The 57671-nt window shown below is 36.3% G+C and carries 71 protein-coding genes (2 of these 71 cut by a window edge); 7 read left to right on the top strand and 64 right to left on the bottom strand.

From position 1 onward, the window contains the following. The 13 genes from B5D12_RS03515 to B5D12_RS03455 all read right to left on the bottom strand — a co-directional run. A protein-coding gene (locus tag B5D12_RS03515) for a metal ABC transporter permease (protein WP_078755504.1) crosses the window boundary here: on the bottom strand, positions 1-463 show its 5' portion. Its footprint begins 362 nt before the window's first position; only the first 463 of its 825 coding nucleotides appear in the window; its start codon is at positions 461-463; its stop codon lies beyond the left edge, outside the window. Then, positions 421-1119, bottom strand: coding sequence for a metal ABC transporter ATP-binding protein (locus B5D12_RS03510; protein ID WP_066123438.1), 699 nt, complete (start codon positions 1117-1119; stop codon positions 421-423). Before B5D12_RS03510 ends, B5D12_RS03515 begins: the two co-directional genes overlap by 43 nt. A 389-nt stretch (positions 1120-1508) precedes the next feature. Continuing rightward, positions 1509-2657 (bottom strand): hypothetical protein, encoded by a 1149-nt coding sequence (locus tag B5D12_RS03505; protein WP_078755503.1) that lies wholly within the window; start codon positions 2655-2657, stop codon positions 1509-1511. Between the two features lie 148 nt (positions 2658-2805). Next, positions 2806-4200, bottom strand: a complete 1395-nt coding sequence (locus B5D12_RS03500) for a sugar transferase (RefSeq protein WP_078755502.1) — start codon at positions 4198-4200, stop codon at positions 2806-2808. A 168-nt stretch (positions 4201-4368) separates the two neighbouring features. Continuing rightward, positions 4369-5763, bottom strand: a complete 1395-nt coding sequence (locus B5D12_RS03495; RefSeq protein WP_078755501.1) for a hemolysin family protein — start codon at positions 5761-5763, stop codon at positions 4369-4371. A 261-nt stretch (positions 5764-6024) separates the two neighbouring features. Further along, complete coding sequence (gene proS, locus B5D12_RS03490) at positions 6025-7464, bottom strand: proline--tRNA ligase (protein WP_078755500.1); 1440 nt, start codon at positions 7462-7464, stop codon at positions 6025-6027. A 768-nt stretch (positions 7465-8232) separates the two neighbouring features. Continuing rightward, positions 8233-8823, bottom strand: coding sequence for a signal peptidase I (lepB, locus tag B5D12_RS03485; RefSeq protein WP_078755499.1), 591 nt, complete (start codon positions 8821-8823; stop codon positions 8233-8235). Positions 8824-8882: 59 nt separating this feature from the next. Next, positions 8883-9767, bottom strand: coding sequence for a methyltransferase domain-containing protein (locus B5D12_RS03480; protein ID WP_078755498.1), 885 nt, complete (start codon positions 9765-9767; stop codon positions 8883-8885). Between the two features lie 72 nt (positions 9768-9839). Beyond that, positions 9840-11198 carry a phosphoglucosamine mutase gene (gene glmM / locus B5D12_RS03475; RefSeq protein WP_078755497.1) on the bottom strand — a complete coding sequence of 453 codons (1359 nt, stop codon included), beginning with the start codon at positions 11196-11198 and terminating at the stop codon, positions 9840-9842. A gap of 32 nt (positions 11199-11230) precedes the next feature. Continuing rightward, the gene (locus B5D12_RS03470; RefSeq protein ID WP_078755496.1) at positions 11231-12334 is read right to left on the bottom strand and encodes a CdaR family protein; all 1104 of its coding nucleotides are present in this window, start codon (positions 12332-12334) and stop codon (positions 11231-11233) included. Next, entirely contained in the window at positions 12334-13185 is an 852-nt protein-coding gene (gene cdaA, locus B5D12_RS03465; protein ID WP_327077586.1) for a diadenylate cyclase CdaA, read from the bottom strand. Before cdaA ends, B5D12_RS03470 begins: the two co-directional genes overlap by 1 nt. Positions 13186-13456: 271 nt before the next feature. Beyond that, a complete protein-coding gene (gene yidD, locus B5D12_RS03460; RefSeq protein WP_078755495.1) occupies positions 13457-13732 on the bottom strand; it encodes a membrane protein insertion efficiency factor YidD in 276 nt (91 codons plus the stop codon). Positions 13733-13745: 13 nt separating this feature from the next. Beyond that, on the bottom strand, positions 13746-14351 hold the full coding sequence (locus B5D12_RS03455) for a TVP38/TMEM64 family protein (RefSeq protein ID WP_078755494.1): 606 nt from the start codon (positions 14349-14351) through the stop codon (positions 13746-13748). A 172-nt stretch (positions 14352-14523) separates the two neighbouring features. Here B5D12_RS03455 and B5D12_RS03450 point away from each other — a divergent pair, with 172 nt between their 5' ends. From B5D12_RS03450 to galT, 5 genes are all read left to right on the top strand, one after another. Next, positions 14524-15624, top strand: a complete 1101-nt coding sequence (locus B5D12_RS03450; RefSeq protein WP_078755493.1) for a M24 family metallopeptidase — start codon at positions 14524-14526, stop codon at positions 15622-15624. A 243-nt stretch (positions 15625-15867) separates the two neighbouring features. Next, positions 15868-16863, top strand: coding sequence for a biotin--[acetyl-CoA-carboxylase] ligase (locus tag B5D12_RS03445; RefSeq protein WP_078755492.1), 996 nt, complete (start codon positions 15868-15870; stop codon positions 16861-16863). Between the two features lie 17 nt (positions 16864-16880). Then, positions 16881-17432 (top strand): biotin transporter BioY, encoded by a 552-nt coding sequence (locus B5D12_RS03440; protein WP_078755491.1) that lies wholly within the window; start codon positions 16881-16883, stop codon positions 17430-17432. 106 nt (positions 17433-17538) lie between these two features. Continuing rightward, entirely contained in the window at positions 17539-18861 is a 1323-nt protein-coding gene (locus B5D12_RS03435) for a metallophosphoesterase (protein WP_078755490.1), read from the top strand. A gap of 497 nt (positions 18862-19358) precedes the next feature. Further along, positions 19359-20846 (top strand): UDP-glucose--hexose-1-phosphate uridylyltransferase, encoded by a 1488-nt coding sequence (gene galT, locus B5D12_RS03430; protein ID WP_078755550.1) that lies wholly within the window; start codon positions 19359-19361, stop codon positions 20844-20846. Between the two features lie 105 nt (positions 20847-20951). Here the strand turns inward: galT and B5D12_RS03425 are convergent, their stop codons facing one another. Beyond that, positions 20952-21803 carry an aldo/keto reductase gene (locus B5D12_RS03425; RefSeq protein WP_078755489.1) on the bottom strand — a complete coding sequence of 284 codons (852 nt, stop codon included), beginning with the start codon at positions 21801-21803 and terminating at the stop codon, positions 20952-20954. A gap of 179 nt (positions 21804-21982) precedes the next feature. On the opposite strand from B5D12_RS03425, the gene B5D12_RS03420 reads away from it, so the two are divergent. Further along, on the top strand, positions 21983-23062 hold the full coding sequence (locus B5D12_RS03420) for an iron-containing alcohol dehydrogenase family protein (protein ID WP_159443847.1): 1080 nt from the start codon (positions 21983-21985) through the stop codon (positions 23060-23062). 119 nt (positions 23063-23181) lie between these two features. Here the strand turns inward: B5D12_RS03420 and B5D12_RS03415 are convergent, their stop codons facing one another. The 45 genes from B5D12_RS03415 to B5D12_RS03195 all read right to left on the bottom strand — a co-directional run bounded on the left by B5D12_RS03415 (position 23182) and on the right by B5D12_RS03195 (position 52258). Further along, positions 23182-23718 carry an LOG family protein gene (locus B5D12_RS03415; RefSeq protein WP_078755487.1) on the bottom strand — a complete coding sequence of 179 codons (537 nt, stop codon included), beginning with the start codon at positions 23716-23718 and terminating at the stop codon, positions 23182-23184. A 5-nt stretch (positions 23719-23723) separates the two neighbouring features. Next, on the bottom strand, positions 23724-24305 hold the full coding sequence (locus tag B5D12_RS03410; protein WP_066124337.1) for a xanthine phosphoribosyltransferase: 582 nt from the start codon (positions 24303-24305) through the stop codon (positions 23724-23726). 127 nt (positions 24306-24432) lie between these two features. Next, positions 24433-25209, bottom strand: coding sequence for a tRNA pseudouridine(38-40) synthase TruA (gene truA, locus B5D12_RS03405; RefSeq protein WP_078755486.1), 777 nt, complete (start codon positions 25207-25209; stop codon positions 24433-24435). Positions 25210-25219: 10 nt separating this feature from the next. Then, positions 25220-26023 carry an energy-coupling factor transporter transmembrane component T family protein gene (locus B5D12_RS03400; RefSeq protein WP_078755485.1) on the bottom strand — a complete coding sequence of 268 codons (804 nt, stop codon included), beginning with the start codon at positions 26021-26023 and terminating at the stop codon, positions 25220-25222. Then, the gene (locus B5D12_RS03395) at positions 26016-26894 is read right to left on the bottom strand and encodes an energy-coupling factor ABC transporter ATP-binding protein (protein ID WP_078755484.1); all 879 of its coding nucleotides are present in this window, start codon (positions 26892-26894) and stop codon (positions 26016-26018) included. The genes B5D12_RS03400 and B5D12_RS03395 overlap by 8 nt, the downstream gene beginning before the upstream one ends. Next, positions 26864-27703 (bottom strand): energy-coupling factor ABC transporter ATP-binding protein, encoded by an 840-nt coding sequence (locus B5D12_RS03390; protein WP_078755483.1) that lies wholly within the window; start codon positions 27701-27703, stop codon positions 26864-26866. The genes B5D12_RS03395 and B5D12_RS03390 overlap by 31 nt, the downstream gene beginning before the upstream one ends. A gap of 277 nt (positions 27704-27980) precedes the next feature. Next, a complete protein-coding gene (gene rplQ, locus B5D12_RS03385) occupies positions 27981-28361 on the bottom strand; it encodes a 50S ribosomal protein L17 (protein WP_078755482.1) in 381 nt (126 codons plus the stop codon). A 31-nt stretch (positions 28362-28392) separates the two neighbouring features. Then, complete coding sequence (locus B5D12_RS03380) at positions 28393-29337, bottom strand: DNA-directed RNA polymerase subunit alpha (protein ID WP_066124350.1); 945 nt, start codon at positions 29335-29337, stop codon at positions 28393-28395. A gap of 80 nt (positions 29338-29417) precedes the next feature. Next, positions 29418-29810: a 30S ribosomal protein S11 gene (rpsK, locus tag B5D12_RS03375; protein ID WP_066124351.1), complete on the bottom strand. Its 393-nt coding sequence runs from the start codon at positions 29808-29810 to the stop codon at positions 29418-29420. Between the two features lie 31 nt (positions 29811-29841). Beyond that, the gene (rpsM, locus tag B5D12_RS03370; RefSeq protein ID WP_066124353.1) at positions 29842-30207 is read right to left on the bottom strand and encodes a 30S ribosomal protein S13; all 366 of its coding nucleotides are present in this window, start codon (positions 30205-30207) and stop codon (positions 29842-29844) included. Between the two features lie 21 nt (positions 30208-30228). Further along, the gene (rpmJ, locus tag B5D12_RS03365; protein ID WP_022155406.1) at positions 30229-30342 is read right to left on the bottom strand and encodes a 50S ribosomal protein L36; all 114 of its coding nucleotides are present in this window, start codon (positions 30340-30342) and stop codon (positions 30229-30231) included. A gap of 33 nt (positions 30343-30375) precedes the next feature. Then, complete coding sequence (gene infA / locus B5D12_RS03360; protein ID WP_023391463.1) at positions 30376-30594, bottom strand: translation initiation factor IF-1; 219 nt, start codon at positions 30592-30594, stop codon at positions 30376-30378. A gap of 55 nt (positions 30595-30649) precedes the next feature. Continuing rightward, complete coding sequence (locus B5D12_RS03355; protein ID WP_071407922.1) at positions 30650-31300, bottom strand: adenylate kinase; 651 nt, start codon at positions 31298-31300, stop codon at positions 30650-30652. Between the two features lie 19 nt (positions 31301-31319). Next, complete coding sequence (gene secY, locus B5D12_RS03350; protein ID WP_078755481.1) at positions 31320-32612, bottom strand: preprotein translocase subunit SecY; 1293 nt, start codon at positions 32610-32612, stop codon at positions 31320-31322. 1 nt (position 32613) lies between these two features. After that, a complete protein-coding gene (gene rplO, locus B5D12_RS03345) occupies positions 32614-33054 on the bottom strand; it encodes a 50S ribosomal protein L15 (protein ID WP_078755480.1) in 441 nt (146 codons plus the stop codon). 32 nt (positions 33055-33086) lie between these two features. Continuing rightward, a complete protein-coding gene (gene rpmD, locus B5D12_RS03340) occupies positions 33087-33266 on the bottom strand; it encodes a 50S ribosomal protein L30 (protein WP_066124361.1) in 180 nt (59 codons plus the stop codon). 12 nt (positions 33267-33278) lie between these two features. Beyond that, positions 33279-33782, bottom strand: a complete 504-nt coding sequence (rpsE, locus tag B5D12_RS03335; RefSeq protein WP_066124363.1) for a 30S ribosomal protein S5 — start codon at positions 33780-33782, stop codon at positions 33279-33281. Between the two features lie 21 nt (positions 33783-33803). Then, on the bottom strand, positions 33804-34157 hold the full coding sequence (gene rplR / locus B5D12_RS03330; protein WP_078755479.1) for a 50S ribosomal protein L18: 354 nt from the start codon (positions 34155-34157) through the stop codon (positions 33804-33806). A 53-nt stretch (positions 34158-34210) separates the two neighbouring features. Then, entirely contained in the window at positions 34211-34747 is a 537-nt protein-coding gene (gene rplF / locus B5D12_RS03325; protein ID WP_078755478.1) for a 50S ribosomal protein L6, read from the bottom strand. A gap of 41 nt (positions 34748-34788) precedes the next feature. Further along, positions 34789-35187, bottom strand: a complete 399-nt coding sequence (gene rpsH / locus B5D12_RS03320; protein WP_078755477.1) for a 30S ribosomal protein S8 — start codon at positions 35185-35187, stop codon at positions 34789-34791. Positions 35188-35220: 33 nt separating this feature from the next. Continuing rightward, complete coding sequence (locus B5D12_RS03315; protein WP_066124372.1) at positions 35221-35406, bottom strand: type Z 30S ribosomal protein S14; 186 nt, start codon at positions 35404-35406, stop codon at positions 35221-35223. Positions 35407-35424: 18 nt separating this feature from the next. Continuing rightward, entirely contained in the window at positions 35425-35967 is a 543-nt protein-coding gene (rplE, locus tag B5D12_RS03310) for a 50S ribosomal protein L5 (RefSeq protein WP_066124374.1), read from the bottom strand. A gap of 25 nt (positions 35968-35992) precedes the next feature. After that, entirely contained in the window at positions 35993-36295 is a 303-nt protein-coding gene (rplX, locus tag B5D12_RS03305) for a 50S ribosomal protein L24 (protein WP_066124377.1), read from the bottom strand. Positions 36296-36321: 26 nt separating this feature from the next. Further along, positions 36322-36690, bottom strand: coding sequence for a 50S ribosomal protein L14 (gene rplN / locus B5D12_RS03300; protein ID WP_066124379.1), 369 nt, complete (start codon positions 36688-36690; stop codon positions 36322-36324). 32 nt (positions 36691-36722) lie between these two features. Beyond that, the gene (gene rpsQ, locus B5D12_RS03295; protein ID WP_078755476.1) at positions 36723-36989 is read right to left on the bottom strand and encodes a 30S ribosomal protein S17; all 267 of its coding nucleotides are present in this window, start codon (positions 36987-36989) and stop codon (positions 36723-36725) included. 27 nt (positions 36990-37016) lie between these two features. Further along, a complete protein-coding gene (gene rpmC, locus B5D12_RS03290; protein ID WP_066124384.1) occupies positions 37017-37211 on the bottom strand; it encodes a 50S ribosomal protein L29 in 195 nt (64 codons plus the stop codon). Further along, positions 37201-37635 (bottom strand): 50S ribosomal protein L16, encoded by a 435-nt coding sequence (gene rplP / locus B5D12_RS03285; protein ID WP_066124386.1) that lies wholly within the window; start codon positions 37633-37635, stop codon positions 37201-37203. The genes rpmC and rplP overlap by 11 nt, the downstream gene beginning before the upstream one ends. Before the next feature lie 3 nt (positions 37636-37638). Next, entirely contained in the window at positions 37639-38292 is a 654-nt protein-coding gene (rpsC, locus tag B5D12_RS03280) for a 30S ribosomal protein S3 (protein ID WP_078755475.1), read from the bottom strand. 3 nt (positions 38293-38295) lie between these two features. Then, positions 38296-38652, bottom strand: coding sequence for a 50S ribosomal protein L22 (gene rplV / locus B5D12_RS03275; RefSeq protein WP_066124391.1), 357 nt, complete (start codon positions 38650-38652; stop codon positions 38296-38298). 16 nt (positions 38653-38668) lie between these two features. Beyond that, positions 38669-38950 carry a 30S ribosomal protein S19 gene (rpsS, locus tag B5D12_RS03270; RefSeq protein WP_066124393.1) on the bottom strand — a complete coding sequence of 94 codons (282 nt, stop codon included), beginning with the start codon at positions 38948-38950 and terminating at the stop codon, positions 38669-38671. A 42-nt stretch (positions 38951-38992) separates the two neighbouring features. Next, the gene (rplB, locus tag B5D12_RS03265; protein ID WP_066124395.1) at positions 38993-39823 is read right to left on the bottom strand and encodes a 50S ribosomal protein L2; all 831 of its coding nucleotides are present in this window, start codon (positions 39821-39823) and stop codon (positions 38993-38995) included. Positions 39824-39859: 36 nt separating this feature from the next. Further along, positions 39860-40156, bottom strand: coding sequence for a 50S ribosomal protein L23 (locus B5D12_RS03260; RefSeq protein ID WP_071407915.1), 297 nt, complete (start codon positions 40154-40156; stop codon positions 39860-39862). Further along, a complete protein-coding gene (gene rplD, locus B5D12_RS03255; RefSeq protein ID WP_066124398.1) occupies positions 40156-40779 on the bottom strand; it encodes a 50S ribosomal protein L4 in 624 nt (207 codons plus the stop codon). Before rplD ends, B5D12_RS03260 begins: the two co-directional genes overlap by 1 nt. Before the next feature lie 26 nt (positions 40780-40805). Continuing rightward, a complete protein-coding gene (rplC, locus tag B5D12_RS03250) occupies positions 40806-41441 on the bottom strand; it encodes a 50S ribosomal protein L3 (protein WP_066124400.1) in 636 nt (211 codons plus the stop codon). A 26-nt stretch (positions 41442-41467) separates the two neighbouring features. Next, a complete protein-coding gene (gene rpsJ / locus B5D12_RS03245; RefSeq protein ID WP_066124402.1) occupies positions 41468-41776 on the bottom strand; it encodes a 30S ribosomal protein S10 in 309 nt (102 codons plus the stop codon). A gap of 291 nt (positions 41777-42067) precedes the next feature. Further along, entirely contained in the window at positions 42068-43294 is a 1227-nt protein-coding gene (locus tag B5D12_RS03240; protein ID WP_078755474.1) for a mechanosensitive ion channel, read from the bottom strand. 302 nt (positions 43295-43596) lie between these two features. Beyond that, on the bottom strand, positions 43597-44784 hold the full coding sequence (gene tuf, locus B5D12_RS03235) for an elongation factor Tu (protein ID WP_078755473.1): 1188 nt from the start codon (positions 44782-44784) through the stop codon (positions 43597-43599). Positions 44785-44912: 128 nt separating this feature from the next. Further along, complete coding sequence (fusA, locus tag B5D12_RS03230; protein WP_078755472.1) at positions 44913-47003, bottom strand: elongation factor G; 2091 nt, start codon at positions 47001-47003, stop codon at positions 44913-44915. A 101-nt stretch (positions 47004-47104) separates the two neighbouring features. Further along, positions 47105-47575, bottom strand: coding sequence for a 30S ribosomal protein S7 (gene rpsG / locus B5D12_RS03225; protein WP_066124410.1), 471 nt, complete (start codon positions 47573-47575; stop codon positions 47105-47107). A 52-nt stretch (positions 47576-47627) separates the two neighbouring features. Further along, positions 47628-48044 (bottom strand): 30S ribosomal protein S12, encoded by a 417-nt coding sequence (rpsL, locus tag B5D12_RS03220; protein WP_078755471.1) that lies wholly within the window; start codon positions 48042-48044, stop codon positions 47628-47630. A 225-nt stretch (positions 48045-48269) separates the two neighbouring features. Then, positions 48270-48917, bottom strand: coding sequence for a CBS domain-containing protein (locus B5D12_RS03215; protein ID WP_078755470.1), 648 nt, complete (start codon positions 48915-48917; stop codon positions 48270-48272). 7 nt (positions 48918-48924) lie between these two features. Beyond that, positions 48925-49629 carry an ABC transporter ATP-binding protein gene (locus B5D12_RS03210; RefSeq protein WP_078755469.1) on the bottom strand — a complete coding sequence of 235 codons (705 nt, stop codon included), beginning with the start codon at positions 49627-49629 and terminating at the stop codon, positions 48925-48927. Next, positions 49629-50405, bottom strand: coding sequence for an ABC transporter ATP-binding protein (locus tag B5D12_RS03205; RefSeq protein ID WP_078755468.1), 777 nt, complete (start codon positions 50403-50405; stop codon positions 49629-49631). The genes B5D12_RS03210 and B5D12_RS03205 overlap by 1 nt, the downstream gene beginning before the upstream one ends. Continuing rightward, positions 50402-51370 (bottom strand): branched-chain amino acid ABC transporter permease, encoded by a 969-nt coding sequence (locus B5D12_RS03200; RefSeq protein ID WP_078755467.1) that lies wholly within the window; start codon positions 51368-51370, stop codon positions 50402-50404. The genes B5D12_RS03205 and B5D12_RS03200 overlap by 4 nt, the downstream gene beginning before the upstream one ends. Positions 51371-51379: 9 nt before the next feature. After that, a complete protein-coding gene (locus B5D12_RS03195) occupies positions 51380-52258 on the bottom strand; it encodes a branched-chain amino acid ABC transporter permease (RefSeq protein ID WP_078755549.1) in 879 nt (292 codons plus the stop codon). Between the two features lie 194 nt (positions 52259-52452). On the opposite strand from B5D12_RS03195, the gene B5D12_RS03190 reads away from it, so the two are divergent. Then, entirely contained in the window at positions 52453-53079 is a 627-nt protein-coding gene (locus B5D12_RS03190) for a hypothetical protein (RefSeq protein WP_078755466.1), read from the top strand. Between the two features lie 81 nt (positions 53080-53160). Here the strand turns inward: B5D12_RS03190 and B5D12_RS03185 are convergent, their stop codons facing one another. The 5 genes from B5D12_RS03185 to B5D12_RS03165 all read right to left on the bottom strand — a co-directional run. Next, positions 53161-54444 carry a uracil-xanthine permease family protein gene (locus B5D12_RS03185; RefSeq protein WP_078755465.1) on the bottom strand — a complete coding sequence of 428 codons (1284 nt, stop codon included), beginning with the start codon at positions 54442-54444 and terminating at the stop codon, positions 53161-53163. Positions 54445-54625: 181 nt separating this feature from the next. Next, on the bottom strand, positions 54626-54904 hold the full coding sequence (locus tag B5D12_RS03180) for a chorismate mutase (RefSeq protein WP_078755464.1): 279 nt from the start codon (positions 54902-54904) through the stop codon (positions 54626-54628). A 13-nt stretch (positions 54905-54917) separates the two neighbouring features. After that, positions 54918-56375 carry an SLC13 family permease gene (locus tag B5D12_RS03175; protein ID WP_078755463.1) on the bottom strand — a complete coding sequence of 486 codons (1458 nt, stop codon included), beginning with the start codon at positions 56373-56375 and terminating at the stop codon, positions 54918-54920. Positions 56376-56389: 14 nt separating this feature from the next. Continuing rightward, positions 56390-57190 (bottom strand): ABC transporter ATP-binding protein, encoded by an 801-nt coding sequence (locus B5D12_RS03170; protein WP_078755462.1) that lies wholly within the window; start codon positions 57188-57190, stop codon positions 56390-56392. Continuing rightward, positions 57187-57671, bottom strand: partial view of an ABC transporter permease gene (locus B5D12_RS03165; protein ID WP_234982904.1) — the 3' portion only. 430 nt of this gene lie beyond the right edge of the window; 485 of the gene's 915 nt are visible here — the last part of the coding sequence; the start codon falls outside the window, past its right edge — the gene reads right to left on this strand; the stop codon is at positions 57187-57189. The genes B5D12_RS03170 and B5D12_RS03165 overlap by 4 nt, the downstream gene beginning before the upstream one ends.

Here is a 57671-nt window from a genome sequence, read left to right as displayed (position 1 = left end):
CATAGAGTGGACGTCTAAAAATGGTATATAATATCACTAACCCAATGGCTAAACCTATTAATAATTTTACTTCTTGGTCGGTAATTAAAATAATGGATCCAAATAAGTACTGCTCAATACTAAAAGAAGCGGCATCAGGATTTAAATTAACTAGTACTAAGGCTACTGCCATACCAGTCGCTGTCATTAATGCCACCGATACTTCTGAAAAATCACGATACGCCATTCTTAAATATTCAATCAGAACGGATGCTATCACCACCACAATTAAAGTAGTATAAGTCGGTGCTACTTTAAGCAATAGACCTAAGGCTACTCCTGCTAAAGAGATATGAGCCAAGGTATCAGCTAATAAAGATTGACGCCGTAGAATTAATAATAATCCTAATATGGGCGTAATCAATGAAATAGCAGCACCTGCTAGAAATGCTCTTTGGATGAAGTCATACTGAAACATCTCCATGGTGACGTCCCCTCCCCTCTAATTAATCGTATTTCGCGATCAAAATAACCTTCAATTTCTTTATCAGCATGTGTCACCATCAATATCGCTTTGCCATGCGCTTTACAACTATGTTGTAATAATTGATAAAAAGAGCGTCTTGATTCGACATCCATTCCGGTCGTCGGTTCATCTAGTACAAAAAAATCAGGGTCTGTGGCAAAAACTCGCGCCAAATTAATTCTTTGTTTTTGCCCTCCTGATAATTCGCCAACTTTTTTATTAGCTAAATGAGCCATCCCAACTGCATTCAAAGCTTTTTCTACATGCTCTAAATCATTGGCATCTAATTTTTTAAACCAGCGATTTTTACTATAACGTCCTGATTCAACTAACTTTTGAACGGTCGAAGGAAAACCTGCATTAAAAGCGGCCACATTTTGTGGAACATAGCCAATCGATAATTTTTCACCTTCGGCATTGACATCAGACAACTCAATGGTTCCAGTGGCGGGTTTCAATAAACCTAAAATATTTTTAATTAAGGTGGATTTGGCTGCCCCATTTTCACCGGTTAGTATGACGAATTCTCCAGCATCAACATGAAAATTCACATTATGAAGGACTTTTTCTTGATCATAGTAAAAAGATAATTCTTTTACCGTTAATAGTCTCATTGTTTGCTCCTATCTTAAAATCTTTGATATATTTTTGAAAATCTGTAACTATTACTTTTAACAGGTATATGATAAGAGTTCTTTTTATGAATGTCAAGAATAATCTTTGAATTTATTTCACCATCTAGTAGTAGTGTCGATCCATCAATGATGCAAAAATAATAATCAAGCTTATACTACTTTAGACATTGAAGGCTCTTATATTCATTAAACTCAAATACATATTATGATATCACTCCGGGAGTGGACAAGAAGTAGAAAATAAAACCATGCGTAACCGAAATTACACATGGTCCAATCTTGTTATTTGGTAAGCTACTAATAATCACAATTCAGATTAAGTTGCTGCCTGATTCTATTTTGCAAACATCATAATAACTATATAATGATTATTCTGCTGCAGTCGTTTCTTCTACAGTTTCGTCTGCTGTAGTTTCGTCTGCTGCAGTTTCGTCTGCTGCAGTTTCGTCTGCTGCAGATTCTTCAGTGCCTGATTCAGCATTTTCATCCATTGCTGATTCTTCCACTGATTCTAAATCTTCGCCTAAATCTTCTAATTCATCAGCAGCTTCTTCTGGTGAAGAAGGTTGTTGTACTTCTACTGCTAATGCTTCCTCTGGTACTGTTACTTCTTGTGGAACATTATGCTCACTAAAGTTCATCTCTACATGAACTGAGAAGCTTTGTGGCATACCACTTTCTGCATTTTCAGCAAGCTCTTCTTCGCCCATGAAGTCTTGCATATTAACTGTTAAATCCATTAGAAGTTTTGAAATGAATTTCGTTTCTTTATTGTATGAAACTTCAATAACAGGTTTCATTTGTAAGAATTTTGCTAATGATTCACTATTGAACGATTTATCTAATTGAGCACGTGATTCTTCGTCAAGTGCTTCACCAGATTGTTCCTCCATATTAGCAATCGTATCTTCTTTAACTTTCTCTAAGTCAACTAATGCATCCATATCATTCCACATTTCTTCTGCATTAATGTCTTGTTTTAATGTATAAACATAATCGGTGTCTGTTTCGGTTACGTCCATATATTTGCTAGTAAACTCTGTTGTTTTTTGTGGGTCTACATTACTTGATTGGCTATAAGCATCTTGGAAACTCTTAATCATATCGGCTTCTAATGTTGTGAAATCATAAGCAGTCCAATTAATTCCAGATCCTGCTTCACCTTCCATTGTTCCGATATAAGCAGTACTATTTTGATAAAATGCTTTTAGACCAATTTCTTGTCCACCTAAAAACAGACTTGAAACATTTCCTTCAAAACTGCCTTGTAAAGGAATACCATTAAAGGTACCGTTAAAATTTAATTGCCCCATATCAGCTGTTTGATTATCAGAAACTGCCGATACTTTAATAAAGCCATCCCATTTTACAGATTCAAAGTGTTTATTAGCTTCTTGAATTTCAGTTAAAACATTTTCATCAATTGTTGTTTGCGCCATAGTTGTTGTAGCAACTGGCCCAGTGAATAATAACGTCGAAGCGGCTAATGCAAAAAATTTCTTCATTGTTTTCTTCATCTTAAATTCCTCCTTAGAAATTCTAACCTAAGTATAGCATAAGTTTTTTGCTATCTTCTACTAATAACACTTGAGATACTATGATTATTCACTAAAAACAGCAAAAAAGCGCTGATATATCAAGGTATCAGCGCTATTTCTTAAATCTTTATTCAATAATTTGGATTTTTTCCTGGTAATCTTGCCAACTTGGTGGTATCATCGCTTCTTCTTCATCGACACCTTTAGCACTTACTTTATCAAATAAAATTTTGATTGTTTGAAATAACAATTTAAAATCGAATGCTAATGAATAATTTTTGATATAAAGTAAATCAAAGTTCAGTTTATTATTGAAGTCTGTACTGTACTTACCGTAGACTTGTGCATACCCTGTAATTCCTGCTCGTACATGATGACGTAGAGCATAGTAAGGGTTAGCCTCTTTAAATTGGTCTACAAAGAATGGTCGTTCAGGACGAGGGCCAACTAAAGACATATCGCCTTTTAAAACATTTAATAATTGTGGTAATTCATCAATTCGCGTACTGCGAATAAATTGTCCCACTTTTGTCACACGACTATCATTCGATGTTGCTAAAACAGGGCCTGAATCTTTTTCAGCCGCTGCATTCATCGAACGGAATTTTAAAATATTAAACGTTCGGTGATCCATTGTGATACGTTCTTGCTTGTAAAATATTGGTCCCGGTGAATCTAGTTTGATTGCAATCATCGTAATCAACATAATCGGCGCTGTCACAGCAATTAACACTAAGGAAACAGCAATATCAATCATCCGCTTTACAAATGCTTCTTCAGCCGGTATGGTAAACGGTGAAACTTCGATGATACTTTCATCTTCAAAATTCATAATATTAGGATTAACCATCATTAAGTTCTCAAATTCAGTACTAATAAATAATTGTTTATTTTCTTTCATTAAGTACTCAAAAATTTTTAAGCGTTCTTTTTCATCAATATGTCCAGTTACATAAACAATATCGACTTCATCAGCTAATCTTTTTACATTTTGATAATAATTAGATAAAGCTACATGGGTTACTTTATGACGAGGACTATCCATTAAATCAAAATTATGAACCGCTTCTAAAACCCGTTCATTCTTCCCTACTATTAGAATTCTTTTTTGTCCTCTTAACTTATGATATAACAAATAAACACTATAGTTATAAAGAAACATCACAATCGAACCGATTAATAAGTTCCATAAAACAACGGAACGAGGAAAAGTTAACCAGCTTCCTGCATAAGTCAAGGCCATTAAATAAACGGTTAACATAATTTGACTTAAAATTGTAAAAAATAATATGTCAATTTTGGATTTATTATAAAATATATAGGTACCAAATAATATATTAATGATGATAAAACCGATAACAATCCAAGGATAACTGCTTTCAAATGCTAAAAAGTTACGCGCAGGAATTTTCCCCATGAATTTAATATAAAAGGAAATGTAGATAGCGATTAGGCTTACTAAAGAACCCACCGTTACCGCACCAAATTTGATTAGCGTATTCCATTCATAGCGGCTTTTCATAAAATCATCCTTTCTTTCTTTTTCTATCTGTCTTATTATAACGATATTAGATAAAATTATCTAGTAGTTGTTATTTTAATCAAAAAAAAGCTGAGTTATTGCTATATCTTCCATCATTCATCTAGACAAATAATGAAAGTTTATAGAATAACTCAACTATACAAGTGATTAATCCGTCAACTCTTCTAATACCTCTTTCATTGGAACATACGCTTCCGTTTCTTCATCATATAAATTATAAAGCGTTTCTACGGTAAGATCTGGATCTAATTGCACTAGTACACCACGAATACGACCATTTTCAACATGACTTGTCGTTAATACGTACTCATTGGCACGTACTGAAACTTTTTCATCATCTTCTGGCACATAACCAATTTCATAAATAATCGAACCGGCAATTGTGTCCACTTCTTCATCACTTAAACTTTGATTAAAGTAATTATTAAATTTATCAATCGATAAGCCACCATTAATATAATAGTTTTGATCATCTATTTTGCGGATATCTCCAGCATTCCCCATATCGGTCTCGTCTTCAATTTCTCCAACGATTTCTTCTAGTAAATCCTCTAAGGTCACAATTCCTTCGACTCCCCCATATTCGTCTCGTAAAATAGCCATATGGGTTTGTTCACGTTTAAATTCAACGAGTAAATCATCAATATAAATCGTTGACGGAACGAATAGTGGTTCGCTGGCAATCTCTCTAAATTCAATATTATCAAAACCGACTTCACGGGCTGCCTTCATCACATTTTTCATATGAATAACCCCGATAACATTATCCTTTTCAGTTTCGTATAATGGAATACGGGAGAATGGACTAGATAATAAAGTATTTAAGATATCTTCTTTGGAATCTTCAATATCTACCATTTGTGTATCGGTTCTAGGCACCATTACTTCACGGGCTAACTTACTATCTAAAGATAAGACACCTTCTAACATCGTCAATTCAGTAGCGTCAATCGTTCCTTCTAAACGGCTTTCAGCCAAGATTGCTCGCATCTCATCTCGCGTATATTTTTCTTCTTCTTTTGAAAAATCAATCGGTGTCACGCTTCTAAGTAATCCTGTTGAAGCAGATAATAATCGTACAAATGGTTTAAATACTGTTTGAACGAATTGAATGGTCCCTGCGGTCCACATCGCAATTTTCTCGGGCATTTGCAGCGCCACTTGTTTTGGAAATAGTTCTCCAAAGACTAATGTAATATAAGATAAAAGTATCGTCACTAAAACTATTGCCAGTGTATTAACACCCGGAAATTGCGGTATCCACTGAGCAATATATTTAGCAAAACTTGTCGCAGCCGAAGCAGATGATAAGAATCCTGCTAAGGTAATTGCTACTTGTATCGTCGCTAAAAAATCTTCTGATTTATCTAATAATGCTTGCACTTTAACTGCACGTTTGTTACCTTCTTCAACTAAAGTATCGATTTTTTTACGATTCAATGAAACAAAAGCCATTTCACTAGCGGCAAAAAATGCGTTTATTGCAGTCAGTATCAGAATAGTTAATATCTGACTAAATAATGAATTCCCCGAGGGGTCCATATTTGTTCTCTCCTTTGTGTATTAAAATATATAATATAAAACAATAATAATCTTTTTTTATTGAAAAATCAAATTTTTTAAAGAAAGCGGATAATAAAAATAAAATGTTATGATATTCGTTTCAATTACCCACTCTAACAGTGTTTGATAGATACCAAATTTGTCTTTAAAAGATGCTATTAATCCGATTCTGCCATTACGTGGATGTCATATTTTTGTTGGCAGATAATGAGTCAGTTTCTAAACACAATTCTTTTAATTTTAATATGCTCTTGCTAACCATACCGTATGTTTTGCAGGTTGGCCTGTTACGATACAGGTCGTTTTTTCCTCAACTTGACCTGCAAATGGAATATTACGGGTGGTAAATCCGGTTAACTCTTTAATTTTAGCTTCACTTTCTTCAGTACCATCCCAGCCAGCTAATACCCAGCCTGGCAATTCTCCAGCTGCACGTTTTGTTTCAATATGTTCGACTAATTCATCAAGCGTATTAATATTTGTATGATAATTAGCTTGATTCATCGCCCGCGCTGTTGTTAATAAACGTGTTTGCATGGTTGTTAATTCACTTTCAATCGTCTCAATAAAGTCAGCGAATGGGACAGCTTTTTTATCACTCTCATCACGTAATTTAATTATTACTTGCTCATTTTGTAAATCTCTTGGCCCACACTCAATACGTAAAGGCACTCCTCTTAATTCCCATTCATTAAATTTATAACCTGGTGAATTATCAGTATCGTCTATTTTAGTACGAATCCCTTTAGCTTTTAACTGAGTATTCAATTCCTCAATTTTTTCTAAAATTGCGGGATTTTTTTGCCATGGTCCAACTGGTACTAATACAACTTGAATTGGCGCCACTTTTGGTGGTAACACTAATCCTTGATCATCACTATGCATCATAATCATAGCACCAATTAAACGGGTTGAAACACCCCAAGAAGTAGTATAAGCATAAACATGTTCATTATCGGTATTTAAATAACGAATATCAAACGCTTCTGCGAATTTTGTTCCCATATAATGAGAGGTGCCTGCTTGAACAGCTTTTCCATCTTGCATCATTGCTTCGATTGAATAAGTATTTTCAGCACCGGCAAAACGTTCTGAAGGTGTCTTTTCACCTGCCACTACTGGAACCGCTAATAGCTCTTCGACAACTTCACGATAAATCGTTAACATTCTCATCGTACGTTCTTTCGCTTCTTCAGCTGTCGCATGTGCGGTATGTCCTTCTTGCCATAAAAACTCAGACGTACGTAAAAACGGTAAGGTTTTCTTTTCCCAACGAAACACATTGGCCCATTGGTTAATTTGCATTGGCAAATCACGATAAGATTGAATCCAATTACTATAGGCATCGCCAATAATCGTTTCGGATGTTGGTCTTAAAGCTAAACGTTCTTCTAAAGGTTCCCCTGCAGCTTCCGTTACCCAAGGTAATTCCGGACTAAATCCTTCAATATGATCTTTTTCCTTACTAAAGAAAGTTTCAGGAATTAGCATTGGGAAATAAGCATTGCGAACGCCCTCTTCTTTAAAGCGAGCATTAAAAGCGGCTTGAATATGTTCCCAAATTTCAAAACCATCTGGTTTAAAAATCATACATCCTCTAACCGGTGAATAATCCATTAAATCTGCTTGTTGAATTGTTTGTAAATACCATTTTGAAAAATCTTCTTTACGCGTTACCATTTTTTTGCTCCTTTTTAAAATATAAAAATAGCTGTTTCATCCTGTGTTAAGGACGAAGAACAGCTACTCCGCGGTACCACCTTATTTGCTATAAAGCCAACTCTTTGCCGATAAGGGGGCGACCCAAATACACATTATAGTAGGTTCTTTTAGGGGACATTAGTTGCTTGCAGCCGGGACAACCTCTCTTAAAATGCCGGAACTAAAATACTAGTCTATATCACCTTTATTATAGCTACAAACTTACTAAAAAACAAGAACATAATATTACTTCGAGCAGAAGGAAGTGGACCGGCAGTAGAAAAGCAATTGGTTTTCGCTTCGTCGGCCTACCCCGCACAGTTGGGAGTAGACCAGAAGTAGAAAATCGAATGATTTTCGCTTCGTCGGCCTACCCCCGCACAGTTGGGAGTGAACCAGAAGTAGAAAATGAATGATTTTCGCTTCGTCTGTTCACCCCCGCACAGTTGAGTAGGCCTCAAACAAGTCGTTAAGACGCAGGTTGAGGCCACTCAACCACTGCGCTTTTAATTTAATAACAATAACTTAATTAAGTTTACCAAATTTATCTTTAACCTCGTTAAGACGCAGTTTGAGACCACTCAACCACTGCGCTATAAATAAAAGAGTTTGATTGAAACAAAATTATTATAGTTTTCCCAGTCTCCTAAACAATTCGAGTAATGCGTGCTAATGCCGCTTTTTAAAAACAACTTTTATTGTTTACTCGCTTTTATTTGATGTATTCTTTCGAACTCATTGCGTTCACTAACGATTGATAATCGCATCGCCAGTATCGTTAAGTTTATAGGTATCCAGTAAGCCCATTTTATTTAGTGGCCAATAAATAATATTGGCTTCACCAACAACACTCTCAATGTCGACAAAGCCAAAATCACGTCCGTCTAATGAATTTTGACGATTGTCTCCCATTACAAATATTTTTCCTTCTGGTACTGTTGTTGAACCAGTGATTTGTTCTAAAGTAAAATCACTGGTAAAGTTGCCGTTAAATTCATCTTGTTTCGCCTTTAAATAAGGTTCATCTAAAGCTTTCCCATTAAGAATCAATTGATCATTATTCACTTCAACAGTATCACCTGGCAAGCCGATAACACGCTTAACATACATTTTTTCTGGATTGTTCGGTGCGTTGATTATGACCACATCAAAGCGATCAACTTCTCCTAACTTCCACATAAATAATCGTTCTCTATCAGCTAAAGTATAATCCATCGAATGTCCATCGACCATGAACGGTTGTAAAGCCACTTGTTGGACTCCCCATACAATCGCAAAAACAATGGCAAAGGTAAATAAGGTACTCACAATTTCACGTAAGATTACTTTTATATCCATCTTAATTCCTCAAATCTAAATTAGTTTCTATATTATTTTAACTTGATTATGAGTTAAAATCAATCCAACTTATGACCGACTAATACTGTACAATCGAGCGTTATTTGATTAGACAACGATTGCACAAGCTGTTCCTTTTGTTCTTCACTCAGTTGCCACGCTAATGGTGTCATTTTTAATAAAGCTTGCTTATCTTGATAAGAAAGATGAACTTTATCATGAATGAGATAGCGGTGACAATCAGGAAAATGGTGTGTAAATACTTCTAAGACTTTGGAATTATCATAAACCGTTGGCTCTACTAAATGATATTGTGCTAGTGCTTCGCGCACTTCCACTAAATAATTCGTATTGGGAATGACTTTAATAACTAGGCCATGTGGCTTCAAAATTCGTTTGAATTCTTGATAATTAGCTGGCGAAAGTATTGAAAAAATAATCTCTGCTGTTTCATCTTGAATCGGTAAATTAGCTAAATCAGCAATTATTGAAAAAATCGCTCCGTTATACTCTGTTGCCAATTGAATACCATCTTTTGCTAAATCTGCCCCGATGAATGCGGTACTCTTAGGCAGATATTGTCGCATACGCATCAAATGACTCCCTTCACCACTTCCAGCATCTATTACTAATGTTGGTGATTTAGTCAATTGAGTTGAAATAATCGTGTCAAATTGATGATGCAACGCATCATATAAGGCAGTATCTTGAATGATGTGCCTTCTAGCGTTAAATAATTCCTTATCATACTTTGTTGGTGATAATTTCGTTTTTGATAAGTAATAATAACCTTGCTTAGCGCCGTCAAAGCGATGGTGATGAGGGCAAACAAAACTACTATCCTCTTGATGAAGAGGTAAACCGCAGTGAATGCAAGCACCCCAATCTTCAATTGGCCAACTGTGTAACCATTGTGTTGTTAATTGTTTTTTTGATAATTTCATTTGTTTTTCCTATCTTTATGTATGAAAAAGGGCCGGGACTCCCAGTCCTAGCCGTTTTTTCAACTATCTAATTTAGTCTTCTAAACCACGAACTTCACGAATAACATCCGCAATACGATGAACATAATTAGCACATTTTTCATCGGTAGAAGCTTCTGCCATTACCCGTAACAATGGTTCTGTTCCACTAGGACGAACTAAAATACGACCATCACCGTTCATTTCCGCTTCCACTTCTTCAATCACTGCTTTGACAGCTGGTTCATCCATTACGGTATGCTTGTCACGCACACGAACATTCACTAATAATTGAGGAAAAATCGTTACTTCAGCAGCCAGTTCAGATAATGATTTACCTGTTTCTTTCATTACATATAGTAATTGAATGGCAGAAAGTAAGCCATCACCGGTAGTATTTAAATCTAAAAATACAATATGTCCAGATTGTTCCCCACCTAATGTATAGCCACCATTACGCATTTCTTCCACTACATAACGGTCACCCACAGCTGTTTTTAAAGCAACCATGCCGGCTTCTTCAACTGCTTTATGGAACCCAATATTACTCATAACAGTTGAAACAATGGTATCATGAGCTAAACGTCCTTTAGCTTTTAAGTGTTTACCACAGATGTACATAATTTTATCGCCATCCACAAGCTCACCATTTTCATCAACAGCAATTAAACGGTCACCATCGCCATCAAATGCTAAACCAACCATCGCTTTCTTCTCTTTAACAAAGTTTTGTAAAGCTTCTGGATGTGTCGATCCTACACCATCATTAATGTTTACACCATTTGGACGATCACCCATGGTATAAAATTCTGTTTCTAAATCAGCAAATAATTGACTGATTAATGGTGAAGTCGCACCATGAGCAGCATCAATACATACTGTAATCCCCGATAAGTCATTAGGAATTGTTGTTTGTAAAAATTGAATATATTTGCTTGATGCTTCATTAAATTCTTCTAAAGTTCCTAAGCCATCGCGACTTGGACGTGGCAAGGTATCTTCATCCGCATCTAATAAGGCTTCAATTTCTAACTCTTGATCATCTGATAATTTAAAGCCATCCGCACCAAAGAATTTAATACCATTATCTTGTGCGGGGTTATGAGAAGCACTAATCATAACACCTGCCACCGCACCTTGTGTGCGAGTTAAGTATGCAACCGCTGGCGTTGGTACGACTCCTAATTGCATTACCTCAATTCCAATTGATAATAATCCTGCAATTAAAGCATTTTCTAGTAATTGTCCTGAAATTCTTGTATCGCGCGCTACTAATACACGTGGATGCTCAATATTATCTGCGTGTTGACGTAATACATATCCACCAAAACGTCCTAATTTAAATGCTAATTCCGGTGTTAATTCCTCATTTGCGACACCGCGTACCCCATCAGTTCCAAAATATTTTCCCATTATATTGCTCCTTTTATCGCTATTATTCTATTTTATTCATTATTTGTACGATTATTTTGTGTTGTTTCTTCTTCTGTTACTGTCGTTTGTTCATTCGTTGGTGATGTTTCAACGGGTGCTGTTGTTTCTTCTGCTGAAGATGGTTGTGAAACAGTTGTTTCATTAGACTCTACATCGGTCTCCGTCTGCAGATTATTGACTGTGACGGTTACATTGACCGTCTCGGGTGAAACACTAATGCCATCTATTAGCTCAATGACACCTAACACATTACCACTCGTTACTAAGTCTGAAACATCTACAATCACATTCAAACTGTCAATATTCGCTATATTATCCCCGCTAATCGATACTGTCTGGATATTCGATAGTGTATAGTGATATTGAAAGCTTTCATTTTCACCAACCGGTACAATGTTTAAACCTACCGTTTTGGTTTTTTCTCTTAAATTGACCGTTGCTGTAATTTCCGTTTCCGATGGATTAACATCCAATGGATTACCATCCTTATCTAAAATTTGAACCCGATAATTTTTTGTAAAGGAGGTACTTTGTGGTTTATCCGCAAAAATTTGAATTAAAACGCGTGCTACCTTATTGATTTCATCGGCTGAACCCGACAAGGTTACTTCATTAATGTTTAATTCAACGCTATCTATTTCAAAACCTGCTGCCAAAGTCCCATCAGCAATTTCATACTCAACTGGTTGCGTTAAAGTCTCTTTCGTAGAAATCGTGCCATAAAATAAATCGGGTGTCACTTTATAAACAATTGAATCGGGTAAACCAATTACTTCAAAACGAATTGATGAGACTCCTGCTTTTTTGCCAACTAAAGATTCTGTTTGAACGGTTATATCTTCTTCAGAAATTTGATTAATGATATTTTTAGGACCACTTAATCGCACAGATACGGTTTCAGGCATCCCGCTAACAAAAGTCCCTTCATCATGTTCACCTAAATGCACCGGTACGTTCGAGATGGTTACTGTTGAATCGATACTCGCTGAATTATTATTCAATGCCAGAGAGGATAGAGAGTTATTTTCGTTCGCTACCGATACAAATAATACTAAGGCAAAGAATAATGAAATTAAGCCTACCATCCAATTATTATCAAATAAACTATTTTTCATTATTGATCACCTCTTTGAGAAAAACCATTCAGAAAGAACTCTTTGATTAACATAGGTAAAGATTTTTCTTCATCATCTTCGTCATCAACAGTTAAATATTGGGTTAATAATTGATGCAGTTCCTCATTCGACACATCTCGATGGAGATGGTCTCGTTTGACCAATGAAATAGACCCTGTTTCTTCTGACACAATTAAAGTCAACGCATCGGTCACTTCCCCTAATCCTATCGCTGCACGATGCCGCGTCCCTAATTCTTTGGGTATTAATGTACTCTCTGAGAGAGGTAAATAACTTGAAGCTGATGCCACTCGATAATCAGATATGATTACCGCCCCATCATGTAAAGGGGTATTTGGAATAAAAATATTAATCAGCAATTGATTACTTACATAGGAATCCATTTCAATTCCGGTATTAATATACTCTTCCAAACTATCTTCTGCTTCAATCGATATTAACGCCCCGATTTTACGTTTTGACATATATTGCACTGATTTTTCTAAATCTGTGATTAACTTATCACTAGGATTTTGCATACTTTTACGATTACGGAATAAGTTTTTCCCTAAGCTTTCCAACGCTTTTCTAATTTCAGGTTGGAATAAAATAATCAAGGCTACTACTCCCCATGAAATTACTTGATTTAATAACCAGTCTATGGTCTGCAACCCCATCAATGAACTGAATGCTTTCGCAATAAAAACGATGGCTATTCCTTTTAATAAATTCATCATGCGAGTTCCTCGCGCCCATAAGAGAACTTGGTATATTAGAAACCAGACAATGACAATATCTAAAATCTTAGCCAATGTTTGATTTCCCATATAACGTACTATCCAATCTACCAATCGCGTCACCGCCCCCTTAATTCTCGTTTAATTATATCACAAATCATTTCTTTGTGGAAAATTTGTGTAAAAAAAAAAAAAGACCGGTCAGTATTATTTTGAGCATCCTCCCAAGTTTAGACCAACATCTAAACATTTTGGTAGATTCACTTCCATTCTGTCCCGTCTTATATTATTAGCATATGACACATAGATAAATGCCATTTTCTTAAACTAGTTGATATGCCAACTATCCTGCCATTTTCAGCCGCAGAGACGATCTATCTCTAGTCTATTTCTTACTTAATCCCTCAGGTTCATGATGATGATGCGAAGGATTGCGACGTAAAGAAAAATGCTCCGGTACTTCATCCCTACCGCCTTTGACAAACGGATGGCACCTTAAAATTCGAGCAATCCCCATTATAAACCCTTTGAAAGCACCATGTTTTTCTACCGCTTGTAACATATAACTAGAGCAAGTGGGATAATACCGACAAGAAGGTGGCTTCATAGGTGAAAGGTAAGTTTGATAGAATTGTACTAATTTAATAATGATTTGTTTCAATGATAATCGACTCCTAACCCCATAATGTGCTTGCAAAGCGAATAATCTCAGCCCAGGCATAAGTAAATACAAATAATGAAATAGGTCGACATAATAATACCAGTATGAAAAATCGTTTAAAAGTTAATTTCGACATTCCTGAAATCATACAGAATATATCATCAGGAAAAACTGGTAAAATAAACCCAATAATTATCAACCGCTCGAAAGCTTTGCTATCGCCTATTTTGCTGATATATTTTTCATATTGTTCATCAGAAATAAAGGCTTTAACTACCGATTCACCAAAACGTCTCCCAAGATAAAAATTGATGCTAGATCCTATCAACATTCCGGTAACATTACATAAAAAACCTAACCAGGTTCCGAAAACTAAGTTCCCGATGACATTCGTTAACCCCATCGGAATGATCGGATAAATGGTTTGCGTAATTTGTAGGAAGATAAACACGATAGGTCCAATAATCCCTAACTTTTCTAATAATTCATTAAATCCGCCGCCTGGTTTAAAAAAAGAAGACTGTGCAATAAAAAAGGAGGCGATAACGGTAAAAATAATGCCCATAATGGTCGTATATCGAATTAATGAGCGCTTTTTTTTAAGTGAAATTAATGACATGCTGTACCCCTTATATTCAGTGTTAACGTAAGTATATCAATAAAAACGAGATGATGTTATCCGTCTCTAGTCTCAAATCTTTTAGTTTTAAGACCCTTCGACTGTTAAAACAATGAATGTTCCCCTTTTTTGTATTATAATAATCTCTATAATAAAAAAGGAGGTTTCCCCTATGCTTCATTATACACGCATTGAGAGCTTGAATAAAGCGATAAAGGAAAATCATTACACTGATTTAATAATTAGCAATCCAACGACAATAGCCTACTTAACCACCTATCAAAACTATGATCCCGGTGAGCGTTTATTTATTCTACACCTCAATGAAAAAGGGCATATCACCCTTTACCTCAACCGACTATTTCCAGAGCCATCCTCTCTTGCTATCGATTGTAATATCATTTGGTACCGTGATGGCGAAAACATTTTTGAAGAAATGGTCAAACATTTAAATAACAATGGCAAAATTGGTGTCGATAAAGATTGGCCGAGTCATTTCTTATTAAGCTTAATGGAACAAATGCCTCACGCTCAATTTAAGAATGGGAGTCCATTAAGTGATCGGCTACGTTCTATTAAATCGAATGAGGAGCAAGAAATGATGGCTGAAGCTTCTCGTTTGAACGATCACGCAATGGAATATCTCATTCAATTGGTGGCAAAAGGATTACCCGAGACTGAAATGGTTGCTTTATTAAAACAAAAATACCAGGAACTTAATTGTGATGGTTTTTCATTTGAACCTATTATTGCCTATGGCCCCAATGGCGCTGATCCTCATCACACCACGAATAATGACCAGCCTAAAATTGGCGATAGTGTCGTGATTGATATTGGAAGCTTTTATCAAGGCTATGCTAGTGATATGACTCGTACTGTTTTTTATGGCGAACCAAGTAAAAAAGCTCGTGAAATTTATGAACTAGTTAAAAAAGCCAACCTAGCGGCCATCAACCAAGTTAGACCCGGTGTCACTTTCGCCTCTATTGACCAAGCGGCCCGTAAAGTCATTGAAGAGGCAGGTTATGGTCAATACTTTACCCATCGAACTGGCCATAGTATCGGAATCGAAGTCCACGAACCGGGTGATGTGGGGGCTTTTAATCAAGATATCGTTGAAGTAGGCAATGTTTTCTCAATAGAGCCTGGTATCTATCTTCCCGGTGAATTAGGTGTTAGGATAGAAGACTTGGTCATTGTCACTGAAGAGGGCTGCCGTGTAATAAACAATGTCACTAAAGACCTCATCAGCTGTCAACCTTCACTCGCTTAATCTCTTATAAAAAAGTTACACTTCAATACTTAAGAAAACTTAAATCTTATGCGCTTGATAACGGATTATTTAATCGATACCGCTATTTAAACAATGACAAGCTTTATTGTCTATCGAAGTAATCCTGCTTACCCAAGCGTGTTTTTTTAATGTTTTTATGTCACCTGTTACGTTTATTGGGTTGACACAAAAAATGTTTTCGATTATTCTATCGTTATTAAGATAAAAAAGGAGTGAACCTCAATGTCAACACGACAAAAAGTGTTAGATTTTCTAATGGAGGCCGCACCTGAACCTATCTCTGGGCAGTTTATGGCTGATCATCTAGCATGTTCTCGAAATGCAATATGGAAAGCCATTGAACAATTACGCTCTGAAGGCTATCAAATTAATCAGCAAGGCCGAAAAGGATACGTTCTCGTTGATAGTGTCAATCACTTAGAATTAACTCAGCTAAAGCAACGTTTGGCGACGATTTGGCCCGAGTTAGCCATTACAATTGAAGAAAAGGTGAATTCAACTAATGACTTAGCTAAAATTCATGCCACTCAATCTCCCACGGTACCTGGATTATTTATTGCCACAGAACAGACAAAGGGGCGCGGGCGACATGGGCGTAGTTTTGTTTCATCTTTAGATCATGGTCTATATCTATCCTTAGTTTTTACCCCCAAAGTAGATTCTTTAAATGATATTACTTTGTATACCACACTTGCTGCTGCTGCCATGACCAAAGCAATCAGTCATTATACTGCTAGTCCTCTTGAAATCAAATGGGTCAATGACTTATTTTATCAAAATAAAAAAGTAGCAGGGATTCTATGTGAGTCGATGATTGATATAGAGTCACATCAAGTAAGTTCCATTATTATAGGAATTGGATTAAATTTAGCCGGCAACTTCGAACAGGAATCTGAAGAAATCAAACAAGTTGCCGGAACAATTTTCGGTGATGCTATCCCACCAAATTTTAATTATAATCAGATGTTAGCTCTGTTTATTGAGTACTTTTGTGAATATGAACAAAACATAGATAAACGGGAACATCTTGACTATTATCAAGAACGTTTGTTGGGACTGAATCAGAAGGTATCTTACCTACAAAATGGTCAAACACAAAGCGCGATTATTCGGGGAATCGATAAGGATGGCCATCTATTAGTCGAACATGATAATCGCAACATAGAAGCTTTATTCGGATCTGAAATTCATTTTTCTAGTACACAATTTAGTAAGTAAAAAAAGGAGTTATTTTTATGAAAACAAGAGATATTACTTTAATGGCTGTTATGTTAGCTCTATTAATTATTTGTTCCCAAATTTCAATTCCAATGTGGCCAGTAGCCATCACTTTACAAACATTCGCCGTATTATTAATCGGTATGCTTTTAAAACCCCAAGAAGCTTTAATTGTCACCACATTTTATACGATTTTAGGATTAGTTGGGTTGCCCGTTTTTAGTGGTTTTTCTGGTGGGATTAATAGCTTTTTATCACCATCATTTGGCTTTATTGTCAGCTTTATTCCGGCTTCGCATGTCACTTCATTGTTATCACGTAAATCAAACAGTTCATTAAAACAATTCATCATCGCAGGCATTGTAGCAACGATTGTGATATATGCGATTGGAGTACCTTACCTAGGCTTCATCCTCAATCTAGTTCTTAATTTATCTAAATCTGTTGCTCAAATTATGCAAATCGGTATGACACCATTTTTAATCGGTGATTCAATTAAATTAATCTTCGCTAGTTTAGTCGCTGTCAGATTAACTAAAATTGTGAGATTAAATTATAGACCACTATAATCCGGCCATTTTTATTAGCATTCAAATCGAACCTTCTTCATCATACGATGGCGAAGGTTTTTTTATGATACAATAATTGAAAATAATTCACTATGAGGAGAATTGTATGAAAAACATTATATACTGGCTTTGTTGGGCCTGGTCCATACTATTATTCATTCCAGTAACCATTGATGCCACCAACAACGAGCTAGTTGCTTGGGTCATTACGGACTTACACTACTTGTCTGAGAGTCTGCATGATAAGGACGGTGAAGCTTATCAACATATAAAAAAAACGGGTGCCGGAAAAGACTTTGATTATGGTGCTGAACGTATGCAAGCTCTAACCCAAGAAATTACTCAAGAAAAACCAGATGTTCTTATCATTTCAGGTGATCTCACCTTAAATGGGGAATACCAAAGCATGCTCGACCTAGCCGAATATTTTAGAAATATAGAAGCATTAGGTACCGACGTGTTTGTCATTCCTGGCAATCACGATATCGCAAGTGGTTGGGCCCGTGAATTTAAAGGAGAATCCTTTATCAAAACAAGGCAAGTCTTGGATCACGAATTTGCAACGATATTTGATGAGTTTGGCTATCAAGAAGCTATTAACCGCGATTCAGATAGCCTAAGCTATGTAGCCGCTCTTAACCATAACTACTGGCTACTGATGCTTGATAGTAATCTATATAGTGATGTTGAAGGGGTTGGCGCTCCTAAAATCAATGGCTTACTTAGCCAAACGACTCTCCAATGGATTGATAATATTTTTCAACTAGCACAAAACAAAAACAAGCGCATCATTCCCGTGATTCATCATAATACCATTACACATTATCAAGCTTTAGACAGTAAGTATACTTTAGACAATGCCGATGAATTACGTGATATCTTATTTAAATATGGTACTCCCTTTACCTTAAGTGGGCATATTCATACTCAACATTATGCGACGATAGAGTCCGCTAATCACGAACTACTGACCGATATTGTAACGGGGGCATTTGCTTCATATCCATCCTACATCGGGAAAATAACCTTTACAAATAATGCGATTACTTACAAAGCAGAACCCTTAGCGATGACTGATTATGCTATTACCAACTCCATTATCAACCCGCAATTACGAGATTATTCAAACTACATGAAACATTTATTCGACGATAGTAGTCACAAAATGGCCTATGGCGAAATGATTGAAGGCGGTTGGTATCAAAAAAATGATCCACTATTAGAAGAAGTGGCACAATATGTCGCAGCACTTAATTTAGCTTTTTTTGCAGGAAAACCAATCAATACTTTGGATTTACAAGACATTCCAAACATCGAAAAAATTCAACAGCTTATCGATGATAATGCAGCAAGTTTTTTCAAAGACTATCTTAAAATGATTCTCGATAATCAAACGGACTACACCAAAATACGTAATATACATTGGTAATCAACAGAGACATTTTCGAAATTTGCTGAACGCTCACAATTCGACTTTCAAAGAGGCTGGACAAAAACTTTGAAATTCTGTTCAGGCATATCCATTTAATTCAAAGCGCAGTGGTTGAGTGGTCTCAAACTGCGTCTTAACGTGGTTAGGCATAAACGTGATAAACTCAATCAAGTTATTGTTATTAAATTAAAAGCGCAGTGGTTGAGTGGTCTCAAACTGCGTCTTAACGACTTGTTTGAGGCCTACTCAACTGTGCGGGGGTAGGCCGACGAAGCGAAAATCATTCGATTTTCTACTTCTGGTCTACTCCCAACTGTGCGGGGGTAGGCCGACGAAGCGAAAATCATTCGATTTTCTACTTCTGGTCTACTCCCAACTGTGCGGCGGTGGACAGACGAAGCGAAAATCATTCAATTTTCTACTTCTTGCCCACTCCCAAGGTAAACGGTATAATAACATTGTAGGTAAAAATTTTTAGGAGGCTGCATATGCAAATTAACATTTCATCCGTCATCCGAGCTTTTGTCAATAGCGCCATTGAACAAGGTTGGGTTGATTCTTTAGACCGGATATACACCACTAATCGACTGATGTCTCTCATTCAAATCAATGAATTAGAAGAAGGTGTAAGTGATTCTAATGACTTACTTTCCTTAATGGATCAATTAACTCAATATGCCATTGAGCAGGGTATCATAGAAAATATCAGTTATCAACGAGAACAATTCGAAGCAGCTGTAATGGATTTATTGACACCGTCTCCCTCACAACTTAACAATAAGTTTTGGGAGTTATATCAAAATAATCCTGCGGATGCAACGGATTATTTTTATGAACTCTCTAAAAGTAATGACTATATTAAAACTCGAAACATTGCCAAGAATATCCAATTTAACGCACCATACAAAAATTATGGCAATTTAGATATTACCATTAACCTTTCGAAACCTGAGAAAGATCCAAAAGAAATTGCTTTAGCAAAAAATGCTAAACAATCTAATTATCCTTTATGTTTACTTTGTATGGAAAACGAAGGGTATCAAGGGCGAAATAATCACCCAGCCAGACAGCAACATCGTCTTGTTCGCTTAAATTTGAATGATCGTCACTATGGAATGCAATACTCGCCATATGTTTATTACAATGAACATAGTATTTTTTTAAGTGAAGATCATACCCCTATGAAAATCGACCGCAAAGCGATGGACAATTTATTAGCGATTGTTGAACAGTTACCACACTATTTTGCTGGTTCAAATGCTGACTTACCAATTGTAGGGGGATCAATTTTAGCCCATGACCATTATCAAGGTGGGCGTTATACCTTCCCTATGGAAAAAGCGAATGCCTATCAAACAATTAAATTGAACGCTTTTCCTTCCTTAAAAGTGGAATTAGTTGAATGGCCAATGTCCGTTATTCGTTTAAATGGTGCTAATCGTGAAGAAGTCGCAACTGCTGGGGAAGCATTACTTAACTTTTGGCGAAATTATTCTGATGAATCAGTAGATGTTCTTGCTTATACAGACGATACACCCCATAACACTGTAACGCCTGTGGCTCGTCGTCGTAATACTAATTTTGAATTGGATATTGTCTTACGTAATAATCGAACTAACGAAGCACATCCGGATGGAATCTTCCACCCACATCAAGACGTCCAACATATCAAGAAAGAAAACATCGGACTAATAGAAGTGATGGGCTTAGCGATCTTACCGCCTCGTTTAGTCAATGAAATCGATATTATCAAAGCTTATTTATTAAACCAGGCAGACTTGAATCAAGTGGCTGAATATCACCAAACATGGGCAAAAGAATTAAAAAACAAAGAATATGATGAAACCACGATTGACCGCTTTATCGAACAAGCAATCACCAACAAATTTGGACGTGTGCTTGAAGATGCAGGTGTCTTTAAACAAGATGAATATGGGCGTCAAGCCATGCTACGTTTTATCGATGCCTTTAATCAACAATAATTATCACTGAAATAAGACGCATACTATGATGAAAACTTTAAGCCAGTATCTTTTTATCTAGCTTATGAATTCAAAATAGTATGCGTCTTTTGCTTTTAAATTATATTAGAATGTCGCGCTATCGGGATCAGTCGCACCACTCATTCCCGTAAGATTTTGTAATACTAAGGAATCTTCTTCAGAAATCTCAATGCCTTCTAATTCGAGATTTGATTGAATATTTTTGGGATTAGTCGATCGTGGTAAAGGGATACAACCGCGGTCAATAACCCAACGTAAGGCTAATTGTGCTGCCGTACAATCATATTTTTTAGCCATTTCTAGCACTGTTTCATGACTAAATAGTTCACCCGCACCTAATGGACTATAAGCTTCTAATTCAATCTCATGTTGACGACAATAGTTAATTAATGCCTCAGGATAACAACCTGGTGCAATTTTAATTTGGTTTAATACCGGTTTAATACGCGCTGTTTTCAATAATTCTTCAATATGGTGCTCTAAGAAGTTAGAGATACCAATTGAACGAATTTTACCTGCCTCTACTAAATCTTCTAACGCACGCCAAGTCTCTGCGTTCGCTTCCTTCCACGCATTCTCACCTTTATCACGAACAGATTTTGGATTTGGCCAATGAATCAAAACTAAATCTAAATAATCCGTTTTCAGCTTTTCCAAAGACGCTTCGATTGAACGTGTAGTATTATCGTAGCCTCTTACAGTATTGACTACTTTTGTGGTTACATATAATTGCTGACGATCAATGCCACTATCTAAAATAGCTTGCCCGACACTTGATTCATTTTGATACCCTTGTGCTGTGTCAATATGGCGATAACCTACTTCTAAAGCATATTTGACAGCATTATACGCTTGTTCGCCTTCTTCTAAGCGCCAAGTACCAAAGCCAATCATCGGAATCTTTGTCCCATTGTTTAAAGATAATTCTTTTTTCATCTGAACCCTCCTAAATATTAACGTTGTTAACTATATCATACAATAGATATTCTCTAAATGACAATATTTTATCTTCTATTTTTCATTTGAAATCTTGTACTCACTATGATAGATTAGATATTGATTAAAATAATATGAGAGTATGTTTATTTATACTTTTTTTAGAAAGAAGAATGTGTATGGAATTATCTGAAATAACCCGTCCAGGTGTTGGACAATATATCAGTCAACCGGGAGCTTTAACTTTTTTAGACAGCTCCATTCAATTGTTTAAACAACCTTTAATTATTACTGGTGATAAAGCTTACCATGCTTTTAATAAATTTTACCCTCAAGGTCGTCGCTACTCTGTTTTATTCTATGACCAGAGTGCTTCCCATGAAAACATTGAAAGTTTAGTAAACAATGCCCCTTCAGGTACCGATCTTATTATTGGAGTCGGTGGTGGTAAAGCACTTGATACAGCAAAAGGCGTTGCTAACAAACTTCAAGTGGAGTATGTAATGATTCCAACAGTTCTAGGAACCTGTGCAGCCTGTACACCATTAAGTGTTATTTATCACCCTGATCATACCTTTAAAACCGTTGACTACTACCCCAAAGCTGCTTTCTTAACGATTGTCGATACAGATTTATTAATAGAATCGCCACTAAAGTATTTACAAAGTGGCATCGGCGATACCCTCGCAAAATGGTATGAAGCCATTGCCTTAGCAGAAAAATTACCGTTACCTTGGTCCACTAGCATTGCCCTTGGTCTTAGTAGCGCTCAATTATCTAGGGAAACTTTGTTAAATGATGGTGCTAAAGCGATTGAAAGTATACAATCTAAACAATTATCAGATGCGTTTCAACGAATCGTGGATACTATATTTTTAATCGCTGCCAGTGTAGGTGGCTTTGCTGGGTCATATGGACGAATCGCAGGGGCTCATGCTGTTCATAATGGTCTCACACTCCTACCTGAAACGGCTTCAATTGAACACGGAGTCAAAGTAGCTTATGGTATTTTGGTACAAATTGCTACATTAGGTAATCGCGAAGAACTGAATACCCTCTTACCCTTTTACCACGTCAATCATTTTCCAACTACTTTAAAACAACTTGGTGTGACGGAAGATTTACCTAACAAAATTAGTCAAGTTGCCACCTATGCCGCTTCAAATAATGAGAGTTTTATTTTAGCTAAACCAGATCTGACAGCAGATGATATTATAAAGGGGATGACCTATTTAGAGAATTTAGCGTCTCGTACTTAAACACAAGTATTTTCATCGCTAAAACAAAAGTGGACTTAACCAATAGTCTTAGTAACCCTAGCAAAAGCCTTTAACTTGTGCTGGTTCATTACCACAACTCATGATTAAGTCCCTCTTTATTAATGTTGTTCAATTAACAGTTCTAATTCACCAATGCTTTCAACAAAATGAATCTTTTGTCGTTCTTTAACGGTCATGAAGCCTTCCTTAACCATCGTATCAAAAAATATTTCTAAATGATTGTAGTAACCATGAATATTCATTAAATAGCACTCTTTGTTAATAAGATTTAGACGAATTAAACTGATGACCTCAGTAATTTCTTCTAGTGTGCCAGGTCCTCCCGGTAAAGCGACAAAAGCTTCTCCTAATTCAATCATCTTTATTTTTCTTTCAGACATGGTGTCTACTTCAATAAATTCGGTCAAATTAATATTGGCTACTTCTTTATTGATTAGAAAACTGGGCATAATCCCGATTGCTTGACCACCAGTGTTGATAACGCTATTCGCTAGTACTCCCATCAACCCTTTATTGCCTCCGCCATAAATTAATTGATGTTGATGCATGGCAATAAAACGCCCCAAATCACGAGCAAATTCTTCATAAATTGACTGATTACCAAAATTAGAGCCACAGTACACTGTAATATTCATCGCAATTAATTTCCTTCCAAAAATTCAATTTGTTGATCTTCTAAAGAGCCGATACGACAAACTGAAAAGACCTCTAATCCTTTATCCATTAATTTTTGACGTCCATTTTGGAATGATTTTTCGATACAAATACCAACGCCAGCTACTTGGGCCCCCGCTTGCTCTACTAAATCAACTAAACCAAGCGCTGCTTCGCCATTGGCAAGGAAATCATCAATAATCAATACGCGATCATTTTCGTTAATATATTTTTTTGAGATGATGACACGATTGGTCACATTTTTGGTATAGCTATAAACATTGGTCTCATAAAAATCTTTATTTCCTAATGTTGATGGTTGTGTTTTTTTAGCGAATAACATCGGAACTTTAAAGTGTGCAGCCGTAATAATAGCCGGTGCAATCCCAGATGCTTCAATTGTTAGTACTTTGGTGATACCTTCTTGACGAAAATGATAATAGAAATCAATCGCAATTTCTTGCATGATTTCCGGATCAATTTGATGATTCATAAACGAATCTACTTTAATTACATTATTTGGTAAAATTATGCCATCTTTTAAGATGCGCTCTTTTAAATAACTCATTAATAACCCTCCATTTTTTAACATATCTATTATACCGAACCTTATCAACGATGCTATCATTTTTTATATATTTTAATATAAAAAAAGAGGAACGTTCGTCCTCTTCTAAAATTCAAAGCTCTTATTATCATTGCTTTTTAAATGGATCCTCTTGATACTCTACTCGCATCATATAAAGTCCTTGTGGTGGAGCAGTCGGTCCTGCTTGATTTCGATCTTTAACTGAAAGTAATCTTTGTAATTCGTCGACCGGTTTCAAACCATCACCAATTTGTAATAAGGTACCCACTAAAATACGAATCATATTATATAAGAAGCCATCTCCGTAAAAGCGAAAAACCAGTTCATTTTGCTTTGTATCTAAATTTACTTCCGCTTCATAGATCGTTCTAACTTTATATTCTTTGTCTGTTTTAGTTGAACAAAAACTGGTAAAGTCATGTTTTCCGACAATTGTTTGAATCGCTTCTTGCATCACCTCTAAATTAAATCGATAGGGATGGTGAGTGGTATATAGGCGTTTAAATGGATCAGGGAAACGATTAATATCTACGCGATAACAATATTCTTTCGCCGTTGCCATATAGCGAACATGAAAATCATCCGCCACCTGATTAGCATCAATCACACGAATAGAATCGTCTAAAATACTATTCAACGCCCGGATAAGCGCATCGGGTGCGATATTAGCTGGATAATCGAAAGAAACGACTTGTCCAAGTGCATGTACACCAGCATCTGTTCGACCAGCGCTAGATGTAGGAATATGCTCTCCCTTCGGCAATTTCGCCATCAATCTCAACGCTTTTTCTAATTCCTCTTGAATCGTATTGCCATTCGGTTGAATTTGATAACCAGCATAACCGGTCCCATCATATTGAATTTTAATGATATATTTCGGCATGCTAGTCCCCTTATAGATAAATTCTAATCAAGAATAATAGCGCAGTAACCACGATAAATGCCAATACCGCAATCAGATCATTACGCGTATACTCTAAGTGTCGGAATTTTGTTCGACCTTCACCACCACGATACCCTCTCGCTTCCATCGCAATCGCCATTTCCTCTGCACGATTGAATGCAGAAACAAATAATGGAACTAAAATAGGTATAATCGCCTTCATGCGATCGACAAATCCACCTTGATCAAATTCTACCCCTCTTGATCGTTGGGCATTCATAATTTTTTGAGCTTCATCAATTAAAGTAGGCACATATCTTAAGGCAATCGATAACATAAGCGCAATCTCATGTGATGGAAAACCAAAGCGGGATAAAGGTCTTAGTAAATGCTCAATACCATCGGTCAATTCAAGCGGTGCCGTCGTTAAAGTTAAAATCGTTGACATCATAATAATGAGCACTAGACGCATAAAGATATAAAACGAATTTAATAAGCCTAAGGAGGTGACCGTGAAAGGTCCCCATTTGAAATAAACTTCTCCACCAGTGGTAAAAATCATTTGAAACACTACTGTAAATACAATGATCCACAACATTGGTTTTACTCCATTAATAAAAACGGATAATTTAATCCCAGTTAACGATATGGTTAATAATGTAAATAATAATAACAATAAATAGCCCCAAATATTGTTGGCCAGGAAAATAATGGCAATAAAATAAAAACTTCCTAAAAGTTTCGTTCTAGGGTCTAAACGATGAATCCAGGAATCGGATTGAATATATCTCCCTAATAATAATTTATCAAGCATCTTTATTCTCCGCCTCCTTCATCTCAATTAAAACATCCACTAATTCCTCTACACTTAAAGGATGAACCTCATAATCAACCCCTAAATGTTCCTCAATTTTTTTAATGAAGGACATGGTTTGAGGTAACCCCAATTGAAATTCATCTAACCAGGCTTCATCTTCAAATATTTCTCTTGGCGTTCCTTGACGAATGACATGCCCTTTATTTAAGACAATCACGTGCTCAGCATATTTTACAACATCTTCCATATGATGCGTGACCATCACCATGGTTAAAGACTGTTCTTTTTGCAAACCAACAAACATCTCGAGCATATCGAAATGTCCTTGAGGATCTAGTCCTGCGGTCGGTTCATCTAACACTAGAATTTCCGGCTCTAATGCTAGCACACCCGCAATTGCAACACGACGCATTTGTCCTCCGGACAAATCGAATGGCGAGCGCTCAAATAAATTTTCATTTAAACCGACTAATGTCAATTTTTCACGAGCAATCGACTCAGCTTCTGCCTCTGTCGCACCAAAATTTAAAGGACCGAACATCACGTCCTTTAAAACGGTCTCCTCAAAAAGTTGCGCTTCTGGAAATTGAAAAACAACCCCCACTTTTTTACGTAAGGCTTTTAATGATTGATGTTTCGAATCAGCTGTTACTCGTTCACCAGCAATTGTCACTGCCCCTTCTGTTGGTCTAACTAGAACATTCAAATGTTGCAATAAGGTAGACTTCCCAGAACCTGTATGTCCAACAATAGCCGTAATTTTATTGGCTGGTATTTCTAAACTAATATTATGTAATGCCGTGTATTCAAATGGCGTATTAGCATTATAGGTGTAACTTACTTGGTCAAATACGATGTTGTTAGCCATTCAAATAACTCCTCTTCTGATAAATACTCTTTTGGCACTTCAATTCCTCTTCGTTCTAACTCCATATGAATTTTTTGAGCAAAAGGAATATCTAAGCCCATTTTGATAAGCTCATCACCTAAAATAAAAATATTATACGGGTCATCCTGACGAACTAGTTTTCCTTGGTTCATAACAATAATACGATCCGCATTACTAGCTTCATCGATATCATGAGTTATCGAAATCACCGTTAGATTATATTTCTCTTTAATAGCTTTCACTGCTGCAATGACTTCTTTGCGTCCTACTGGATCTAACATCGCTGTCGCTTCATCCAATATAATAACCTCAGGTCTTAAAGCTAATACACCAGCAATGGCGACTCTTTGTTTTTGTCCTCCAGAAAGACGAGCAGGCTCGCTTTTTTTGTACTCTGTCATTCGAACTTGTTCCAAAGCCTCTTCGATACGTGCAATCATTTCATCACGTTCTACTCCATGATTTTCTAGCCCGAATGCAACATCATCTTCAACAGTTGCCCCAACAAATTGATTATCTGGATTTTGAAAAACCATTCCTACTAATCTTCTAATATTCCAAACTGATTCTTCGTTTAATAAAAGCGAATTGATATAAACTTCCCCAGCTTCAGGAACTAACAATCCATTAATTACTTTAGCAAGTGTAGATTTCCCTGAACCATTTGGTCCAATGATAGCTACCCATTCATTTTTATTGATAGATAAAGATACATTGTTTAGAGCGAGTTGTTCACTTTCAAAATAGCGAAAAGTTAAATCTTTTACTTCGATAACCTTTTCAGTCATATTTGTTGCTCCTTTACTTTGTCATTTTCATAATGCCTATTATATCATATAATGATTATCCTTAGGGAATTTTGTACTTTTTTATCAGAAAAAGGTAATAAAAAAAGCGGAAAAATTCCGCAAAAAAAAAGCTTTTACGATGAATAGCACCCGGCTAGGAAAACTTATCCTAGCCATAAATAATACATTTGTATTATGTGCTATAGAGCTAGACCAATGAATGATTCATCAATCATAACGCTCCCCATCATAAAAGTTATCTACATAAAGCTTGTTATTAAACTAACTCTAAAATAACAACTGGTGCGCCATCTCCACGACGAGGTCCTTTTTTAAGGATGCGTGTGTAACCACCATTACGATCTTCATAGCGAGTAGCATATGTGTCGAATAAACGTTGTAATACGCGTTCAACCACTACTTCATCATCTTCAATACGTGCGTCTGCAATTTCATTACGTAAGAAAGCAGCTGCTTGACGACGAGATGCTAAATCACCACGTTTAGCTAAAGTAATCATTTTATCAACAAATTTACGAACTTCTTTAGCACGAGCTTCAGTTGTTTCGATACGTTCGTTAATTAAAACATCAGTAGTTAAATCACGTAATAAAGCTTTACGTTGAGCACTTTTACGTCCTAATTTACGGTATGCCATACTTGGTTTCCTCCTTTACATTATCAACATTCTAGTCATCTTGACGTAGACTTAAATCTAAATTCTCAAGTTTTTGTTTTACTTCTTCTAATGATTTACGTCCTAAATTACGAACTTTAATCATTTCAGCTTCTGTCTTGTTAGTTAACTCTTGAATCGTATTAATTCCTGCACGTTTTAAGCAATTGTATGAACGAACAGATAAATCTAATTCTTCAATCGTCATGACTAACATTTTTTCTTTCTCAGCTTCTTCTTTTTCAACCATGATTTCAGTTTGGCGTGCTTCATCATTTAAGTTAACAAAGATATTTAAATGCTCAGTTAAAATTTTCGCAGCAAGACTTAATGATTTTTCAGGACTAATTGAACCATCGGTCCAAATATCCATCGTTAATTTATCATAGATATTTTTTTGTCCAATACGAGTATTTTCAACTTGATAATTCACTTTTTGAATTGGTGTGTAAATTGAATCAATTGGCAATACTCCAATTGGCATATCTTCACGTTTATTATGTTCTCCACGAACATATCCACGTCCAGTCGATACATTGATTTGCATGTTTAATTCGGCACCTTCAGCTAAAGTACAAATATATAAATCTGGGTTTAAAATTTGCACTTCATTATCATGGATAATATCAGCAGCTGTAACAGTTTTAGGGCCCACAACATTCAATTCAACAATTTTTGGTTCGTCTGAATGTAGTTTTAATGCTAACTGTTTTAAGTGAAGAATCATCGTTGGGACGTCTTCTACAACGCCATTAACGGTAGCAAACTCATGTAATACTCCATCAATTTGGATGCTTGTAACAGCAGCTCCTGGTAACGAAGATAACAAAATACGACGTAATGAGTTCCCAAGGGTAGTTCCATATCCACGTTCTAGTGGCTCAATCACGATCTTACCAAATTTGGAATCGTCACTGACTTCAATCGTTCTAATTTCTGGCTTTTCAATCTCGATCATTGGTTAATATATCCCCTTTCAAAACGTTCAAATTGTAATGATAAATCGTAGCATTACATGTAGCTTAATGAGCTAACTCATTATACACGGCGGCGTTTTGGAGGACGGCAACCGTTATGAGGAATTGGTGTTACATCACGAATAGCAGTAACATCTAATCCAGTAGCTTGTAATGAACGAATCGCTGATTCACGACCAGCACCTGGGCCCTTAACAGTTACTTCAACTGTCTTCATACCATGTTCCATAGCACCTTTAGCTGCTACTTCTGATGCCATTTGAGCTGCGAATGGAGTAGATTTTCTTGAACCACGGAATCCTAATGATCCAGCTGAAGACCAAGAAATTGCATTACCATTAACGTCAGTAATCATTACAATAGTGTTGTTAAATGTTGAACGGATGTGTGCTACACCTTTTTCAATATTTTTTCTCACACGACGACGGCGACGAACTTGTTGTTTCTTTGCCATGAACTATTTACCTCCTTCTTACTAAATTTTATTAGTTACTTTTTCCTGTGACCATTTTCTTAGGTCCTTTACGAGTACGTGCATTATTTTTGGTATTTTGTCCACGAACTGGTAAATTACGACGATGACGGAAACCACGGTATGAACCAATCTCTTGTAAACGTTTGATGTTTAAAGAAACTTCACGACGTAAATCTCCTTCGACTTTAATGCCATCAACAATAGCACGGATACGATCTAATTCATCGTTTGTTAAATCTTTAACACGAGTATCAACTGAAACATTCGCTTCAGCTAAAATTTTCTCTGCAGTATTTTTTCCAATACCATAAATATAAGTTAAAGAAATAACTACACGTTTTTCACGCGGAATATCTACTCCTGCAATACGAGCCATATTTAAGTATACCTCCTTTTCTTAACCTTGACGTTGTTTGTGTTTTGGATTTTCGCAAATTACCATAACTTTTCCATTACGTTTGATAACTTTACATTTTTCACAAATTGGTTTTACTGATGCTCTTACTTTCATATTAATTTCCCTCCTTAAATTTTAACCTAATGGTTATTTAAAGCGGTATGTAATTCGACCACGTGTCAAATCATATGGAGAAAGTTCAATCGTAACTTTATCCCCCGGTAAGATTCGGATGTAGTTCATACGAATTTTACCTGAAACGTGGGCTAGAATTTCATGCCCATTCTCTAATTCAACCTTAAACATTGCATTCGGTAAAGTTTCAATGACTGTACCTTCAACTTCAATTACATCATCTTTAGCCATTCATACTTCCTCCTCTTACCTTTAATTGATACTGATAATCATTATAACAAACTCTCTATTTTTCTAAAATAGCACGAACTTCACGATAAACATCTTCAATAGCTTGAGCACCGTTAATGGTATATAAAATTCCACGTTGGTTATAATAATCAAGTATTGGTCGAATTGATTCCATTTGGAGATTTATACGATGAGCAACCTTTTCAGGTTTGTCATCTTCTCTTTGATAGAAATCTGTTGAACCACATTGATCACAGATACCTGCTTCTTTAGGCGGATTATATAGCTTATGATATGTAGCACCGCATTTACGGCAAATGATTCTACCACTCAAACGATCTTTTAATACTTCTTGATCCACATCGATATAGATGACTGCATCGATTTGAGTATTTAATTCTTCTAAGTTAGTATCTAAAGCTTCTGCTTGAGCACTTGTTCTTGGATAACCATCTAACATGAAACCATTTTCGGTTACATCAGATTGAGCTAATCTTTCGCGAACAATAGCATTTGTAATATCATCTGGAACTAAATTTCCATGATCTGTATATGATTTTGCTTTTAAACCCAATGGGGTTTCATTTTTAATTGCTTCACGGAATATATCTCCTGTTGCAATATGAATCATATCATAGTCACGAGAAATATATTCACTTTGAGTTCCTTTACCAGCACCTGGTAAGCCCATTAATAAAATATTCATTGATTTTATGCACCCTTTTTTATAATTGTAAAAATCCAGTGTAACGACGTTTAGCCATTCGACCTTCAATTTGTTTTGCTGTTTCGATTGCAACACCCACTACGATAAGTAAACTTGTTCCACTTAAGGCAATATTACTTGGAATGTTCCATAAAAATCCACCGACAATTGGTAAGACAGCAATTAATGTTAAGTATAATGATCCTAAACCACTCAATCTATTGATTGTTCTTGTAAGGTAATTTTCAGTATCATGTCCTGGACGAATACTTGGAATATACCCACCTGATTTTTGTAAGTTTTCAGCTACTTTTTCTGGATTAACTTGAACTAATGAATAGAAATAAGAAAATACAATTAATAAGAACGTATAGAAGATTGCTCCATATACATGTTGTAAGTTAAATAAATTATAGACAACTTCTTTCCATCCACCATCATTGGCAAAATTTAGATAATTCATAATTGTTGCCGGAGTGGTCAGAACAGATGATGCAAAGATTACTGGAATTACCCCAGCAGAATTAATTTTTAATGGTAAGTGTGCTGTTTGTTTAGCTCCTGAAGCTTTCTTTGAGTAGTGAATTGGAATACGTAATTGAGCACGTTCCATTATAACTACAATTACAATTAAAATGATCAAGACTAAGATTAACAATCCTAATAACATTAAGTTACGGTTTAATTCTTTTCCTGCCCCTTTTAAATAAGTTTGGAAATAAGTGATAAACTGTTGTGGAACCTCTGCGACGATACCGGCAAAAATAATCATTGAGACCCCATTACCAATACCATTGCGCGTTATTTGCTCTCCTAACCACACTAAAAACATTGTTCCAGCTGTTAAGACTAAAGCGATTGTCAAATATGTAGTCATTGTGGCATTTTTTATTAGGCCTAAGCCCGATAATTGGTTAAATCCAGCGGATAAACCAAAGGCTTGAATAAAGCCAAGAACAATTCCTGTGTAGGTTGTTACTTGATTCAATTTACGACGACCAACTTCACCTTGTTTTGCCCATTCAGTAAATTTCGGGACAATATCCATTTGCAATAATTGAATAATAATTGACGCAGTGATATAAGGAGAGACACCTAAAGCGAAAATTGAATAACGTTTAAGCGCTCCTCCACCAAAAGTATTAAGTAAACCTAATACTCCGTTTGACGCTATTTGTTGAATGGCCGAAGCATCCACACCAGGAACTGGAATATGAGAACCTAATCTGAATACTGCAAAAATGAAAAGCGTGAAAAGAATTCTACTACGGATTTCTTTGCTCGCAAATGCATTTTTTAAGTTTGTAAACATATTAGATCACCTCGATAGATCCACCAGCTGCAGTGATTGCTTGTTCTGCACTTTTGGAGAATTTAGCTGCATGAACAGTTAATTTTCTTTCCAGTTGTCCTTCACCTAAAATTTTAACACCTGATAATTCATTCTTAATGATTCCTGATTCAATTAATAATGCTGGTGTTACTGTTGTGCCATCTTCAAAGCGGTTTAACGTTTCAACGTTAACAATCGCATATTCTTTACGATTAATGTTTGTGAATCCACGTTTTGGTAAACGACGGAATAATGGTTGTTGTCCACCTTCGAATCCTAAACGTACCCCACCACCTGAACGTTGTTTTTGTCCTTTTTGACCACGTCCAGCTGTTTTACCGTTACCAGAACCTTGTCCACGACCAACACGATTACGTTCTTTACGTGATCCAGCTACAGGTTTTAATGTATGTAGTTGCATTCTTGGGCACCTCCTTATTTTAAATTATATAATTAAGCTTCTTTAACTTCTACTAAATGACTAATTGTACTAATCATTCCACGAACTGCCTCATTATCAGGTTTAACAACTGTTTTATAAGTTTTAGTTAATCCTAATGCTTTCGCAGTAGCGATATGATTTTTAGGACGTCCAATTAGGCTACGTTTTAATGTAATTTCAATATTCGCCATTAAATTGTCCTCCTAACCTAAAATTTCTTCAACAGATTTCCCACGTAATGCGGCAACTTCTTCTGCAACTTTTAATTGTTTTAATCCTTCAATAGTTGCAGAAATCATGTTAATAGGTGTATTAGAACCCAATGATTTAGATGTTACATCGGCAACCCCTGCTAATTCAATTACGGCACGTACTGGTCCACCAGCAGCAACCCCAGAACCGGCAGTAGCAGGTTTTAATAACACTTTACCACCACAGAATTCACCAATAACTTCGTGAGGAATTGTAGTTCCAACAGTCGGAACTTCGATTAAATTCTTTTTAGCATCTTCGACAGCTTTACGGATAGCTTCTGGAACTTCTTGAGCTTTACCAGTACCAAATCCTACATGTCCGTTACGGTCACCAACAACTACTAATGCAGAGAAACGTAAACGACGTCCACCTTTTACTACTTTAGTAACACGGTTAATCGTAACTAAACGTTCTTCTAAATTTTCTAAGTTAGCTGGATTAATAAATACCATGAATCGACATCCTCCTTCTTTCTAAAATTCTAAGCCGTTTTCACGTGCAGCTTCAGCTAAAGCTTTAACGCGACCATGGTAAATATATCCTCCACGATCAAATACGACAGCTTTAAGTCCTTTTTCTGCTCCGCGTTCAGCTATTAATTTCCCAACTGCAGTAGCTTGTTCTACTTTAGTTCCTGAAATTGATTCTTCATTACTAGAGGCACTTGCTAGCGTCACACCCGCTACGTCATCAATTAATTGAGCGTAGATGTGTGTATTCGAACGGAATACATTCAAGCGTGGGCACTCAGCAGTACCAGAGATACGGTTTCTTACACGAGCGTGGCGTTTTTTACGCAACTTATTTTTATCTGGTTTAGTAATCACAATTTTCACCTCTTATTAAAATATATGTATAAATGATATGTAAGACAGGCCTATTATTTACCTGTTTTACCTTCTTTACGACGTACAAACTCGTCAACATAACGGATACCTTTACCTTTATATGGTTCAGGTGGACGTACGCCACGAATGTTAGCAGCTAATTCGCCAACTTTCTCTTTATTAAATCCTTGTACAATAATAGTAGTATTGCTTGGCACTTCGAATTCAACACCTTCAGATTCTTCGAACTCAACTGGATGTGATAAACCTACGTTTAAAGATAATTTCTTACCAGATTTTTGAGCACGGTACCCAACACCAATTAATTGTAATTCTTTTTTGAATCCTTCAGAAACACCAACGATCATATTGTTTACGATAGAACGTGTTGTTCCGTGTAATGAACGATTAGTTTTTGAATCATCTGGACGAGTGAAAACTACTTCATTTTCTTTAACTTCTACTTGGATATTTGGTACTAAATCGCGAGTTAATTCGCCTTTAGGACCTTTTACAGTCACTGTATGACCTTTTACTTCTACGGTTACGCCTGCTGGAATTGTTACTGGTTTATTACCGATACGACTCACAGGGCTGCACCTCCTTTTATTTTATAATTAATTATTTAAAATTACCAAACATACGCTAATACTTCGCCACCGATACCTTCTTTACGAGCTTGTTTATCTGTTACAAGACCGTTTGAAGTCGATACGATAGCAATACCTAAACCATTCAATACTTTAGGTAAATCTTCATTTTTAGCATATACACGTAAACCTGGTTTAGAAATACGTTTAATACCTGTAATAACTTTTTCATTATTACGACCGTATTTTAATTGGATTTTCAATTCGTTTTGTTTGCCATCTTCGATTACTTCGAATCCTTTGATAAAACCTTCATTTTTTAAGATTTCAGCAATGGCAACTTTCATGTTTGAAGATGGAGCAGAAACAGTTTTATGACCCACACGATTCGCATTACGAATACGGGTTAAAAAATCTGCAATTGGATCTGTCATAACCATAATTTGTTTACCTCCTTTATTAACTTTTAAAAATTACCAGCTAGCTTTTTTAACGCCAGGAATTTGACCTTTATAAGCAAGTTCACGGAAGCAAATACGGCAAAGTTTGAATTTACGGTAAACTGAGTGTGGACGTCCACAACGTTCGCAACGTGTATACTCTTGCACTTTAAACTTAGGTGTACGTTTATTCTTTTGAACCATTGATGTTTTAGCCAATTAAATTCGCCTCCTTAATTATTTTTTAAATGGCATGCCTAATTCTTTTAATAAGGCATGACTTTCTTCGTCTGTTTGTGCGGTAGTTACAATAACAATATCCATACCACGCACTTTATCTACATTATCATAATTAACTTCTGGGAAAATTAATTGTTCTTTAACACCTAAAGTATAGTTTCCACGACCATCAAATGCTTTATTTGAGATACCTTGGAAGTCACGTACTCGAGGTAAAGAAACTGTGATTAATTTATCTAAGAAGTCATACATTCTCTCGCCACGTAAAGTAACTTTTGCACCAATCGGCATACCTTCACGTAAACGGAAACCAGCGATAGATTTTTTCGCTTTTGTAACAATTGGTTTTTGACCTGTTAATAAGGTTAATTCGTCAACAGCTTTTTCTAAGTTTTTAGCATTAGAAACAGCGTCACCAACACCCATGTTAACAACGATTTTTTCAACTTTTGGAACTTGCATTACTGATGTATAACCAAATTGTTCAACTAATTTTGGTGTTACTTCTTCAGTAAATTTAGTTTTTAAACGATTTACCATAAATTATTTTTCCTCCCTTCTTAGATTAGTTAATTGTTTCGTTTGATTTTTTAGAATAACGAACTTTTTTACCATCTTCGAAGCGGTATCCAACACGAGTAGCCTCTCCTTTAGAGTCTACTAATTTAACATTAGATACGTGAATTGGTGCTGGGAATTCTTCGATTCCGCCTGTACCAGTCTGTGATGGTTTAACATGTTTTTTAGCAAGATTTAAGCCTTCAACTACAACTTGATCTTTCTTTGGTAAAGTTTTTAATACTGTACCTTGTTTACCTTTATCTTTACCAGTTATAATTTGAACTTTATCGCCTGTTTTGATACGCATAATTTGGTTTCCTCCTTCGTTTAGTATTACAGAACTTCTGGAGCTAGTGAAACAATCTTCATGTAGTTGTTATCACGTAATTCACGTGCAACTGGACCAAAGATACGAGTACCACGAGGGCTCTTATCATCACGAATAATTACACAAGCATTTTCGTCAAACTTGATATAAGAACCATCTTTACGACGTGCTCCTGATTTAGAACGAACGATTACAGCTTTAACAATGTCACCTTTCTTAACAACTCCACCGGGTGTTGCATGTTTTACCGACGCAACAATTACGTCACCGATATTAGCTGTTTTACGACCAGATCCACCTAAAACTTTTATTGTTAAAACTTCACGTGCACCTGAGTTGTCGGCAACTTTTAATCGACTTTCTGTTTGAATCATTTTCGATTTCCTCCTTCCAGATTAACTGTATATTAGATGATTACTGCTTCTTCAACAATCTCTAATAAACGGAAGCGTTTCGTAGCAGATAATGGACGAGTTTCCATGATACGTACGATGTCGCCTTCTTTTGCACTGTTTAATTCATCATGTGCTTTATATTTTTTAGAGTATTTTACACGTTTACCATATTTAGGGTGTACTTTACGAGTATCTACTTGAACTGTAATGGTTTTATCCATTTTGTCAGATACGACACGACCTTGGTATACTTTACGTTGATTGCGTGTTTCAGTCATTGTTTATGTGCCTCCTTTTGCCTGTGGTTATTTAGACAACTCTTGCTCACGCAAGACTGTTTTGATACGAGCAATAGATTTACGTACTTGACGTAAACGGGCAGTGTTTTCTAATTGTCCTGTAGCTAATTGGAATCGAAGGTTGAATAATTCTTTTTTGAATTCTTGTTCTTTCGCTACCATTTCAGCAGTGGATAATTCTCTAATTTCTTTAATTTGCATTCGATTCACCACCATATTCTTCACGTTTTACGAATTTTGTTTTGACAGGTAATTTGTGAGACGCTAAACGGAATGCTTCACGTGCAACTTCTTCACTTACCCCAGCAATTTCAAATAAGATTTTGCCACGTTTAACTGGTGCAACCCATCCTTCAGGTGCCCCTTTACCAGAACCCATACGAACTCCGATAGGTTTAGATGTATAAGATTTGTGAGGGAAGATTTTGATCCATACTTTCCCACCACGTTTCATAAATCTTGTCATCGCGATACGTGCTGCTTCAATTTGACGGTTGGTAATCCATGAAGATTCTGTTGCACGTAATCCATATTGACCAAAGTCTACATTTTTTCCACCTTTTGCTTCTCCGCGCATTTTCCCACGGAACTCACGACGGTGTTTTACACGTTTTGGTACTAACATTGATTAGTTCCCTCCTTTCTCAGTATTGCGTTGTGGTAAGATTTCACCACGGCAAATCCATACTTTAACTCCTAATTTTCCATATGTTGTATCTGCTTCTTCCCAAGCATAGTCGATATCTGAACGTAATGTATGTAAAGGAACAGTTCCTTCAGAATACATTTCTGTACGGGCCATATCTGCTCCGTTTAAACGTCCTGAAACCATTGTTTTAACTCCTTGTGCTCCAGCTTTCATAACACGTTGGATTGCTTGTTTTTGTGCACGACGAAATGCAACACGGTTTTCTAATTGTTTTGCGATATCTTCTGCAACTAATTTTGCATCTAACTCAGGTTTTTTAATTTCAACAATGTTAATGTGAACTTTTTTGCCTGTTAATTTATTTAATTCAGCACGAATTGCATCGACTTCTGAACCACCTTTACCGATAACCATACCTGGTTTAGCAGTATGAATTGAAACAACTACACGATTAGATGCGCGTTCAATTTGGATAGTTGATACAGAGGCCTCTGATAATTTGCTTAATAAGAATTCGCGGATGCGTAAATCTTCGTGTAAGAAGTCTGCATATTGCTTATCTGCATACCATTTAGCATCCCAATCACGGATTACGCCTACACGCATACCAATTGGATGTACTTTTTGACCCATTAATTAAGCCTCCTCTTTTTCTGATACCACGATTGTAATGTGGCTTGTACGTTTGTTAATTGGTGAAGCTGATCCTTTTGCACGTGGACGGAAACGTTTCATAGTTGGTCCTTCGTTAACATAAGCTTCACTTACATATAAGTTTTCTAAATCTAAATCATAATTATGTTCAGCGTTCGCGATTGCAGATTTTAAAACTTTTTCAACTACTGGAGATGCTGATTTTGGCGTATATTTTAAAATAGCCATTGCTTCTCCAATTTTTTTACCTCTGATAAGATCGACTACTAAACGAACTTTACGAGGCGCAATACGAACTGTTTTTGCGATTGCTTTTGCAGATGTAATTTGTTCTGACATCTTAGTTCCTCCTTAATTAACGTTTCTTAGTCTTTTTGTCATCGGCAGCATGACCTCTATATGTACGAGTTGGTACGAATTCGCCTAATTTATGACCAACCATATCTTCTTGTACATACACTGGTACATGTTTGCGTCCATCGTATACTGCAATAGTTAACCCAATAAAATTAGGGAAGATTGTAGAACGACGAGACCATGTCTTAATTACTTGTTTTTTACTGCTTTCGTTTTGCTCTTCAACTTTTTTCATTAAATGGGCATCAACGAAAGGTCCTTTTTTCAAACTACGACTCACAGTGTGTAGCCTCCCTTCGATTTTTTCGAAACTGTCTATTTATTATTTTTTACGACCACGAATGATTAACTTGCTAGATTTTTTCTTAGCATCACGAGTTTTCATACCAAGAGCTTTTTTACCCCAAGGAGTTAATGGCGCTGGACGACCGATTGGCGCACGACCTTCACCACCACCGTGTGGGTGATCATTAGGGTTCATTACAGATCCACGTACTTCTGGACGTTTAGATAACCAACGAGAACGACCTGCCTTACCAATGTTAATTAATTCGTGTTGTTCATTTCCTACTGTACCTACTGTTGCACGACAAGTAGATAAAATCATACGTACTTCACCTGAATTTAATCGAACTAAAGTATATTTACCTTCATGTCCTAATACTTGTGCGCTTGTACCAGCTGAACGAATTAATTGTCCACCTTTACCAGGTTTTAATTCGATGTTATGAACAACTGTACCTACTGGAATGTTTGCTAATGTTAAAGCGTTACCGATTACGATATCTGCATCGTCTCCAGATTGGATTTTTTGTCCTACTTTAAGACCTTTTGGAGCAAGGATATAAGTCTTCACTCCATCTTCATAATGGATTAAAGCGATGTTTGCTGAACGGTTTGGATCGTATTCGATTGTTGCAACTGTACCAACAACACCGTCTTTATTACGCTTGAAGTCAATAACACGGTATGCACGTTTGTTACCGCCACCGTGGTGACGAACAGTGATTTTACCTTGACTGTTACGACCAGCTTTTTGTTTTTGACTAGTTAATAAAGATTTCTCAGGTTTTGAAGTTGTGATTTCTGAGAAATCGTAGCCTGTCATATTACGACGACCATTAGAGGTTGGTTTGTAATGTTTAATAGCCACTTAAATGCCCTCCTATTTTACTATATTTACTAATTATTATTCAGCTTCTGAGCCAAATAATTCGATTGTTTTTGAATCAGGTGTTAATGTTACGATAGCTTTTTTATACTTACGGGTGAAGCCTTGGTAGCGGCCCATACGTTTTAATTTACCATCAACATTAACAGTGTTTACTTTAGCAACTTTAACTCCTTCGAACATTGCTTCAACCGCTTGTTTAATATAAGGTTTGTCTGCACGGCGATCAACTTCGAAAGTATATTTATTTTCATCCATTAAGCGCATTGATTGCTCAGTAATAACCGGACGTAAAATCACTTCTGATAATTGCATTATGCTAAAGCCTCCTCTACTGTAGAAAGTGCAGCTTGTGTAAGAATTACTGTATCGTAATTCATGACATCTAATACGTTAACGTTATTGTCGTCAATGACTTTAACAGTATTGATGTTACGAGCTGAATAAAACGCATTAGTGTTTTCTCCTTCTAAAACTAATAAAGTTTTAGAGTCAACATTAATGTTATTTAAGAATTGTTTGAACTCTTTTGTTTTTGGTGCGTCAAATTGTAATGAATCAACTACAATTAATTTGCCGTCTAATACTTTTTGTGATAACACAGATTGTAAAGCTAAACGACGGACTTTTCTTGGTAATTTATAACTATATGAACGAGGTGTTGGACCAAATACAGTTCCTCCACCAACCCATTGTGGTGAGCGAATAGAACCTTGGCGCGCACGACCAGTCCCTTTTTGTCTCCATGGTTTACGTCCTCCACCACGCACTGCACTTCTATTTTTCACAGCGTGTGTTCCTTGACGTAACGATGCACGTTGCATAATAACCGCATCGAACATAACTCCTTCGTTTGGTTCGATACCGAAGACAGCTTCGTTTAATTCGATTTCTCCCGCTGTAGAACCATCTTGTTTAAATAATGTAACTTTTGGCATTTTATCTCGTTCCTCCTTCCTCGATATTATTTAACTGATTTAATAGCTTGTTTAACTTCTACTAAAGATTTTTTAGCTCCTGGAACATTACCTTTAATTAAGATAACATTGTTTTCAACGTCAACTGAAACAATTTCTAAGTTTTGAATTGTTACACGATCGCCACCAGTTTGTCCAGGTAATTTTTTACCTTTGAATACTTTAGAAGCATCTGACGCCATACCCATTGATCCAGGACGACGGTGGAAACGAGAACCATGTGCCATTGGTCCACGACTTTGGCCGTGACGTTTAATTACACCTTGGAAACCTTTCCCTTTAGATGTTCCTGTTACATCGACGATGTCACCCACCGCGAATGTTTCTACTGTGATTTCTTGCCCTACTTCATATTCTCCAAGCTCAACATCACGAAATTCGCGAATGAAGCGCTTAGGAGTAGCATTTGCTTTTGCTACATGACCTTTAGCAGGTTTGTTTGTTAATACTTCACGTAAATCGCCATATCCTAATTGGACAGCTTCGTATCCGTCAGTTTCAACTGTTTTTACTTGTAAAACTACGTTTGGAGCAGCTTCAACAACAGTTACTGGAATTAATTCACCATTTTCAGTGAAGAATTGAGTCATTCCTACTTTTGTTCCTAAGATTCCTTTGGTCATGAGTACACCTCCGTTTTATTTTATTTTTATAATTTAATTTCTACGTCCACACCACTTGGTAAGTCTAATTTCATTAAAGCATCTACTGTTTTAGCAGTTGGCTCAATAATGTCGATTAAACGTTTGTGTGTACGCATTTCAAATTGCTCACGAGAATCTTTGTATTTATGTGTCGCACGAATAACAGTATATAAAGAACGTTCAGTTGGTAATGGAATTGGTCCAGCTGTTTTCGCTCCTGTTCTTTGTGCTGATTCTACGATTTTGTTTGCTGATACGTCTAAAGCTCTATGTTCATAAGCTTTTAAACGAATACGGATTTTTTGTTTTGCCATTTTGTTTCCTCCTTCGTCAAATTTAATTAATATGACTTGCTCCACAAGAATTTCTGACTAACTAAGCCGTGGCAACTCACCCTAGTGTGTCACAACCTCTCGCTTCATTGCCGTCTCCCCTCTTAAAGAGGGGGGCCTGTTTTAGAGCATAATAATCCCTATAAATAGGCACAGCTATTATTATACGGAAAACAATGTATAATAGCAAGGCTTTTTTTAAACTTTTTTGTGATTTCGTTTTCAATTTTAATCAAATAAAATAAGCCTTTTACAAGGCTTATTTTATTTGATTTATTCACTTTTTTCATTTACATCCGCTTCATTATTTAAAGCCCGATCTGCTTTTTCAAGTTGTTTGGCCGCAAAGTCTCTACCACCCAATCCAAACGCTAAAGCAAAAGCAACCGCAAATGCACCGAGCAACATGGTAAAACTAGTATTGACAATCGTCTGTGCAAATTTTAATTGATCCAAGGTCATGAAAACAGCAAAGATAATAACACCGTATCGAATGAATTCTCCAAACAGTTTACTGCCCGATACTTTCGCTAAAAATGTAGCTAATACATTCCCTCCAATGATCCCAACTGCTAAGATAATAACTGAGCTCACCACAGCAGGTAGGTAGGCAATAATCGAATTACCAATTGAGTTTAATACATCTAATTGTAGAACCGAAATGGCTTCAACCAGGAAAAATATCATCAACACCGCTTGAATAATTTGAGCCGATACATTTGAAATCAAAATACTCGTTTCGCCTTTAAAGTTTAAATATTGAGAATATTTATCAATACCTGAAGTTTTCAACATACTCTCAATTAAGTCAGCGACCAATTTAGCAATAAAATTACCAATGATTACAAGAACTACCGCAGCCAATACATTCGGTATGACACTCACAATTTGATTCAGAACAGATACAATGGGATCTGAGATGGTCGATACGCCTAATATTTGTAGAGCTACCGTGATGATAGGGATGTAAATTAAAACATATATAATAGAAGATAAAACATCAGCTAACCGAGTTTCCGTTACAAATTCTGCTGTTTCCTGCTGTCCGATTAACTTTCTATACCAACGATCAACGTCAATTCCTTCAAATAAATTGCGACTTAATTTTTTGATAAATTTACACAAATAGGATCCGATGATAATAATCATCACGGATACTAGTAAATTAGGGATAAAATCCCAAAATTTATTTAACATTATAATAACAGGGTCCGCTACACCAGATAAATTCAAGCCAGTAAATATGAAAGGTGTAAATAATAGAATGGTCACAAAATATACCAGAGAACCTATTGTTTCAATAAAGATGCTCGATTCCTCGTCATTCTTCGCCATTCCCCATTTTTGCAATTTGCTATCAAACTCTACTTTATCCAATCCTTTTGTAGTTAATTTTTTTGCTAAAAAAGCCATAAGTAAGGCTATGACTAACAGTAGGGCAGCGCCCAAAAGACCTGGTAATGCAGAATATATCTTATTAAATAGTTCATTTATTTTCATATAGGTGCTCCTTTCTAACTTCAACAATTATATCAATACTAACAATAAAATACTAGTCGTCTCATGTTTGAATTATAAATATTCAATCATGATGCAAAAAAATTATTTATTCGAATTTTGTTTATGTCTATACATTTTGGTGTGGGTGAACAGAGTCATTTCTGTTCATCCACACCATTTGAAAAAGAGCTTTTGTTTTTTGTATCGATAGAGAAAGCGCCTCCTCATTACAGAGAGATTCAATTTTAAACGTAAAAAAAGGTGATTGACCTAAATCAATCACCTATATAATTTAATTAAAATTATTGAACAACTTTAGTAACAGTACCAGCACCAACAGTACGTCCACCTTCACGGATAGAGAAACGAGTTCCATCTTCAATCGCGATTGGGTGAATTAATTCAACTGTCATTGATACGTTATCTCCAGGCATTACCATTTCTGTACCTTCTGGTAATTCTACAACACCTGTAACGTCAGTTGTACGGAAGTAGAATTGAGGACGGTAGTTAGCGAAGAATGGAGTATGACGTCCACCTTCTTCTTTTGATAATACGTAAACTTCAGCCTCGAATTTAGTATGAGGTGTAATTGTTCCTGGTTTTGCTAATACTTGACCACGTTGGATTTGTTCACGTGTAACACCACGTAATAACGCACCAATGTTATCTCCAGCTTCAGCGTAATCTAATAATTTACGGAACATTTCAACACCAGTTACAGTTGTTTTGCTAATTTCTTCAGCAATACCAACGATTTCAACTTCGTCACCAACTTTAACTTGTCCACGTTCAACACGTCCAGTAGCAACTGTACCACGACCTGTGATTGAGAACACGTCTTCAACTGGCATCATGAATGGTTTTTCAGTATCACGAACTGGTTCTGGAATGTAAGTATCTACAGCTTCCATTAATTCTAATACTTTAGCTTCATATTGTTCTTCGCCTTCTAAAGCTTTTAAAGCTGAACCAGCGATTACTGGAACGTCGTCTCCAGGGAATTCGTATTCAGATAATAAATCACGAACTTCCATTTCAACTAATTCTAATAATTCTTCATCGTCAACCATGTCAACTTTGTTTAAGAAGACAACCATGTAAGGAACACCTACTTGACGTGATAATAAGATATGTTCACGCGTTTGAGGCATTGGACCATCAGCTGCAGAAACTACTAAGATTGCACCGTCCATTTGAGCAGCACCAGTGATCATGTTTTTAACGTAGTCCGCGTGTCCTGGACAGTCAACGTGAGCGTAGTGACGGTTAGCTGTTTCATACTCGATATGAGAAGTATTGATTGTGATTCCACGTTCTTTTTCTTCTGGAGCGTTATCGATTTGGTCGTAAGCTTGTGCAGATCCGAAACCTTGTTTTGATAATACTGTTGCGATAGCTGCTGATAATGTTGTTTTACCGTGGTCAACGTGTCCTAATGTACCAACGTTAACGTGTGGTTTTGAGCGGTCAAATTTTTCTTTTGCCATTTTAGTTAATTCCTCCTAAGAATGAGTTCTATTTTTATAGATGATTAATCTATCATAATTATTATACCTAGAAAGGACCATAATTTCAATAATACAGTTCTTCTAGATTTTAGTGTGCTAATTCAGGCTTATTCAGCTGATTTAGTACCGTATTTTGCAATGATTTCCTCAGCAATTGATTTAGGAACATCTTCATAGTGATCAAATGTCATTGAGAATGTACCACGTCCTTGAGTTGCTGAACGTAATGTAGTTGCATATCCAAACATTTCTGCTAAAGGAATCATTCCTTTAACGACTTGTGCATTACCACGAATTTCTGAACCTTCAACACGTCCACGACGAGCGTTGATGTGACCCATTACATCACCGAAGTATTCTTCAGGAACCGTAATTTCTACGGCCATCATTGGTTCTAAAATAGATGGATTAGCTTTTTTCGCAGCTGCTTTCAATGCCATTGAAGCTGCTACTTTAAAGGCTGTTTCTGATGAATCGACATCGTGGTATGATCCATCATACAATTTAGCTTTAATGTCAACTAATGGGAAACCAGCTAACACACCGTTTTCCATTGCATCTTTCAAGCCGGCTTCGACTGCAGGGATATATTCACGAGGAACAACCCCACCAACAATCGCGTTTTCGAATTCGAATCCTTTACCTTCTTCATTTGGTGTAAATTCAATCCATACGTGACCGTATTGACCTTTACCACCTGATTGACGAACAAATTTACCTTCTGCTTGAGTAGTACCACGGAATGTTTCACGATATGAAACTTGCGGAGCACCTACAGTTGCTTCAACTTTAAATTCACGTTTCAAACGGTCAACGATAATATCTAAGTGTAACTCACCCATACCAGCGATGATTGTTTGTCCAGTTTCATGGTTAGTTGATGCACGGAATGTTGGATCTTCTTCAGATAGTTTTTGTAATGCAATCCCCATTTTATCTTGATCTGCTTTTGAGTTTGGTTCAATTGCAACTTCAATAACTGGTTCTGGGAATTCCATTGATTCTAAGATAACTTCTTCTTTTTCATCACATAAAGTGTCACCAGTACCTGTATCTTTTAATCCTACTGCTGCAGCAATGTCTCCAGAGAATACTTCTGCAATCTCTTGACGAGAGTTAGCATGCATTTGTAAGATACGTCCTACACGTTCACGTTTCCCTTTAGTAGAGTTCTTAACGTATGAACCTGCTTCTAAAGTTCCTGAGTAAACACGGAAGAATGTTAAACGACCAACGAATGGGTCTGTCATAACTTTAAATGCTAGTGCTGAGAAAGGTTCTGAGTCATCTGCATGACGTTCTACTTCTTCACCTGTATCAGGTAAAGTTCCTTTAATGGAAGGAATATCGATTGGTGCAGGTAAATAATCAATTACACCATCAAGTAATAATTGAACTCCTTTGTTTTTGAAAGCTGAACCACAGAATACTGGATAAAATTCTGCTGCTACAGTTGCTTTACGAATAGCTGCTTTTAATGTTGGTACGTCAATTTCTTCACCTTCAAGGTAAGCCATCATTAAATCTTCATCTGTTTCAGCAACAGCTTCAACTAATTTACCACGCCATTCTTCTGCTAATTCTTGGTATTCTTCAGGTATATCAATTTCTTCGATATCAGTACCTAAATCGTTATTATATAAGTAAGCTCTCATATTTAATAAATCAATGATACCTCTGAAGTTATCTTCAGCACCAATAGGTAATTGAACAGGGTGAGCATTCGCTTGTAATCGGTTATGGATTGTTCCTACTGAATATAAGAAGTCAGCACCGGTTTTATCCATTTTATTAACGAATACAATACGAGGAACATTATACGCACTTGCTTGACGCCAAACTGTTTCAGTTTGAGGTTCTACACCTGATTGTCCGTCTAATAATGCGACCGCACCGTCCAATACACGTAATGAACGTTCTACTTCGACAGTAAAGTCCACGTGTCCTGGAGTATCGATAATGTTTACACGATGGTTGTCCCATTGAGCTGTTGTTGCAGCTGAAGTAATGGTAATACCACGTTCCTGTTCTTGTTCCATCCAGTCCATTTGAGCTCCACCCTCATGAGTTTCACCAATTTTATGGATACGACCAGTATAGTACAAGATACGTTCTGTCGTTGTTGTCTTACCAGCATCGATGTGAGCCATGATACCGATATTACGTGTTTTTTCAAGAGAAAACTCTCGTTTTGCCATCTGAAATATACCCCTCTTTCATTTTCTGAGTAGATGTCAACAAATGACTGCATTTTACCATTAAATAAAATGCTGTCATTAAAAATTCTAACATAAAAATCTTACCAGCGGTAGTGTGCAAATGCTTTATTTGCTTCTGCCATTTTATGTGTGTCTTCACGTTTACGAACTGAAGCACCTGTATTGTTGGCAGCATCCATGATTTCACGAGCTAAACGAGTTTCCATTGTTTTTTCACCACGTAGACGTGAGTAGTTCACTAACCAACGGATAGCTAAAGTATAGCGACGTTCTGGACGAACTTCTACTGGCACTTGGAAGTTGGCACCACCGACACGACGAGCTTTAACTTCTAATAATGGCATAATGTTTTCAATTGCTTGATCAAAAACTTCTAATGGATCTTGGCCTGTTTGTTCACGGATAATATCGAAAGCTGAATATAAGATTGTTGCAGCTTTACCACGTTTTCCATCAACCATTAAACGGTTAATTGTACGGGTAACTAATTTTGAATTATAAATTGGATCTGCTAAAACTTCACGTTTAGCGATTGCTCCTTTACGAGGCATTCAAAATCCTCCTTTCTGAAATTGTATTTATTTAAGTCTCTATTTTAATTGATTATTTAGATTTAGGTTTTTTAGTACCGTATTTTGAACGGCTTTGAGCACGGTTATTAACCCCTGCTGTATCTAAAGCACCACGAACGATGTGGTAACGTACCCCTGGTAAGTCTTTAACACGACCGCCACGGATTAAAACCACACTGTGTTCTTGTAAGTTATGGCCAATCCCTGGGATATAAGCTGTAACTTCCATTAAGTTTGATAAACGAACACGGGCATATTTACGTAATGCTGAGTTAGGTTTTTTAGGTGTCATAGTACCCACACGTGTACAAACACCACGTTTTTGAGGTGAGAATGTATCTATTTGGGTTTTTTTGAAACTGTTGTAACCTTTATTTAAAGCCGGAGAATTTGATTTAGTTGATTTTGACTTACGTGGTTTATTAACTAATTGATTAATTGTTGGCATTTAAAGGTCCTCCTCTCTTAAAATCTTAGTCCACACATCCAAGTGTGTCATTTTTGAATAAAAAATTTACAGCAACCTTTGTTGCCTCCTAGTGATAGGGTTTTTAAGCAGTCAGCACGACTGGTATTCAGGAATCTGTCATTAAAAACACCTACATAAACTTATCATAAATTATAGGCGCCGTCAACTAAAAAAACAGAAAAATGAGCAAAAATGCTCATTTTTCTATTCCATTTCTTTAACTTGGACTGAATTGACGATTAAATTTCGATTTTTTAGTTTTTCAACTAAATCACTAGGATTATCACTATCAATGTGAATAACGACTCGAATCCCATCCTCTGTATGATACACCACTAAGTTTGTCAGGTTAGAATCTGATTCTAATAATGCATCACCTATCTCCTCAATAACCCCTCGACGATCTTGTTGCACTTCCACTACGACACTAGAACCTGGAATATTATAGCCTGAGATATCAGCAAAGGCTCTAAAAATATCTTTATCCGTGATGATTCCTTTTATCTGGTTGTTTTCACTTACCACTAATACCCCAATATTTGAATTGCGCATAATGACAGCTGCTTCTTCAAGCAGATGATCAGGTGATATTTGGATAACCTGTTTTTCCATAATATCTTTCACTTTTGTTTTATCCAATAGATAATTGAGTTCAAACTTACTTAAACTTGTCGCACCTGATGGTGAATTTTCAGCAATAATACTGCGGGTAATGAGTCCGACTAAACGCTCATTTTCTACTACAGGCAAACGATTAATATTATGTTGCTTCATTAAATCATTTGCATCTATCATGGATGCTTCCGGTCCAATCACAATCAAATTGGTGGTCATATAATTTTTTACATACATCGTTAACTTAACCTCCTAAATAAGCTTTTTGAACTTCATCACTTGCTAATAACTCTTGACCTGCTCCACTTGAAACAATTTTGCCTGTTTCTAAAACATAACCTCGGTCGGCAATGGACAGAGCCATTTTGGCATTTTGTTCGATTAATAAAATGGTCGTGCCTTTTTTATTAATTTCCGTTATTATATTGAATATTTCTCGGATAAAAATCGGAGCTAGACCCATTGATGGTTCATCTAATAATAGTAATTTTGGTTTTGACATCAACGCTCTTCCCATGGCTAACATTTGTTGTTCACCACCTGATAAGGTCGCCGCATCTTGATTAATTCTCTCTTTAAGAACTGGGAATCGCTCAAAAACCTCTTCTACTTCCTGCGCTAAGTTTTCTTTATCCTTTCTTAGAAAAGCGCCCATTTCTAAATTTTCCTTAACAGTCATTCCTTTAAATACACGACGCCCTTCTGGCACATGTATTAGGCCATTTTTTACAATATTTTGTGGACTCATTTTAAGCAAGTCACTATTGTTAAACACCATTGAGCCCGAAGTAGGTTTTACCAATCCAGAGATTGTTCTCAATATAGTTGACTTTCCAGCACCATTTGCTCCGATTAAGGTGACGATTTCGCCTTCTTTAACTTCAAACGAAACTTGTGTTACTGCTTTGATCACACCATAATTGACAACTAAATCATTTACAACAAGCATTATTCGTCACCTCCTAAGTAAGCTCTGATAACATCAGGATTTTGTTTAATTTCCTCAGGAGTACCATGAGCGATTAAACGTCCATACTCCAATACATATATTCTTTGACAGATTTTCATCACTAATGACATATCATGTTCAATTAAAACAATCGTCAAATCAAACTGCTTTCTAATTTGTGCAATTAACTCGGTCAATTCTGCGGTTTCATTAGGATTCATTCCAGCCGCTGGTTCATCTAAAAATAAAATTTTAGGTTTAGTCGCCAACGCTCGAACAATTTCTAATCGGCGCTGTTGTCCATAAGCGAGATTTTTTGCTTTTTCATTTGCTAACTGATCTAAATTGAAAATCTTCAATAGTTCCATTGCTTCGGCTCTTAAGTTTTCTTCTGTTTGGTAGTATTGATTGGTTCTAAAGATCGTTGAAAATAGCGAATTGCCTTGTTCACGATTCATGGCGACCATGACATTTTCAATTACAGGTTGATCTTTGAACAAACGAATATTTTGAAATGTTCTAGCTAAACCATAACTGCTTATTTTATCCGGTTTTAGTCCATTTAATATTTTCTCCCCTTGGTGGGTATGCATTTTCACTTCGCCTTCGCTTGGCACATAAACGCCAGTTAACAAATTAAAAAACGTCGTTTTACCTGCCCCATTAGGTCCAATAAGTCCCACTAATTCATTTTTTTCTAAATGCATCGATACATTGGAGACTGCTGCTAAACCACCAAAATTTTTAGTCAACTGATTTACTTCTAATAAACTCATTTAGCTACCTCCTTACGACGATTAAACAAATTAGCAACTATTTGACCGATTCTTAATTCTGAAGTTCCTAACAAACCACCAGGTCTAAAAATCATGATTAAAATAACCGCAAATCCATAAATGATCATTCTTAATTGGCCAAAATCTTGTAAAAATACATTTAATACTCCTAAAATAATGGCGGCTACAAAGGTACCGGTAAAACTACCTATTCCACCAAACACCACAATAATTAAAATATCAATTGATTTAGCAAAAGTATAATCACTCGGCGTCACAATACCAATATAATTCGCTTGTAATGCCCCTGCGATACTGGCGGTGATTGCCCCAATGACAAATGCTAGCACTTTATATTTTGTAACATCAACCCCCATTGCTTCAGCGGCAATTTCATCTTGTTGTATAGCCATTGTCGCACGCCCAGCACTACTATAGACATAATTAAGAATAAATATGGTCGTTATAACTAAAAAGAAATAAACTAATTGCCATGTTGTAACGAGAGGGATTCCACTAATTCCTGCTGGCCCATTGGTTAAATCTCTCATATTGTTAATAACTACCCGAACAATTTCTGCAACACCTAAAGTCGCAATAGCTAAATAATCACCTTTTAATCTTAATGTCGGAATACCTACTATTAAAGCTAGTAAAATAGATAAAACAACACCAATCCCCATTCCTACAAACATGCCGATTAAACTATTTTCGAATGATTTACTAATGATGGCACTGGAGTAGCCCCCGATTGCGATAAAAGCAGCATGTCCTAAAGAAAATTGTCCTGCAATTCCTAAGACTAAATTTAGTCCGACAGCATAAATAATATTCAACATAATAGTAACCAGGGTAATTTGATAAAAACGATTAATAATGCCTCTATTGACTAAAAATGACAATAATACAAATCCTAAAATTGCGGTCAGTAACCATATGATATTTTTTAAATGTAATCTTTGCATCTTGACCACCTAAACTTTCTCTCTCACATTTTTAACGAATAATCCAGAAGGTAATACTAATAATATAACAATTAATAATCCATAAACAGCCGCATCACGATAAGTTGACCATCCTAAGAAAGTTACAATCGTTTCTAGTAAGCCAATCAAATAACCACCAACCATCGCACCGGGAATACTACCGATTCCACCTACCACCGCTGCCACGAAAGCTTTCAATCCATACGTAATCCCCATCGTCGGGATAATTGAGTTATAATAAACACCAACTAATACACCCGCAATTCCTGCTAAACCAGATCCGAGAGCAAACGTAAAAGAAATCACCCGATCGACATTGATGCCCATTAATTGAGCCGCTTCTGCATCAACCGCTACTGCACGCATTGCTTTTCCCATCTTGGTATATTTCACAATGATTTGTAATAAAACCATAAAAATAACAGTTGTGATAAAAACAAGTATTTGTTTAGAATTAATTACCAATCCGAACACTCTATAAATTTGGTTCGTAACGGTACTTGGAAAGGCCTTAACTTCAGGTCCCACGAAATAAATCATTGAATTTTGCAGTAAATATGATACACCAATTGCAGTAATGAGGGCTGCCACACGTGTTGAATTTCTCAGCGGTTTATACGCAATCCGTTCAATCACCACTCCTAAAATGGCACAAAAGAACATTGCGACAATCATCGCTAAATAAACATTCATTTGTAAAACACTGACCAAATAATATCCAAAGAAAGCTCCCACCATATAGATGTCGCCGTGAGCGAAGTTTATTAATTTAATGGTTCCATAAACCATGGTATAACCTAAGGCGACCAACGCGTAAATACTCCCCAGGGCAATTCCGTTTATGAGTTGTTGCATAAATAATTGCATAATCATTAACCCCTTCTTACTATAATTTAATTTGTAGTTGGAGTATACCTTAAAACGGCAATTAATTCAATCGAATTATGAGAAACTTTATCATTTTTAATGAATAAATCCTTTTCATGTCATTAATTCCTGACTAGACTTCCTTTGTTAAATTTATTACAATAAAGTAAACGTTTTCCTAAGGAGGTTAGAGAATGTCGCATCATATCGTTAATTGTGCTGTCACTATTAGTACTCATCCTTTGTTGCAAGGGTCACAATCCAAAATAGGGATTCCAACACATCTACTACTAAAACAAACCTTGGAGGTTTACGCTAAAATTATTGAGCGAGAATTACTAGACCCATCCCACTCAATACCTGTTGATTTTTTAAGCGATTCTATTTTTAAAATCGTCACTGCTTACCAACAAAATCTCATTATAGAAAGCCAATCATATTTTAACGAGTTATTATCTTTTCTAAATCATAATTTTCCTGTAAATTTTCATAAACTCTCTCACCACTACTCTTTTCATCAACAAACGAGACTAGAACAACTAAAAAGTAATGAATTATTAGTAATCCACGAAGATGAGCCTGAATATATTATCCATCAATCATTACTCAATCTCATTGCTTGGTTTCCTTTAACACTAGCCGCTACCTTACATTTTGAGGTAGAGGGCGTTGTTAAAACCATCCCTATTATCAAATCACTTTTAATTGATTGGCTACAAAAACAAGATCGTTTAAAACTCTATAATCTTCAAAGCCTCGAACAGCTTTGTTTACCACTCGATCCTATTGCAGCAGCGCTTATTTTAATGCGACATCGCTGAATCATACTAAATACTAAAATAGACATTTTCTACCGCGCTAACTTAAGATAGCGACAAATAGAAAATGTCTATTGTTTTTTATTAATCTTCTACTGGTAAGACTAGATTTAAAATAACTCCGACAATAGCACTTAAAGCGGTCCCTGATATGGTTAAAGCTGATCCTAATTCTAAAACAGCCCCACCTAAACCAATGACTAACATTGCACTGGCAATAATAAGATTACGTGAGTGATTAAAATTCGTTCTTGCTTTTATCATGACTTTTAATCCATTACTTGCAATAACCCCATATAAAAGGATGGCCATTCCACCCAATACCGCATTAGGAATGGTTGAAATTAAGGCTGTAAATTTACCAAAGAAACTTAAGATAATCGCAATTACGGCGGCATTTCGAATAACTGACACACTCGCTATTCTAGTCATACCAATAACGCCAGTATTTTCACCATAGGTTGTATTAGCTGGTCCACCGATTAAGGCTGACACAAAAGTTGCTACCCCATCACCAATTAATGTTCGGTGTAATCCAGGTTTTTGAACATAGTCATGATTAGTAATTTCTCCTAATACGATATGATCGCCGATATGTTCGGCAACTGTCACGATAGCAATCGGTAAAATTGCCAAAGCTTCTGGTCCAAAATAAAGATTATATTGTTTTAGACTCGAAAAAGAAGTCGCGAAAGGTAAACTCATGTCAGGAATAGCTAGCCAATTGGCATTAACCACTGGAGTAAAATCTACTAATCCGAAAACAATCGCAAAAAGGTATCCTACGATAATAGCAATTAAGAAAGGTACGACTTTAATAAAGCCTTTGCCTTTGATAGTAATCAGAACTGATACGCCAAATGTAATCAAAGCAACCACAATATTGCGCCAATCACCATCTTTAACGAACCCTGCATTGGTTACGGCAGAATTCGCTAATCCCAATCCAATTACCATAATCATTGGACCAATTACGACTGGTGGAAGAATACGATTAACCCATTCGCTACCAATTTTTTTAATTAATACAGCCGTTAAAACATAGACAATCCCCACCAACATAATCCCTGTTTGAGCTGCATCTATTTCACCACCCATTGCTTCCTTTGCTATAGCCATGGCTGATATGTAAGCAAATGATGAGCCAAGATAAACCGGAACTTGCGCTTTAGTTGCAAAGATATAAATCAGCGTCCCGATACCACTCGCAAATAAAGCGGTAGAAACTGACATCCCCAGTATTAAAGGCACCAGAATTGTTGCGCCAAACATTGCAAATACATGTTGAAAACTAAGCAACACTCCAGGTAAAAAGGCCGGCTTTTCATGAACGTCTAATAATAATGGTTTGTTTGTTGATGTCTCCATCTTTCCCTCTTTTCCGCTATTTTCGTAAAAATGCATACAAAAATAGCCCTTATTTTTGGCTTAAGGGCTTTAACGATCTAATATCGCTAACTAACATGTAGCCTTAGTATACTCTCGGTACACCTTAAAGTCCTTAAATCTCCAATAGTGTATCATATATTCAAAAGCTTGACTAGTCCAATTAATAATTTAATTTATTTTGACGGATTTTTGCCTGATAATTTCTGGATATACTCATTAACTCGGTAAAAAATTCGCGCGTTTCACTTGCTAGTTCAGGGTTTTCTAATCGACTAACTGCTGTTTCAATTACTTTTGATTCTCTACTTGAATCAAGTATATCCATATTCAATTCAATTTTTATCTCAATGACTTCTTCGACCACTTTCATGCGTTCTTCAAATAATTTAACGAGTTGGCGATCAATTCGATCAATTTCAGCACGTTGTTGCTCTAACATTCAATCCCTACTTTCATAATATTTCACTGCCTATTGGGTATCCTACTAACATACAGCTTAAAATCGTCACCACCAGTATCCAAAAACCAAAAATTAATGCCTGGCGGCTTGTAAGCCATCTTTCACCAATCGCAATGGCTACATAAGGCATCGCTGGTGGGGTCATCATCGCCATCGATGACATAAATCCAATAAATACCGCAATTAAAGCTGAATTAGCGCTAAAATCCAAAGAATTAGCCAATGCAATGGCCACTGCCGATACAACCGATACGGTAACCAAATTGGAGCTTAGGTTTGTTTGCAAACCTGCCCAAATAACAAAAATTAATACTACTACAAATCCTGACAAATTATTAAAGATAGGAGATATCCCTTTATTTAAGAGTGCTACAATCCCAACATTCTCATTAGCGAGCATACTCCCCAACGCTAAAGTGGCTGCCACCAATAGTAAACTTGGCCAATAAACGCCTTCTTTCATAGCCTTGTTAATATCAAGTAACGGTTTGCCTGAAATTCGTATCACTGCTAACATAATCACGCCCATTAAAGGCGGGAACACAATCCCTGCTTGTTTAAAAAAAGCTGAAAGCCCAGGCAGAATCATCACAAATAATTCTGGTAACAACCACATCGCTACGACCATTGCAAAAACCGTCACAATCCATTTTTCTTCTCGTGACATTTTAGGAATACTTTTTAGTGATTCAAGACGTTGACTTGTGACTTCTGCTAATTCTAATTTCCAAACATATTTTATAAAAATTAATAAAAAGATAAAAATAAAGATACCTGTCGGAATACCAATCATCATGTATTGAAAATAACTTATCGAAGCCTTAAAAGCAGCTTCATACAAACCAATGGCCGTTATCGCAAACACATGATTAATCGGTGTCATTGCAGTCCCTATTGCGATAGTGGTATATAATGTAAAAAGCATAATCGCAGCATTGCGATTCCCTTTATCAAATCCGAACTGATGAGCCAATTCTTCAAAAATAGGATACGCAATCATAAACAAAATAGTCGGCGAAATAAAACTGCCTAAGCATAACATAACACAATAAAAGGCAATTAATAGTTTCCAAGAGGAGGCTTGAGCCCATCGACTGTGAAGAGCCCATGCAGTCACTCGTTTAATAAAATAAGTTTGCTCCAAGGAATAGGTCAATAAAAATGTAAATAATAAAAATGCGAAGGTTATATTACCAAAAGAAAGTGGTAAAATTTTTGTGAATCCAACTTCTGGTATTAAAGCCATCCCTAATAAACATAAGAGACTTGGCCAATCAATTGCGATAAATAACCACAATAATAGGCTACTGATAAAAATACCTAACATAGAAAGGGTCAACGGATTCATTCCTAATAAATTCCAACTGAAGTATTGATTACCCAAAATGGTTAAATAAACAATCAAACTTAATAATAGAACCAGTTTTTGCAATAAACTATTCTTTTTCATATGTTTTGATTCTCCTAACTTAACAGCATTGCATCTGAAGTTACTGCTTCGCCACTATGTTGCTTAAATAAATCTAATAAATCAATCACGGTCATGTTTTTCTTTTCATGCTCTTTAACATCCAAAATGACTTTTCCATGATGTAACATAATCAATCGATTGCCATATTTTATCGCATCCGCCATATTATGCGTAATCATTAAGGCAGTTAAATTCTGTTCGGCAATTATTTTATCGGTTAGGTTTAACACCATTTCACTCGTTTTAGGATCTAAGGCAGCCGTATGTTCATCTAACAATAATAATTCTGGTTCTCTTAAGGTGGCCATCAATAATGTTAAGGCTTGTCTTTGACCACCTGATAAAAATTCGACATCTGTATTTAAGCGATTTTCCAACCCTAAACCTAAAGACGATAATTTATTTTTTATAAATTCGCGTTCAGATCGTTTTACGCCCCATGATAAACCACGATTTAACCCTCTACGGTTTGCTAGTGCCATATTTTCTTGAATCGTTAAACGACGTGCCGTCCCCAATTTAGGGTCTTGAAACACATAGCCTATTTTATTAGCTCTTTGATGGTTTGATAAAGTAGTGATATCTGCCTCTCCAATCATAATCGTTCCTTGATCAGGAATATGATGACCCGCAATGGTATTAAGCAAAGTAGATTTGCCTGCCCCATTGCCTCCGATAACCGTTACGAAATCACCTTTGTCCAAGGTTAAATCAATTCCTTTCAAAACATGGTTTTCATTCACGGTTCCCATCCCAAAAGTTTTGTGAATATTATTTAAAACTAATTGACTCATTTTGAACGACCTCCATTAGCAATACCTTTTTTCTGTAACTGATTTCTTTGAAACTCAGGTAGATATAACACAATCGTTAGTAAGATTGCTGAGAATAATCTTAAGTCTGTTGCGCGAATACTGATCAATTGCTGATTTAAAATGATGTCAATGATTAAGCGATACACAAAACTTCCTAAAATAAGCGAAATCATACGAATAGCAAGCGGTTTGTTAGGTAAGATGACTTCAGCCACAATAATAGAAGCCAAGCCAATGACAATCGTCCCGATTCCCATACCAATATCACTAAATCCATCTTTTTGAGCAACCAGTGCTCCTGCTAACGCAATTAACCCATTACCTAGCATATAACCTAAAGTTTTCATTCTTTTAGTATTAATGCCATTGGCCGAACTCATCGTTTCATTATCCCCAGTGGCTCTTAAGGCTAAGCCAATCTCTGTATTTAGAAAGGTCACTAGTAAAATAATAATAACTG

This window comes from Globicatella sulfidifaciens DSM 15739 (genome assembly GCF_900167405.1).
In the GTDB taxonomy this organism is placed as follows: domain Bacteria; phylum Bacillota; class Bacilli; order Lactobacillales; family Aerococcaceae; genus Globicatella; species Globicatella sulfidifaciens.
This window is presented reverse-complemented; position numbering and strand designations above follow the sequence as displayed.

What these genes read in the sequence shown, in the direction of transcription:
- B5D12_RS03510 (WP_066123438.1), bottom strand. Translation starts at nt 1,119, where the DNA reads ATGAGACTATTAACGGTAAAAGAATTATCTTTTTACTATGATCAAGAA.
- B5D12_RS03205 (WP_078755468.1), bottom strand. Translation starts at nt 50,405, where the DNA reads ATGAGTTTATTAGAAGTAAATCAGTTGACTAAAAATTTTGGTGGTTTA.
- rplO (WP_078755480.1), bottom strand. Translation starts at nt 33,054, where the DNA reads ATGCAACTACATACATTAAAACCTGTAGCTGGATCACGTAAAGAACGT.
- B5D12_RS03215 (WP_078755470.1), bottom strand. Translation starts at nt 48,917, where the DNA reads ATGTATGTAAAAAATTATATGACCACCAATTTGATTGTGATTGGACCG.
- B5D12_RS03445 (WP_078755492.1), top strand. Translation starts at nt 15,868, where the DNA reads ATGTCAACACGACAAAAAGTGTTAGATTTTCTAATGGAGGCCGCACCT.
- B5D12_RS03185 (WP_078755465.1), bottom strand. Translation starts at nt 54,444, where the DNA reads ATGGAGACATCAACAAACAAACCATTATTATTAGACGTTCATGAAAAG.
- glmM (WP_078755497.1), bottom strand. Translation starts at nt 11,198, where the DNA reads ATGGGAAAATATTTTGGAACTGATGGGGTACGCGGTGTCGCAAATGAG.
- tuf (WP_078755473.1), bottom strand. Translation starts at nt 44,784, where the DNA reads ATGGCAAAAGAAAAATTTGACCGCTCAAAACCACACGTTAACGTTGGT.
- B5D12_RS03410 (WP_066124337.1), bottom strand. Translation starts at nt 24,305, where the DNA reads ATGAGTTATTTAAAAGAGCGCATCTTAAAAGATGGCATAATTTTACCA.
- rpsJ (WP_066124402.1), bottom strand. Translation starts at nt 41,776, where the DNA reads ATGGCAAAACAAAAAATCCGTATTCGTTTAAAAGCTTATGAACATAGA.
- B5D12_RS03470 (WP_078755496.1), bottom strand. Translation starts at nt 12,334, where the DNA reads ATGAAAAATAGTTTATTTGATAATAATTGGATGGTAGGCTTAATTTCA.
- B5D12_RS03180 (WP_078755464.1), bottom strand. Translation starts at nt 54,904, where the DNA reads ATGTTAGAGCAACAACGTGCTGAAATTGATCGAATTGATCGCCAACTC.
- B5D12_RS03260 (WP_071407915.1), bottom strand. Translation starts at nt 40,156, where the DNA reads ATGCAATTATCAGAAGTGATTTTACGTCCGGTTATTACTGAGCAATCA.
- B5D12_RS03170 (WP_078755462.1), bottom strand. Translation starts at nt 57,190, where the DNA reads ATGAGTCAATTAGTTTTAAATAATATTCACAAAACTTTTGGGATGGGA.
- B5D12_RS03395 (WP_078755484.1), bottom strand. Translation starts at nt 26,894, where the DNA reads ATGGCTAACAACATCGTATTTGACCAAGTAAGTTACACCTATAATGCT.
- rplX (WP_066124377.1), bottom strand. Translation starts at nt 36,295, where the DNA reads ATGCGTATCAAAACAGGCGATAAAGTTCAAATTATAACTGGTAAAGAT.
- infA (WP_023391463.1), bottom strand. Translation starts at nt 30,594, where the DNA reads ATGGCTAAAGATGATGTAATTGAAGTTGAAGGTACAGTCATTGAAACT.
- B5D12_RS03420 (WP_159443847.1), top strand. Translation starts at nt 21,983, where the DNA reads ATGGAATTATCTGAAATAACCCGTCCAGGTGTTGGACAATATATCAGT.
- B5D12_RS03505 (WP_078755503.1), bottom strand. Translation starts at nt 2,657, where the DNA reads ATGAAGAAAACAATGAAGAAATTTTTTGCATTAGCCGCTTCGACGTTA.
- secY (WP_078755481.1), bottom strand. Translation starts at nt 32,612, where the DNA reads ATGTTTACAAACTTAAAAAATGCATTTGCGAGCAAAGAAATCCGTAGT.
- B5D12_RS03390 (WP_078755483.1), bottom strand. Translation starts at nt 27,703, where the DNA reads ATGACTGAAAAGGTTATCGAAGTAAAAGATTTAACTTTTCGCTATTTT.
- rpmJ (WP_022155406.1), bottom strand. Translation starts at nt 30,342, where the DNA reads ATGAAAGTAAGAGCATCAGTAAAACCAATTTGTGAAAAATGTAAAGTT.
- B5D12_RS03440 (WP_078755491.1), top strand. Translation starts at nt 16,881, where the DNA reads ATGAAAACAAGAGATATTACTTTAATGGCTGTTATGTTAGCTCTATTA.
- rplC (WP_066124400.1), bottom strand. Translation starts at nt 41,441, where the DNA reads ATGACCAAAGGAATCTTAGGAACAAAAGTAGGAATGACTCAATTCTTC.
- rplE (WP_066124374.1), bottom strand. Translation starts at nt 35,967, where the DNA reads ATGGTAAATCGTTTAAAAACTAAATTTACTGAAGAAGTAACACCAAAA.
- B5D12_RS03480 (WP_078755498.1), bottom strand. Translation starts at nt 9,767, where the DNA reads ATGAAATTATCAAAAAAACAATTAACAACACAATGGTTACACAGTTGG.
- rpsC (WP_078755475.1), bottom strand. Translation starts at nt 38,292, where the DNA reads ATGGGTCAAAAAGTACATCCAATTGGTATGCGTGTAGGCGTAATCCGT.
- B5D12_RS03415 (WP_078755487.1), bottom strand. Translation starts at nt 23,718, where the DNA reads ATGAATATTACAGTGTACTGTGGCTCTAATTTTGGTAATCAGTCAATT.
- B5D12_RS03425 (WP_078755489.1), bottom strand. Translation starts at nt 21,803, where the DNA reads ATGAAAAAAGAATTATCTTTAAACAATGGGACAAAGATTCCGATGATT.
- rplP (WP_066124386.1), bottom strand. Translation starts at nt 37,635, where the DNA reads ATGTTAGTACCAAAACGTGTAAAACACCGTCGTGAGTTCCGTGGGAAA.
- rpsE (WP_066124363.1), bottom strand. Translation starts at nt 33,782, where the DNA reads ATGGTATTTATTAATCCAGCTAACTTAGAAAATTTAGAAGAACGTTTA.
- rpsL (WP_078755471.1), bottom strand. Translation starts at nt 48,044, where the DNA reads ATGCCAACAATTAATCAATTAGTTAATAAACCACGTAAGTCAAAATCA.
- rpsM (WP_066124353.1), bottom strand. Translation starts at nt 30,207, where the DNA reads ATGGCTCGTATTGCAGGAGTAGATATTCCGCGTGAAAAACGTGTAGTT.
- B5D12_RS03455 (WP_078755494.1), bottom strand. Translation starts at nt 14,351, where the DNA reads ATGTCATTAATTTCACTTAAAAAAAAGCGCTCATTAATTCGATATACG.
- rplV (WP_066124391.1), bottom strand. Translation starts at nt 38,652, where the DNA reads ATGTCAGAACAAATTACATCTGCAAAAGCAATCGCAAAAACAGTTCGT.
- fusA (WP_078755472.1), bottom strand. Translation starts at nt 47,003, where the DNA reads ATGGCAAAACGAGAGTTTTCTCTTGAAAAAACACGTAATATCGGTATC.
- B5D12_RS03355 (WP_071407922.1), bottom strand. Translation starts at nt 31,300, where the DNA reads ATGAATATTTTATTAATGGGCTTACCAGGTGCTGGTAAAGGAACTCAA.
- rplN (WP_066124379.1), bottom strand. Translation starts at nt 36,690, where the DNA reads ATGATTCAAACAGAAAGTCGATTAAAAGTTGCCGACAACTCAGGTGCA.
- rpsQ (WP_078755476.1), bottom strand. Translation starts at nt 36,989, where the DNA reads ATGACTGAAACACGCAATCAACGTAAAGTATACCAAGGTCGTGTCGTA.
- B5D12_RS03210 (WP_078755469.1), bottom strand. Translation starts at nt 49,629, where the DNA reads ATGCTTGTTGTAAATGATTTAGTTGTCAATTATGGTGTGATCAAAGCA.
- truA (WP_078755486.1), bottom strand. Translation starts at nt 25,209, where the DNA reads ATGCCGAAATATATCATTAAAATTCAATATGATGGGACCGGTTATGCT.
- B5D12_RS03195 (WP_078755549.1), bottom strand. Translation starts at nt 52,258, where the DNA reads ATGCAATTATTTATGCAACAACTCATAAACGGAATTGCCCTGGGGAGT.
- rplD (WP_066124398.1), bottom strand. Translation starts at nt 40,779, where the DNA reads ATGCCAAAAGTTACATTATTTAAACAAGATGGTTCTACAGCGGGAGAA.
- B5D12_RS03495 (WP_078755501.1), bottom strand. Translation starts at nt 5,763, where the DNA reads ATGGACCCCTCGGGGAATTCATTATTTAGTCAGATATTAACTATTCTG.
- B5D12_RS03240 (WP_078755474.1), bottom strand. Translation starts at nt 43,294, where the DNA reads ATGAAAATAAATGAACTATTTAATAAGATATATTCTGCATTACCAGGT.
- B5D12_RS03400 (WP_078755485.1), bottom strand. Translation starts at nt 26,023, where the DNA reads ATGCTTGATAAATTATTATTAGGGAGATATATTCAATCCGATTCCTGG.
- B5D12_RS03190 (WP_078755466.1), top strand. Translation starts at nt 52,453, where the DNA reads ATGTCGCATCATATCGTTAATTGTGCTGTCACTATTAGTACTCATCCT.
- rpsK (WP_066124351.1), bottom strand. Translation starts at nt 29,810, where the DNA reads ATGGCAAAGAAACAACAAGTTCGTCGCCGTCGTCGTGTGAGAAAAAAT.
- lepB (WP_078755499.1), bottom strand. Translation starts at nt 8,823, where the DNA reads ATGGATATAAAAGTAATCTTACGTGAAATTGTGAGTACCTTATTTACC.
- B5D12_RS03380 (WP_066124350.1), bottom strand. Translation starts at nt 29,337, where the DNA reads ATGATCGAGATTGAAAAGCCAGAAATTAGAACGATTGAAGTCAGTGAC.
- rplQ (WP_078755482.1), bottom strand. Translation starts at nt 28,361, where the DNA reads ATGGCATACCGTAAATTAGGACGTAAAAGTGCTCAACGTAAAGCTTTA.
- rpmD (WP_066124361.1), bottom strand. Translation starts at nt 33,266, where the DNA reads ATGGCGAATATTGAAATTACATTAAAACGTAGCCTAATTGGACGTCCT.
- B5D12_RS03175 (WP_078755463.1), bottom strand. Translation starts at nt 56,375, where the DNA reads ATGAAAAAGAATAGTTTATTGCAAAAACTGGTTCTATTATTAAGTTTG.
- B5D12_RS03500 (WP_078755502.1), bottom strand. Translation starts at nt 4,200, where the DNA reads ATGAAAAGCCGCTATGAATGGAATACGCTAATCAAATTTGGTGCGGTA.
- rpsH (WP_078755477.1), bottom strand. Translation starts at nt 35,187, where the DNA reads ATGGTTATGACAGATCCAATTGCAGATTTTTTAACCCGTATTCGTAAT.
- proS (WP_078755500.1), bottom strand. Translation starts at nt 7,464, where the DNA reads ATGGTAACGCGTAAAGAAGATTTTTCAAAATGGTATTTACAAACAATT.
- rpsG (WP_066124410.1), bottom strand. Translation starts at nt 47,575, where the DNA reads ATGCCTCGTAAAGGAGCAATCGCTAAACGTGAAGTTTTAGCAGATCCA.
- B5D12_RS03450 (WP_078755493.1), top strand. Translation starts at nt 14,524, where the DNA reads ATGCTTCATTATACACGCATTGAGAGCTTGAATAAAGCGATAAAGGAA.
- rpmC (WP_066124384.1), bottom strand. Translation starts at nt 37,211, where the DNA reads ATGCAAATTAAAGAAATTAGAGAATTATCCACTGCTGAAATGGTAGCG.
- B5D12_RS03435 (WP_078755490.1), top strand. Translation starts at nt 17,539, where the DNA reads ATGAAAAACATTATATACTGGCTTTGTTGGGCCTGGTCCATACTATTA.
- B5D12_RS03200 (WP_078755467.1), bottom strand. Translation starts at nt 51,370, where the DNA reads ATGCAAAGATTACATTTAAAAAATATCATATGGTTACTGACCGCAATT.